This is a genomic window from Streptomyces sp. NPDC001606 (assembly GCF_053596835.1).
In genome coordinates this window covers 112,851-169,305 of the sequence record NZ_JBSFHC010000009.1, presented here as the reverse complement: position 1 = coordinate 169,305, position 56,455 = coordinate 112,851, and the positions used below count along the sequence as shown (strand labels likewise).

Genomic DNA, 56,455 nt, shown 5'->3' with positions numbered 1-56,455 from the left:
GTACGGCGAATCCGGTACCGAGCAGGCCGTCGAGCGGTATGCCGCCGCCTACAAGAAGGCCCGGGTCGAGGTGCAGTGGCGGCCGGGGAACTACGACCAGCAGACCGCCGCCGCGCTGCTCACCGACTCCGGGCCCGATGTGTTCGAGGTCAACGGGCCCACCCTGGACCAGATCCAGGGCGGGCAGGTGGTCGATCTCAGCGATCTGCTCAAGGGGGTCAGGGACGACTTCAACCCGGCCGTGCTGGGACCGAAGACGTACGAGGGGCGGGTCTTCGGGATTCCGCAGGTCGTCGACATGCAGCTGCTCTACTACCGCAAGAGCCTGCTGAGCGAGGCCGGGGTCGAGCCGCCCCGCACCGTGGACGCCCTCGTGGACGCGGCCCGGAAGCTCACCAAGGGGGCGGTGAAGGGGATCTTCCTCGGCAACGACGGGGGTGCCGGGGCGCTGGGGGCGACTCCGCTCTACGCGGCCGGGCTCGAGCTGGTCACCGCGGAGGGGAAGGTCGGCTTCGCCGATTCCGCCGCCGCCCGCACCCTGGGCAAGCTGCACCGGCTGTACGCCGAGAAGTCGCTGCTGCTCGGCGCGCCCACCGACTGGTCGGATCCGTCGGCCTTCGTGCAGGGGCTCACCGCGATGCAGTGGTCCGGGCTGTGGGCGCTGCCGCAGGTGAAGAAGGAGCTGGGGGACGACTTCGGGGTGCTGCCCTTCCCGGCGGACGGCAGTGCGGGTCGGCCCGCCGTGCCCGTGGGCGCCTACGCCGCCGCCGTCAGCGCGCGCAGCCGGCACCGGGAGGCCGCCAAGGAGTTCGTGCGGTGGCTGTGGGTGGAGAAGACGGAATACCAGGAGGATTTCGCGCTGGGATATGGGTTTCATATTCCGGCACGGATCTCCCTCGCCAAGAAGGCCGCCGCGCTCCGCTCTGGTGCCGCCGCCGACGCCGTCCGGTTCACCACCGACCACGGTTACGCCCAGCCGCTGCTGTGGACCCCGGCCGCCCAGACCGCCTATCAGGACGCCCTCAGCCGGATCATCAGGGACGGCGCCGATCCGGAGCGGGAAATGCGGAAGGTCGTAGGGAAGGCGGAGGAGGAATTGAGGCGGGTGAAGAAGGGCGGGAGTGCGTCGTGAGGGCGCGGCGGGCGCTGTGGTTCTGGGTGTTCGTCGGGCCGTTCGTGGGCGGGCTGGTTCTCTTCACCTATGTTCCGTTGCTGTGGAGCGTCGCGCTGAGCTTCTTCGACGCGCACAACACCGTCATGCCCACCCACTTCGTCGGACTCGAGAATTACCTGAGAATGGCTGGGGATGGGGCGTTCAGGGGCAGTTTAGGTACTTTTCTTGTTTTTGCTGCCTTTATTGTGCCCGTCACCTACCTTGTCTCGCTCTCCCTCGCGCTGATGGTCAACCGGGTGCGGTGGGCGCGCGCCTTCTTCCGGTCCGTGTTCTTCCTTCCGGCCGCGTGCAGTTATGTGGTCGCGGCCCTCGTGTGGAAGATGTCGCTCTTCAGCGGGGTGCGGTTCGGGCTGGTCAACACCGTGCTGGGCTGGTTCGGGGGTGATCCCGTCGCCTGGCTGGCGAGTGCGGATCCGCCCTGGTACTGGCTCGTCATCGTGACCGTACGGCTGTGGTTGCAGGCCGGGTTCTACATGATCCTCTTCCTCGCGGGGCTTCAGAGGATCGATCCGGTGCTGTACGAGGCGGCCGCCGTGGACGGGGCCCGGCCCGGCTGGACGGTGCTGCGGCACATCACCCTGCCCCAGCTGCGCGCCACCTCGGTCGCGGTGGTGCTGCTGCTCGTCGTCAACGCCTTTCAGGCTTTTGACGAGTTTTACAATCTGTTGTCGGATGCGCGGGGTTATCCGCCGTATGCCCGGCCGCCGTTGGTCTATCTGTACTACGTCGCTCTGGGGCAGGGGCAGGATCTCGGGCTCGGCAGCGCCGGCGCGGTGATCCTCGCGCTGATCATCGCGGTCGTCACGGTCGGACAGGCGCGGTGGCTGCGGCTGGGGAGGCCGGACGCCGATGGGTGACTCTCTGGTGCGGGCGGGGCGGGCGTTGCGGACGGTGCTGCTCGTCGTGCTCGCCGTCGTCTTCCTCGTCCCCTTCTATCTGCTGCTCCGCAACGGGCTCTCCAGCGAGCAGGACATCACCTCGCCGCAGTGGACCTTCCTGCCCCGTGAGGTGCGGTGGGGGAATGTCGCGGAGCTGTTCCAGGACCCGTCCGTGCCGTTCGCGCGGTCCCTGCTCAACTCCGCGCTGATCGCCGTCGCGACGACGGCCGGCACCCTGCTCCTGGCCTCCCTCGCGGGGTACGGCCTCGCGCGCATCCCGTACCGGCACGCGAACAAGGTCTTCTACGGCATCCTCGGCACCCTGCTCGTCCCGGCCGCCGTCACCTTCGTCCCCAGCTTTGTGCTGGTGTCCTCGCTGGGCTGGGTCTCCACGCTGCGCGGGCTGATCGTGCCGACGCTGTTCTCCGCCTTCGCCTGCTTCGTCTTCCGGCAGTACTTCCTGGGCTTCCCAAGGGAGTTGGAGGACGCGGCACAGGTGGACGGGCTCGGGTACTGGCGCACGTACTGGCTCGTGGTCGTGCCGAACGCGCGGCCGGTGTTCGCGGCCGTCGGGACGATCGTGTTCCTCGGAGCGTGGAACTCCTTCCTCTGGCCGCTGGTGATCGGGCAGGACCGGAACGCCTGGACGGTGCAGGTCGCGCTGTCGGCCTTCACCACCTCCCAGGTCGTACGGCTGCACGAACTGTTCCTCGCGGCGGTCGTGTCGGTCCTGCCGTTGCTGGTGGTGTTCCTGTGCTTCCAGCGGTGGATCGTGGCCGGGGTGGAGCGGTCGGGGATCGACTGAGAGCACCGGCCGGGTCAGGCGCGGCGCACCTCGTACACCGGCACCCGCACCGACTCGTCGTCCAGGCACTCCCCGCTGGCCAGGTCGAAGCGCTGCTTCAGCAGCGGGGAGGAGACGAACGGGCGGCCCTCGCGGGTGCCGGTCAGGCCGCGCGAGAGGACGGCCGCGCCGGTGAACGGGTCGACGTTGCCGATGGCGTACACCCGGTCGGTACGGTCCCGGAAGAGCGCCACCTGGCGGCCGTCCGGCAGCAGGGCCGCCACTCCGCGGCCCGGCACCAGCCGGTCCAGGTCGCAGACCGGGAGCCAGCCGTCGGCCAGCCGAAGCTCGATCTTCAGGTCGGTGGTGGTCTCGAGTGCCAGGGTCATCGCTGGGCGCTTCCTTCCAGGACGTCGGCCGGGGTTTCGGCGGGCCGCGTGCCGATGGACAGCAGCGGCAGGTCGGGCTTGATCTGGTCGCGCTCGGGGACGAAGGCGACCACCGGGTCGGGGGTGTCGGGGGCGTTCACGAAGGACACGAACCGGGCGAGCCGCTCCGGGTCGTTGATGGTCTCCGCCCACTCGTCGCGGTAGTGGGCGACATGCGCCCGCATCAGCTTCTCCAGCTCGTCGCAGATGCCGAGCGAGTCGTGCACCACCACGTCGCGGACGTGGTCCAGGCCGCCCGGGATCCGCTCCAGCCAGGTCGAGGTGCGCTCCAGGCGGTCGGCGGTGCGGATGTAGAACATCAGGAACCGGTCGATCAGCCGGACCAGTTCGGCGTCCGACAGGTCCTGGGCGAGCAGGTCCGCGTGGCGCGGGGTCGCGCCGCCGTTGCCGCCGACGTAGAGGTTCCAGCCGTTGGCGGTGGCGATCACGCCGAAGTCCTTCGACTGGGCCTCGGCGCACTCGCGGGCGCACCCCGAGACCGCGGACTTCAGCTTGTGCGGGGAGCGCAGACCGCGGTAGCGCAGCTCCAGGTCGATCGCCATGCGGACGGAGTCCTGGACGCCGTAGCGGCACCAGGTCCGGCCCACGCAGGACTTCACCGTGCGCAGCGACTTGCCGTACGCGTGCCCGGACTCGAAGCCGGCGTCCACCAGCCGCGCCCAGATGAGCGGCAGCTGCTCGACGCGCGCGCCGAACATGTCGATCCGCTGGCCGCCGGTGATCTTCGTGTAGAGGCCGAAGTCCCGGGCGATCTCCCCGATCACGATCAGCTTCTCGGGGGCGATCTCCCCGCCGGGGATGCGCGGCACGACCGAGTACGAGCCGTTCTTCTGGAGGTTGGCGAGGAAGTGGTCGTTGGTGTCCTGGAGCGCCGCCTGCTCGCCGTCGAGGACATAGCCGCTCGCGCCGATCGTCGGGGCCAGGGAGGCGATGATCGAGGCCACCGCCGGCTTGCACACCTCGCAGCCGTCGCCGCCCCGGGCGCCCTCCCGGCCGTAGCGGTCGAGGAGGTCCCGGTACGACGTGATCCGCAGCGCCAGGACGATCTCGTACAGCTCCTCGCGGGTCTGCCCGAAGCAGCCGCACAGCCCCTTGTCCACCTCGATGCCGGACGCCTCCAGCTCGGCGTCCACCAGCTGGCCCAGCACCTTGACGCAACTGCCGCAGCCGGTGCCCGCCCTGGTGCACTTCTTCACCTCGGGCACGCTGGTGCACCGGTGCTCCGTCACCGCCCCGCGGATCGCGCCCTTGCTGACGTTGTGGCAGGAGCAGATGATCGCCTCGTCGGGCAGCGCCGACGGGCCGAGCCCGGCCCCCGCGTCCGCTCCCGCGGGCAGGACGAGCGACTCGGGGGAGACGGGCGGCACCGAACCGGTCAGGGCCCGCAGGGTGCCGTACGCCTCCGCGTCCCCGACCAGGATGCCGCCGAGCAGCGTGCCGTCCTTGCCGATGACCAGCTTCTTGTACAGGCCCGCGCGGGAGTCGGAGTAGACGACGTCCAGGCAGTCCTCGGTGGTGCCGTGCGCGTCGCCGAAGGAGGCGACGTCGACGCCGAGCAGCTTCAGCTTGGTGGACAGGTCGGCGCCGGTGAAGGACGCCTCGTCGGCGGCGATGGTGGCCGCGGCCGTCTCCGCCTGCTCGTAGCCGGGCGCCACCAGGCCGTACACCCGGCCGTCCGCCGCCAGCGCGCACTCGCCGATCGCGAACACCCGCGGGTCGCCGACCGTACGGCACTGCTCGTCCACGGCGATGCCACCGCGCTCGCCGACCGTGAGGCCGCACTCCCGGGCCAGCTGGTCGCGGGGCCGGACACCGGCGCTGAACACCACCATGTCGACGTCGAGTCGCGAGCCGTCGGACAGCTTCATCCCGGTGACCGAGCCGTCGTCGCCGACGACGATCTCCTGGGTGCCGGTACCCGTGTGCACGGTCAGGCCCATGCCCTCGATGGTGCGCAGCAGCGCCGCGCCACCGCCCTCGTCCACCTGCACCGGCATCAGCCGCGGCGCGAACTCCACGATGTGCGTGTCGAGTCCGAGGCCCTTCAGCGCACCGGCCGCCTCCAGGCCCAGCAGCCCGCCGCCGACCACGGCACCCGTCGTCGCCCTCGACTTGGCGTACTCCTCGATGGCCAGCAGGTCCTCGATGGTCCGGTAGACGAAGCAGCCCGCGGCGTCCTTGTTCGGCACCGGCGGCACGAACGGGTAGGAGCCGGTGGCCAGGACCAGCACGTCGTAGCCGACGGTCAGCCCGGAGCGGGCGGTCACCGTGCGCGCCGCCCGGTCGATCGTCTCCGCCGGGTCGCCGAGGTGCAGCTCGATGCCGTGCTCCGCGATGAAGTCGAGGTCCGTCAGGGACAGGTCCTCCGGGGTGCGGCCGGCGAAGTAGGAGGTCAGCTGGACCCGGTCGTAGGCCGGACGCGGCTCCTCGCACAGCACGACCACGCGGTGCGTCGCGGTCAGACCGCGTTCGCCGAGCGCTTCGAGGAAGCGCTGGCCGACCATGCCATGGCCGACGAGCACGATCGTGGGGCGGTCCCCGGCAGGTGCGGTCGTGGACATCAGGAGCCTCCGTCATTCGTGAGCAGGTGCAGCAGGGGGCCGTCGTCGGGGAGCGGCTCTGCTCCCTCCCAGGCGCGGGCGAGCGCGCCGACGGTGCCGAGTTCGCCGACGAGGACCCCGCCGACCAGGCGGTCGTCGCGGACGACGACCTTGCGATAGGTGCCCCGGGTGGCGTCGGCGAGCCGCACCACGTCGTCGCCGGGGCGCGCCTCCGGCTCGCCGAAGGCGGCGAGGTCGAACGGCGCGTCGGGTCCGGTGAGGGTGAGCCGGGTCAGGGAACGGGTGCCGGTGTAGCGCGCGTCCGGGTCCCCGGCGAGCAGCCCGGCCAGCGCGTCGGCCTGTTCCAGCGCCGGGGCGGCCAGGCCGTAGACCGTGCCGCGGTGCTGGACGCAGTCGCCGACGGCGCGGATGTGCGGGTCGGAGGTGCGCAGTTCGTCGTCCACCAGGATGCCCTGGTGCACGGCGAGTCCCGCCTGCTCCGCCAGACCGGTGCGCGGCCGCACCCCGCAGGCGAGGACCACCAGGTCGGCGTCGAGCGCGTAGCCGTCGGCCAGCTCCACCGAGCGGACCGCGCCCGCGACCGAGCGGACGTTGCGCACCCGGCACTCGGTGTGCACCTCGACGCCCAGGTCCGTCAGATGCCGCAGCACCAGGCGGGAGGCGTCCGGGTCGAGCTGGCGTTCCAGCAGCCGCTCGGCCTGCTGGGCGAGGACCACCTGGGCGCCGCGCACGGCGAGCGCGCGGGCCGCGGAGACCCCGAGCAGCCCGCCGCCGACGACGACCGCGCGCACCCCCGGCCGGACCGCCTTGGCCAGTCCCAGGCAGTCGTCCATGGTGCGGAACGCGTGGACGCCCTCGGGTAGCTGGTGGCCGGGGGTGAACAGACCGCGCAGCGGCGGCAGTACCGGGTTGGAGCCGGTCGCGAGGACCAGGGTGCCGTATGCGATCGAGGTGCCGTCGGCGCACTCGACGGTCCGTCCGGACCGGTCGATCCCGGTGACCCGGGTACGCAGCAGGCCCTCGGGGGCCGGGAGGCCGATCACCTCGGGGGCGTACCGGCCGGCCAGCACCTCGGCGAGCAGCACCCGGTTGTACGGCGGGTGTTCCTCCTCGCCGACGAGCAGCGCGGGTGTGCCCAGCTCGCCGAGCCGCCGGGCGAGCCGTACGCCCGCGAGGCCGGCGCCGATCACCACCACACGCGTATTCGAGGTCATGTCCCTGAGCGTGCGTCCCCGACGTTACCCGGCAGCATCACCTCTGTTTCCCGTGCGGAACGCTGCCCTCAGCGGGGGCGCGTGCGGGGTGTGAGGGTCCCGCGCGGGCGGAGGGGAGGGCTGTGAGGGTCCCACGCGGGCGGCGGGGAGGACTGTGAGGGGCCCGCAGGGGCGGCGGGGCGGTCGCGTGCTGCTCTAGGGTCGTGATCATGCCCGACATACCCGTGACCGTCGTAGCCCTGCTGTGTGTGGCCGCGCTGGCGGCCGGATGGATCGACGCGGTGGTCGGCGGGGGCGGGCTGCTGCTTCTGCCGGCCCTGCTGCTCGGCCTGCCCGCCGCGACCCCGGCCGCCTCCGTGCTCGGCACCAACAAGGCGGTCGCGATCGTGGGGACGAGCGGAGCGGCCGTGACCTACGCCCGCCGGGCGCCGCTGGACGTCGCCATGGCGGTGCGCATCGGCCTGGCCGCGCTCGCCGGTTCCTCCGCCGGGGCCTTCTTCGCCGCCGGGATGAGTACGGAGGTGCTCAAGCCGGTGATCATGGTGGTGCTGCTCGGGGTCGCGGCCTTCGTGATCCTGCGCCCGGCCTTCGGCACGGCACCGGCGGCGGGCCCGGCCACCCGCCGGCAGAAGCTCGCCGCGATCGGCCTGGCCGGCCTCGGCATCGGCGGCTACGACGGCCTGATCGGCCCCGGCACCGGTACCTTCCTGGTCCTCACGCTCACCGCGCTGCTCCCGCTGGACCTGGTCACCGCCTCCGCCACCGCCAAGATCGTCAACTGCTGCACCAACGCCGGGGCCCTCGCGATGTTCGCCTGGCAGGGCACGGTCCTGTGGCAACTGGCCGCGCTGCTCGCCGCGTTCAACCTCGCCGGCGGCATGCTCGGCGCCCGCACCGCGCTGAAGAAGGGCAGCGGATTCGTCCGGGGCGTGCTGCTGACGGTGGTGTTCGCGCTGGTGGCGAATCTGGCGTACGAGCAGTGGCTGGCGTAGGACCCGCTCAGTCCTGTCCGGCCAGCGTGGACCGCAGCCGGCGCTTGTCCGGCTTGCCGGCCGCCGTCAGCGGGATGTCCGGCACCAGGTGCAGGGCGTCGGGGGCGTAGAGGCGCCCCTTGCGGGCGGTGACATGGTCCCGGATCTCCGCGAGCGAGGGCCGGTGCCCGGCGGCGGGCACCACGGCCGCGTGCACATGCTCCACCGACTCCTCGTCCCGCACGCCGAAGACCGCGCACCGGGCCACCCCCGGATGGCCGAGCAGCAGCTCCTCCAGCTCCGCCGGATACACATGGCCCCCGACGACCACGATCATCTCCTTGATCCGGTCCACGAGGTAGAGAAAGCCGTCCTCGTCGACACAGCCGACGTCGCCGGTGTGCACCCAGCCGTCCCGCAGCACCTGAGCGGTCAGCTCCGGCTGCTTCCAGTACCCGCTCATCACATACGGCGAGCGCACCTGCACCTCGCCGCGTTCGCCGGGCGGCAGGGTGGTGCCGTCGGCGTCCCGGACGGCGATCTCCACTCCGGGCAGGGCCCGGCCGACGGTCAGCTGTCCGCCCGGGCCGGTCCGCTCCACGTCACCGGGCCCCGCCTCCGTGATGTGCTGGGTCTCGGCCTGCCCGTACAGGCCGTAGAGCACGGGTCCCAGGGCCTTGGCCGCCTGGCGCAGCCGGGCCGGTGAGGCAGCCGTGCCGCCGTAGGTGACCCGGCTCAGGCTGGACAGGTCGGTGCCGGGCAGGTCCGGGTGGTCCAGCAACTGGTAGAGCAGCGGCGGCAGCAGCCAGGTGTGGGTGACGCGCTCGCGCTCGATCGCGGCGAGCACGTCCCCGGGCTCGAAGCCGTGCCGCAGGACCACCGAGCCGCCCTGGTACAGCGCCATGTCGGCGAGGATGCCGGCGAGATGGGCGAGCGGGGTGCAGGCCAGGAAGCGGGGCGGGTCGCCGGCGCCCGCGAGCCCCCGGTCCAGGGTGCTGAGATAGGAGCCGTGACGCATCCGGATGCCCTTGGGGATGCCGGTGGTCCCGCCGGTGTGCCGGATGCACCAGTCGTCGTCCGGGCCGACCGGAGCGGTCATCGGCCGTGCGGGGCGCCGGGCGGCCGCGGCGAGGACGTCCTCGGCGGTCAGGGTGTCCTCGGCGAGGCCGCCTTCGCCCGGGCCGTCCTCGGTGAGGCCGCCGGGACCGAGGCGGAGCATCGGGGGAGTGCCGGGCACGCCCGCCAGTTCCCGTGCGGGCCCCTGCTGCCGGCCGTCCACCAGGAGCAGGGCGCAGTCCGTGCTCGCCATCAGGGCGGCCATGACCTGCGCGCTCATCCCCTCGTAGAGGCCGACCACCCGGGCGCCGGCGAGATTGGCGGCGTAGCGGGCGGTCAGTGCCTCGGCGGTGTTGCCGGTGAGCAGGGTGACGGTGGTGCCGCGGCCCACCCCGCGCGCGGCGAGTTCCGCGCCGAGCCGGAGGACCTGGTCCCGGAACTCCCCCGCGCTGATCACCCGCCCCTCGGCGGTGGTGACGGCGGCGCGGGACGGGTCGGCGGACAGGGTGTCGAGGACGGCCTCCACATAGCTGCGGAAACCGGCCTCGGCGGTGCCGGGGTGCTGGCTCATCGCGGGTGTTCTCCCTGGTCGGACCGGGTGGGCGGGCGTGTACGACGCTAGTGCCGGGCGCTCATGCCTTCCACGACCGATCCCGTCATGTGCTCATGGCGCATCGGGTATGAAGCGCCCGTCGGGCAGGGCGAACCGCTCGGTGGCCAGCCTGCGGAAGTCCTGTGCGGCGGGCGAGAGATAGGCGTGCCGGCGCCACACCAGGGTCAGCGTGCGGTGGCAGTCCGGGGCGTCCAGGTGCAGCCAGCCGACATGGCCGTCGTCGCCGAGGGCCCGCCGGGCGACGGCCGGCATCAGACCGATGCCCAGCCCGGCGCCGATCAGCCCCGGGGTGGCGGCGGCTTCGTCGCCCTCGCAGACCACCCGGGGGGTCAGCCCCTCCCGGGCGAAGAGCCGCTCCAGCAAGACCCGTTGCCAGTGTCCGGGGCGGGTGCTGACGAACTCCTCGGCGGCCAGCTCGGCGACGGTGACGCGTTGTCGTCCGGCCAGCCGGTGCCCGGGCGGCACCGCCAGCAGGACCTCCTCCCGTACCAGCTCCACCGAGCGCAGTTCCGGGCCGGCCAGCGGCTGGGAGGCGAGCGCGAAGTCCACGTCCCCGGTGGCCAGATGGCGTCCCATGGCGTCCACCGGGGCCTGGAACAGGCGCACCTTCGCCTCGGGGCGCAGCGCCCGGAAGGCGGACAGCACGTCGGACAGCTGGAGCAGGGTCTCCGCGGCGACGGCGATCCGGCCCGGACCGGCACCCGAGGCATCGGCCATCTCCCGCTGGGCGTCGTCGAGTTCGGCCAGCGCCCGGTCCACCCGGCGCAGAAAGGCGGCCCCGTGCTCGTTCAGCCGGACCCGGCGGCCCGGGCGGTCGAACAGCGGGACGCCGAGTTCCGCCTCCAGCCGGATGATGGTCCGGCTCACCGACGGCTGGGCGACCCGGAGTTCGGCCGCGGCCCGGCTGATGTGCTGGTGGCGGGCCACGGCCTGGAAGTAGCGCAGCGACAGCAGATCCATGGCCGTAGTCTCGCGGAATAGACCGCGATCTCAGGCGGGTTGACGGATCGAGAAGCTTTCGGACCGACCGTCTCCCGGAGTCGCAGTGATCGACGTGATACGCATCGAGGTCACCCAGCCCGTCAACGACCCCGCCGAGGAGGGGCAGTACCGACTCGACCGGGACGAGCTGTGGGACGGGCTGCGGCGGAAGGCCGAGAACGCCGTCCCCTTCATCGAGGGCATGTCCGAGTGCACGGTGCTGGAGCGCCGGGCCGACGGCCTGGTGCGGGAGGTGGTCGTACGCGGCGAGCGGATCAGGGAGGACGTCGTCTTCCGGCCGGGCCGGCGGGTCAGCTTCCACCGTGACGACGACCGGGCCACCTGGGTGATCCACAACGAGATCGGGCAGGACGCGGACGGCGGACTCACCCTGAGCTTCGCCAGCGAGATCACCTTCCACGGCGAGGCCGCAGCGGCCGGACCGGACGCCGCCGCGATCGAGCGGATGCGGGACAGCACGGCGCGCACGGTCGCGCACACCCTGGACGTGATCCGCCGGACGACCGCGGCCGCCTAGGACGTTTCTCCGGGGGGTTCTTCCTCGGGGATGGGCCGGCCGGGGCTTTCCTCGGCCAGGGGCCGGCTCCCCGTCAGATGGGCGAAGACGACCACGTTGCCCTGGTAGCCGGTGGTCCGTGAGTAGCCGCCGCCGCAGGTGATCACCCGGAGTTCGGGGCGGGGGGCGGCGCCGTAGACCTTCTCGTCGGGGAAGTCGCGGGCCGGGTAGACCTCGACCGCGTCCACCGTGAACACGGCCACCGTGCCGTCGCTGCGGTCCACCTCGACGACCGCGCCCCGGCGGAGCGCGCCGAGGCCGTAGAAGACGGCCGGGCCCTCGGCGTTGTCGACATGGCCGGCGACGATCGCGGTGCCCGTCTCGCCGGGGGTGGTGCCGGCCTCGTACCAGCCGGCCAGGTTCTTCCGGTCGGCGGGCGGGACGTCCAGGCTGCCGGAGCGGGTGAGGGCCAGTCCCATGAGCGGCGCGTCCACGTGGATCGCGGGGATGCGGATGCGCCGGGGAGGCGAGGGCGGCAGCGCGGGAGCGGCGGGCTGCTCGCCGCCGTGCGGGCCGGTGGCCCGGCCCTCGGCGGCCGGCGGCTGGGGCGGCGGGGCGTGGGTCCCGGTGCCGCCGCCGAGCAGCCATACGCCGGAGCAGAGGGCGACGACGGTGAGGGCGGCTATCGCGGTGTCGCCGAGCCTGGCGGTCCCGGCGGGTCCGGCGGGCCCGGCCGTTCTCGCGGTCCTGACAGTCCTGGCGGTTCTGGCGGTCCTGCGCATGCGAACCCCCTCTCGTGGAGGCGAACCCTGACGGCGGACCCCCGAGGCTGGGCCCCTCCCCCTCCGGGCCGCGAGGGGCATCGGACCCGGAGGGGGTGGGGCGTGCGGTACCGGCGGACGGACAGCGGAGGGTGTCCGTCAGATCCCGTCGCCTCTCGCCCGGCGATGCAGGAGCCAGGTACCGCCCGCGGCGGCGACGGCCAGTGCCGCCACGCCCGCCGCGGTCTGCACGGGGTCGGGGCCGAGTGCGCCGCCGACCCCCGTCTTCAGGCTGCCCCGCGGCTGCACCTGCTCGTGCGCCGCGCTCAGCGCGACCACCAGGTCGCCCGTCGCCTGGCGGTCGCCCTCGGCGCACTTGGCGACGATCTCGTACGTCCCCGGCTGCGCGCTCGACGGCACCCGGAACTGGCCGATCGCCTCGCCCTCGTGCGTGCTGGGCGCCAGCGTGAACGTCCCGGCACCGACCGCGCCCGCGTCCCCGGTCGCGGAGCCCTTCTCGCCGCACACCGCGGTGTTCACCGTGACCTGTCCGCCGGGCGCCACCGTGGACGGGTACACGTCGAGGCGGCCGGGCGCGCCGCCGTACGCGGGTGCCGCGGCGAGTCCCGCCGCGGCCGCGGCGAGCGCGGTGCCGGTCAGCAGACGGGCGAGGCGTCGGCGTCGCATGGTGCTCCCCAAGGGCTCGCGGTTCGGCTTGTCCGTCCGGCGTGTCCGGTCGGCTCGTTCGCTACCGAGGTAAGTCGCAGTCGGGGAGTTCCGCTTGCCGGGCGTGCGGGCGGCACTGCGGTGAACGGGTGTCGCCGACGACCCCCACACGGCCTAGCCCGCCGGGAGTCCGGGCAGGTCACGGGCGTGTGGGGGTCGTGGACGAGAGGGTTGTACGAAGAGCACACGAATGGAGCGACGGATGCCGTTGAACGGGTGACGGCGTGCAGACGGCCCGCGCCGTCACCCGAGGAACCGTCACCCGAGGAACCGTCAGTTCACGTTGACCGCGCTCCAGGCCGCGGCCACCGCGTTGTACTCGGTGCTGCCCGCGCCGTACAGGTCCTTGGCGGCGTTCAGCGTGGCCGTGCGGGCGCCCGCGTAGTTGGTCGAGGACGTCATGTAGGTGGTCAGCGCCCGGTACCAGATGCGGGCCACCTTGTCCCGGCCGATGCCGGTGACGGTCGAGCCGTTGTACGTCGGCGAGTTGTAGCTGACGCCGTTGATGGTCTTCGCTCCGCTGCCCTCCGCGAGCAGATAGGCGAAGTGGTTGGCGACGCCGGAGGAGTAGTGGACGTCCAGGTTCCCGACCGAACTGCTCCAGTAGTCGGCCGAGTTGCCGTCCTTGGAGGGCTGGTCCATGAAGCGCAGCGCGGGCTTGCCGAAGCCGGACTTCACGATCTTCTCGCCGATGAGGTAGTCACCGGGGTCGGAGGAGTTGTTGGCGTACCACTCGACCATCGTGCCGAGGATGTCCGAGGTGGCCTCGTTCAGCCCGCCCGACTCGCCCGAGTACGTGAGCGCCGCCGTCTTCGACGTGACCCCGTGGGTCATCTCGTGCCCGGCGACGTCCAGCGCGACCAGCGGCCCGAAGGTGCTGCCGTCGCCGTCGCCGTAGGTCATGCAGAAGCAGCTGTCGTCCCAGAAGGCGTTGTTGTAGCCGCTGCCGTAGTGGACGCGGTTGTACGAGCCCTTGCCGTCGCCCGCGATGCCGTTGCGCCCGAAGGTGTTCTTGTAGAAGTCCCAGGTCATGTTGGTGCCGTACTGGGCGTCGACGGCGGCCGAGGAACGGTCGGCGTTGCTGCCCGTGCCCCAGTGGTTGTCCGAGTCCGTGAACACGGTCGACGGGGCCCGGCTGAAGCAGATGCCGAGGAAGCACAGGTCGGTCTTGTTGGCCGCGTCCCCGGTGTAGGTGTTGCCGCGGGTGGGGTCCGTGAGCTGGTACGCCGACCCGGACGGGGTGGTCTCCAGCGGGACGGTGCCGCTGTACAGCGACTGGCCGTTCCCGGACGCCGTCTCGATGCTGTCCCAGGCGTCGATCCGGGCGCCGGTGCGGGCGTCGGTCAGGACGGTGCGGGCGACCGGGTTGCCGAGCGAGTCCAGGCCGGCCACGTTGGTGCGCCAGGCCAGCCTGGGGGCGCCGTGCAGGGCGTCGACGATCAGCTCGGGCTTGGCCTTGACCTGCCGCAGCGACTCGCCGAGGTGGACGGCGCGCAGGGCGTTCACGGCCAGGTCGGAGGCCTTGGGGGCGCTGATCGCGGGGGTGATGGTGGGCAGGGATATGGTGCGCTTGGTGGCGCGGTCGGCGCCGCGGAAGCCGCCGCTGGGGGTCAGGTGGACGACGAAGTCGCCGCCGAGCACCGGGAGTCCGCGGTAGGTGCGGTCGTAGCGGACGTGCTGGGTGCCGTCCTTGTCCACGATCACGTCACGGACGCTGGTGCGCTCGGCGTCGGTCAGGTTCAGGCTCGCGGCGTGGCTCAGGAGGGCCGACGCGGCGTTCTGGATCGCGGCCGCCCGGGTGGGTCTGGCGTCGGCGTGGGCGGCGGGGGAGAGGGCGACGGCCAGCAGGGTCGCGGTGGTGGCGGCGACGCCGGCGGTGGCGAGACGACGGGGTCCTCGGACGTGCTGCCGTATCCGGCTCATCTGTCTCCTCGGGAAGGCGCCAGTCAAGGCGTGGGGGTGGCGCTGATGCCGAGTGAGATTTAAGAGGCCACGACATGTCATGTCCATAGCGCCTTCATGGAGATGTGTGGGGAGCCCGAGGGGGTCCAGAATCGGTTCCGTGATCGCCCCGGACCCCGAACAGCGCGCGCAGCTGCCCTTCTTCGTCTACGGCACGCTCCGCCCCGGCGAGCCGAACCACGATCTGTTCCTGCGCGGACGCACCGCCGCCGAGGGACCCGCGCGCCTCCCGGACACCGCCCTGTACGACGGCCCCGGCTACCCCTACGCCGTCGACCACCCCGGCACCTTTGTCCACGGCGCCCTGGTCACCGCCCGCCCGGAGGCCTACGACGCACTCCTCGCCGCGCTGGACCGGCTGGAGGAGTACACCCCGGGCGACCCCCGCAACCTCTACGAGCGCGTCACCCGCGACGCCCTGCGCCCCGACGGCACCCCGGTCCGCGCCTGGGTCTACCTGGCAGCCCCGCCGGTGGCCGCCCGGCTGCGCGCGGAGGGGCGACGGATCGACAGCGGGGACTGGCTGTCGAGGGGGTGAGACCGGCCGGATGTGAGGGGCCGGGACCGGCCGGGCGCGAGGGGCTGAGGCCGGCCGGGCGCGAGGGGCTGAGGCCTGCCGGGAGAGGGGGGCGACGGGCCGGGGCGGGGACGCTCAGTCGGCCGTCAGCTGCACCTCCGCCGGCACCTCGATCCCGAACTCCTCCGCCACCACCCGGCGCGCCTCGGCCTCCCCGGCCAGCTGTCTCCCGAGCACCGCCCCGTCGGCACGCGTCTCCGTCAACCGGGCACCGTCCAGGGCGAGATGGCGGTCGGCCGTGGTGCGCTGGAGATACGGGCGGCGCGTGAAGGGCGAGCGGGGGCTGGTGGCGATGTACCAGTTGAACATCTCCAGATCGACGGGCGCGATGGGCTCCACGGTGAACGCGTACTGCCCGACCCAGTCCCGCTCCCGGCCGTCGTACACCTGCAACGCCCACAGCTCCAGCGGCCCCTGGTGCGGCAGCACCGCCAGCCGGTGCCGGCGCCCCGCTCCCTCGAACTCCACACCGGTCACCAGCGGCACCGGCAGCAGCAGCGCCCCCACCGCACCGAAACCGACGTCCGCCAGATACGGCTCCGGCTCGCCCGGCACCTCCACCCGCAGCATCGCGTGCGTCCGCGGCCGGCTCTCCGGCGTCTTTGCGCCCAGCACCACCCGCCCGGCCAGCAGCGTCACCCGGAATCCGAGCGCCTCCAGCGCCAGCCGCAGCAGGGTGTTGTGCTCGTAGCAGTAACCGCCGCGCCGCCCGTGCACCATCTTGGCCACCAGGTCGGCGGGGGCCAGCGACGGCACTCTGCCGGACACCGCGTCCAGGTTCTCGAAGGGCAGGGAGCGGGCGTGGGCCAGATGCACGCCCCGCAGCGTGCCGAGGCCGGGCCGCCGGTCGCCCTCCCACCCGATGCGGGCCAGATAGGCGTCGAGATCGAATCGCTTGCTGTCGGACATACCAGGACCGTACGCGGACCCGCCCCCTTCCCGCCTCGGCCCCCGGATGGATCACGGGTGGATCACGGGTGGAAGCCGTCTGCACCGCAGGGTGGACGTCCGCCGCACCCCCGCCCTACGCCCCAGGGCCCACGACCTCCACCCGCACCGCGCACACCTTGAACTCCGGCATCCGGGACGTCGGGTCCAGGGCCGGGTTGGTGAGGGTGTTGGCGCGGCCCTCGCCCGGCCAGTGGAAGGGCATGAAGACCGTGTCGGGGCGGATCCCGGTCGTGATGCGGGCCGGTGCCACCGCCCGGCCGCGGCGGGAGACCACCGCCAGCCGGTCGCCCTCCGCGGCGCCGAGGCGGCGGGCGAGCCGCGGGTGCAGCTCCACGAAGGGGCCCGGCGCGGCCGCGTTCAGCTCCGCCACCCGCCGGGTCTGGGCGCCCGACTGGTACTGCGCCACGACCCGCCCGGTGGTCAGCAGCAGCGGGTACGCGGCGTCGGGTTCCTCCGCCGTCGGCCGGTGCGTCACCGGCACGAACCGGGCCCGGCCGTCGGGGGTGGCGAAACGGTCGAGGAAGAGGCGGGGGGTGCCGGGACGAGGTGCAGGACCGGCCGTGGAGCCGCCCTCGGCGGCGGCAGGCCCGTCAGCCGCGGCCGGCACAACAGGGGCAGTGTCCGGCGCCGCCGCCCCCTGCGGGCACGGCCAGAAGACCCCGTTCTCCTCCGCCAGCCTGCGGTAGGTGATCCCCGAGTAGTCCGCCGGGCCGCCCGCGCTCGCCCGGCGGAGCTCCTCGAAGACCTCCTCCGGGTCGGCCGGGAAGCCCTTCTCCACCCCCAGCCGGTCCGCCAGCTCGTGCAGGACGTACAGGTCGCTGTGGACCCCGGGCGGGGGAGCGACGGCCCGGCGGCGCAGCAGCACCCTGCCCTCCAGGCTGGTCGTCGTACCCGTCTCCTCCGCCCACTGGGTGACCGGCAGCACCACATCGGCCAGTTCCGCCGTCTCCGACAGCACCACGTCGGCCACCGCCAGGAAGTCCAGCGACCGCAGCCGCTCCTCGACGTGGGCCGCGCGCGGCGCCGACACCACCGGGTTGGAGCCCATCAGCAGCAGCGCCCGGACCTCCGTACCGAGGGCGTCGAGGAGTTCGTACGCGCTGCGGCCCGGACCCGGCAGGCTGTCCGGGTCCACGCCCCACACGCCGGCCACGTGCGCGCGTGCCGCCGGATCGTCCAGCCTGCGGTAGCCGGGCAACTGGTCGGCCTTCTGCCCGTGTTCCCGGCCGCCCTGTCCGTTGCCCTGCCCGGTCAGACAGCCGTAACCGCTGTACGGCCGCCCCGCGCGCCCCGTCGCCAGGCACAGGTTGATCCACGCGCCCACCGTGTCCGTGCCCTTGGCCTGCTGCTCCGGCCCGCGCGCGGTGAGCACCATCGCCGACTCCGGCTCGCAGAACATCCGGACCGCCCGGCGCAGTTCGGGAACGGACACCCCCGTGATCCGCTCCACGTACTCCGGCCAGTGCGCCATGGCCCCGGCCCGGGCCTCCTCCCAGCCGCTGGTCCGCTCCCGTATGTACTCCTCGTCCGCCCGCCCCTCGGCCACCACCAGGTGCACCAGGCCGAGGGCGAGGGCGAGATCCGTGCCCGGGCGCGGTGCGAGATGCAGGTCGGCCTGTTCGGCGGTCCGGGTGCGGCGCGGGTCGACGACGATCAGCGTGCCGCCGTTCTCCCGCAGTTCCGAGAAGAACCGCAGCGAGGGCGGCATCGTCTCCGCGAGGTTGGAACCGACGAGGATCACACACCCGCTCTTCGGGATGTCCTCCAGCGGGAACGGCAGGCCCCGGTCCAGTCCGAACGCCTTCGTGCCCGCCGCCGCGGCCGACGACATGCAGAAGCGGCCGTTGTAGTCGATCTGCGAGGTGCCGAGCACCACCCGGGCGAACTTGCCGAGTGCGTACGCCTTCTCGTTCGTCAGTCCGCCGCCGCCGAACACGCCCAGCGCGTCGGCGCCGTACCGCTCGCGCGTCGCCCCGAGCCGGCCGGCGATCCGGTCCAGCGCCTCGGTCCAGCTCGCCTCCACCAGCCGGCCGCCCGACCGCACCAGCGGCGAGGTCAGCCGGACCGCGGGCGACAGCACCTCGGCCGCCGTACGCCCCTTGCCGCACAGCGCGCCCCGGTTCACCGGGAAGTCCACCCGTTCGGTGACCTCGACGCCCCCCGTGGGCAGGGGCGTGATGTTCATCCCGCACTGCAAGGCGCAGTACGGGCAGTGGGTGGGCGTCGAGGTGTTCTCCATGTGCCCAGCGTGCTTCCGGCGTGTTACGGCCCGTGCCCGCCCCCGGTTACACCCCCGGCACGGCGACCTCCCCGCGTGCGACCGGGCACCGTGAGGCCGTAGCCGTAGCCGTAGCCGTAGCCGTAGCCGTCACCGCTCGGTGGCCAGCGCCCGGGTCACCCCCTGCTCCTTGGGGCCGAGGAACTGCGGATCCGGCCGGAACACCGCGTCCAGCGCCGCCTTGCCCGCCGCGAACACCTCGCGGGTGCCGCCGTAGTACCAGGTCACGTCGTGGGTGGCGGCGACCCCGACGCCGTACGAGTCGATGCCCGCCGCCTCGCACAGCGCCACCGCCCGCCGGATGTGGAAACCCTGGCTGACCAGCACCGCCCGGTCCACGCCGAAGATCTTCTTGGCCCGCACACAGGAGTCCCAGGTGTCGAACCCGGCGTAGTCCCGCACGATCCGCCCGTCCGGCACCCCGTGCCGGCGCAGGTAGGCGCGCATGGCGTCCGGCTCGTCGTAGTCCTTGCGGCTGTTGTCCCCGGTGACCAGCAGGACCTTGACCCGCCCCTGCCGGTACAGCGTCACCGCCGCGTCCAGCCGGTGCGCCAGGTACGGCGAGGGCTCGCCGTTCCACAGCCCCGCGCCGAACACCACCGCGACGGGTGCCTGCGGCGCGTCGGCCGTCGTGCGCAGCCGGTCCGCCGTCGACACGAACAGCCAGGTCGCCGGCAGCAACGCCAGCACGCATCCGGCCACCACGGCCTGCACCAGCCGGCGCTGCCCCTGGCGCGTGCGCGGCAGCCGCGGTCGGCGGATCTTCATAGTGCCCCCATGATTCGGTTCCGCCCATGGAGGACGCCGACGGGCGCGCTCCGGTTCGCCTCACATCGCGCGCGTGTACGACGTGAAGCCGCGGCAAACACCCGTGACGGCCCGGCAACGACCGCGCAATCTGACACCGCGAGGATTTCCGCATGACGGCGTCCCACCCTGCCGGCGGCTCCCCGGACGAGGCCCGCGGCTTCCACGACAGCACGGCGCACCTCATGGACCGCATCGGCAGCGGGCTCGCCGGCCGGCTGCGGCTCGTCTCCCCGCTGCGGGGCGGCCGCCGTCCGGCCCCGCCCGCGCTCGTCCTGGTCGCCCACGGCAGCCGCGACCCGCGCGCGCTGAGCACCGTGCGGGCCCTGATGGAGCGGGTGCGCGACGTGCGCCCCGGCCTCCCCGTCCACCTGGGCCACATCGAGCTGAACGAGCCGCTGCTGCCGGACACCCTCGCCGGGCTCGGCGACACCTCCGCCGTCCTCGTCCCGCTGCTCCTCGGCCGGGGCTACCACGTCAAGCACGACATCCCCGAGATGGCGGCCGCCGCACCGGCACGCACGCGCGTGGCGGCCCCGCTCGGCCCGCACCCGCTCCTCGCCGAGACCCTGTACGAGCGTCTGGCCGAGGCCGGCTGGGACCTCGACATGCCGTCCGCCGCCCGCCGTACCAGCGCGGTGATCCTGGCCGCGGCCGGCTCCCGCGACCCCGACTCGGCGACCGACACCCGTCGCACCGCCCGCCTCCTGGCCGACCGGCTCGGCGTCCCGGTGGTCCCCGCGTACGCTTCCGCGGCGAGCCCGACCGTCCCGATGGCGCTGCGCACCCTCGCGGCCCGCGGCCGGCACCGGGTGGCCGTCGCGTCGTACTTCACCGCCCCGGGCCGCTTCGCCACCCAGTGCGCCGAACAGGCCCCCTGGATCGCATCGGCCCCCCTGGGCGCCCACCCGGCACTGGCCCGCCTGATCATCCACCGGTACGACGCATGCCTGGCGCCCCCCTGGACAGAAGCCGCCTGACCCCGCCCCCGGGCGGACCTCCCTCCCCATTCGCCCCCGACGAACCCCGTCTCCACACGCTCCCGGCGGAGCCCTGCCGCCCCACCCGACCCCGCCGGCCCCAACCCAGCGGCGACTCCGTCTGCCCCGCGCCTCACCCCGCCGGCCCCGCCTACCTACGCGCCCCGCCCCCGCGGAGCCGTCCGGCCACAGGCCCGACCCGGCCTCACCCCGGCGGCCCCCAAACGCGCCCGACCCCGACCCTCACTCCACCCCCGGCGGAAGCCGCTTGGCCACGCGCCCCACGCGCCACCCCACCTCGCCCGACGGCCCCCTGAGCACAGGCCCGTCCCTGACCTCACCCCCCCGAACGACAGAACCCACCCGCACCCACGCCCCCCGCACCGCCCGATTGTCAGCGGCGCCGCTTACTGTCGAGGCATGGAAGGCACCGCATCCCCCACCGGTTACGATCCGGCGTCGGCCGAGCGTTGGGTCGAGGAGCCCGACAAGCGGCCCGGGCGCACCGCCTTCCAGCGGGATCGGGCCCGCATCCTGCACAGTGCCGCGCTGCGCCGGCTCGCCGGGAAGACGCAGGTGGTCACGCCCGGCGCGCGGACCCACACCTGGGACCCCAGCCCCCGCACCCGGCTGACCCACTCCCTCGAATGCGCGCAGGTCGGCCGGGAGCTGGGCGCGGCCCTCGGGTGTGACCCGGACCTGGTGGAGGCGGCCTGTCTCGCGCACGACCTCGGCCATCCGCCCTTCGGACACAACGGCGAGCAGGCCCTGAACGACTTCGCGGACGACTGCGGCGGCTTCGAGGGCAACGCCCAGTCGCTCAGGATCCTCACCCGCATCGAGCCCAAGCGGTTCACCGAGAAAGGGTCCGTCGGCCTCAACCTCACCCGCGCCACCCTGGACGCCGCCACGAAATATCCCTGGCCGCGCGGCGCCCACCCCACCGACCAGGGGTCCGGCAAGTTCGGCGTGTACGAGGACGACCGGCCGGTGTTCGACTGGGTCAGGGCGCACGCCCCCGGCACCCGCACCTGCTTCGAGGCGCAGGTCATGGACTGGTCCGACGACGTGGCGTACTCGGTGCACGACGTCGAGGACGGACTGCACGCCGGCCACATCGACCCCAACTGCCTGCACGCCGAGCCCGAGCGGCAGGCGGTGTTCGAGGTCGCCGTCCGCCGCTACGCACCCGCGGACACCGACCCGACCGAACTCGCCGCGGCCCTGGACCGTCTGCTGGACGAGGAATGGTGGCCGCACGGCTACGACGGCACCGCGGTCGCCCAGGCCCGGCTGAAGGACGCCACCAGCCAGCTCATCGGCCGGTTCTGCCTCGCCGCCGAGGGCGCCACCCGCGCCGCGTACGGCACCGGCCGGCTCACCCGCTACGGCGCCGAGCTGGTCGTACCGCGCGAGACCCGCATGGAGTGCGCGGTGCTCAAGGCCGTCGCCGACCGGTACGTGATGCAGCGCGCCGAACAGGAGCGGCTCCGCGCCGACCAGCGGGTGATCGTGGCGGAGCTGGCGGACGCGCTCACCGCCCGCGCGCCGGACGGTCTGGACCCGCAGTTTCGGGCACTGTTCCACGGGGCAGGCGACGACCACACGCGCAAGCGGGTGATCGTCGACCAGATCGCCTCGCTCACCGACGCCTCCGCGCGGTCGCTGCACGCGAGACTGACGGGGCATATGTGAGAGGAACGTGACCCGGCTGGCCTGATCGGGTCACTCCCTCTTCCCGCACGCCGCCGTGTGCGGGAGGCTCGCAGATGGCGGCACCCTTACGAGGAGGCATCAAGTGGTCGACGCGGATCAGACATTCGTGATCGTCGGAGGCGGCCTCGCCGGCGCGAAGGCGGCCGAGACGCTCCGTGCGGAGGGCTTCACCGGCCGGGTGATACTGATCTGCGACGAACGCGACCACCCCTACGAGCGCCCGCCGCTCTCCAAGGGCTACCTCCTCGGCAAGAAGGAACGCGACAGCGTCTTCGTGCACGAGCCCGCCTGGTACGCGCAGAACGACATCGAGCTGCACCTCGGCCAGACCGTCGACGCGATCGACCGCACCGCGAAGACGGTCCGCTTCGGCGACGACGGCACCCTGGTCCGCTACGACAAGCTGCTCCTGGTCACCGGCGCCGAACCGCGCCGGCTCGACATCCCCGGCACCGACCTGGCCGGCGTGCACCATCTGCGCCGCCTCGCCCACGCCGAGCGCCTCAAGGGGGTCCTCAGCGCCCTCGGCCGGGACAACGGGCACCTGGTGATCGCGGGCGCCGGCTGGATCGGCCTGGAGGTCGCCGCGGCGGCCCGCGAGTACGGCGCCGAGGTCACCGTGATCGAACCGGCGCCCACCCCGCTGCACGGCGTGCTCGGCCCCGAGCTGGGCAACGTCTTCGCCGAGCTGCACCGTGAGCACGGTGTCCGCTTCCACTTCGGGCGACAGCTCACCGAGATCGTCGGCCAGGACGGCGTGGTCCTCGCCGCCCGCACGGACGACGGCGAGGAGCACCCGGCGCACGACGTCCTCGCGGCGATCGGCGCCGTACCCCGCACCGGCCTGGCCGAGACGGCGGGGCTGGAGCTGGCCGACCGGGCGCACGGCGGCGGCATCGCGGTGGACGAACGGCTGCGCACCTCCGACCCCGATATCTATGCGGCCGGTGACGTCGCCGCCTTCCCGCTCCAGCTGGTCGGCACCAGGATCCGGGTCGAGCACTGGGCGAACGCGCTGAACGGCGGCCCCGCGGCGGCCCGCTCGATGCTCGGCAAGGACGTGGTCCACGACCGGGTCCCCTACTTCTTCACCGACCAGTACGACCTGGGCATGGAGTACAGCGGCTGGGCGCCGCCGGGCTCGTACGACGAGGTGGTGATCCGGGGCGACGCGGGCAAGCGGGAGTTCATCGCGTTCTGGGTGCGCGAGGGGAGGGTGCTGGCCGGGATGAACGTGAACGTGTGGGATGTCACAGAGCACATCCAGAAGCTGATCCGCTCCCGGGCACAGGTGAACAGCGAGGCCCTCTCCGACCCCCATGTGGCCCTGGACAGTCTCCTGCCCTGACGCCCGAGGGCACCGGGACTGTCACAGCACCCCCGTAGAATTCACGCGTGGCAGGACGGATCAACGACGAGGACGTGAAGGCGGTACGGGACGCGGTCCCGATCGACGCCGTGGTCTCCGAGTACCTCCAGCTGCGCAACGCGGGCGGCGGCAACCTCAAGGGTCTCTGCCCGTTCCATGACGAGAAGTCGCCGTCCTTCCAGGTCAGCCCGAGCAAGGGACTCTTCCACTGCTTCGGCTGCCAGGAGGGCGGCGACACCATCACCTTCGTGAGGAAGGTCGACCACCTCTCCTTCTCGGAGGCGGTCGAACGCCTCGCCGCCCAGGCCGGCATCACGCTGCGCTACGAGGAGGGCGGATACAACCCCGCCCACCAGCGCGGCGAGCGCATCCGCCTGGTCGAGGCACACAAGATCGCCGCCCAGTGGTACGCCGAGCAGCTCGCCACCAGCCCCGAGGCCGAGACCGGCCGGATCTTCCTCGCCGAGCGCGGCTTCGACCAGGCCGCCGCCGTGCACTTCGGCGTCGGCTACAGCCCCCAGGGCTGGGACCACCTCACCCGCTATCTGCGCGGCAAGGGCTTCACCGACAAGGAGCTGATCCTCTCCGGGATCTCCCAGGAAGGCCGGCGCGGACCCATCGACCGCTTCCGGGGCCGGCTGATGTGGCCCATCCGGGACATCGGCGGGGAGGTCGTCGGCTTCGGCGCCCGCAAGCTGTACGAGGCGGACACCGGCCCGAAGTACCTGAACACCCCCGAGACCGCGATCTACCGCAAGTCCCAGGTCCTCTACGGCATCGACCTGGCGAAGAAGGAGATCGCCAAGACCAGCCGCGCCGTGGTCGTCGAGGGCTACACCGACGTCATGGCCTGTCACCTCGCCGGGGTGACCACCGCCATCGCCACCTGCGGTACGGCCTTCGGCGGCGAGCACATCAAGATCCTCCGCCGGCTGCTGATGGACAACGGCTCCGCCCGCGTCATCTTCACCTTCGACGGCGACGCGGCCGGCCAGAAGGCCGCCCTGCGCGCCTTCGAGGACGACCAGAAGTTCGCCGCCGAGACCTACATCGCGGTCGCCCCCGACGGCATGGACCCCTGCGACCTGCGCCTGGCCAAGGGTGACGAGGCGGTCGCCGACCTGGTCGAACCGCGCACCCCGCTGTTCGAGTTCGCGCTGCGCCAGATCGTCTCCCGGTACGACCTGGACACCCCCGCCGGCCGCGCCGCCGCCCTGGACGAGGCCGCGCCGGTCGTCGCCCGCATCAAGAACAGCGGCGCCCAGCACGAGGTGGCCGTCGAACTGGCCGGCATGCTCGGCATCCTCGACACCCAGTTCGTCGTCCGCCGGGTGGCCCAGCTGGCCCGCTGGGCCCGGGACCGCGGCGGAAAGGCCCCGCAGCCGGAGCGCCCGCGCGGCCCGGAACAGCAGTGGGCGGCCGCCCCCCGCACCGTCGCCTCCGGCCCGGCCCTCACCCTGCGCAACCCGGTCTACGCCACCGAGCGCGAACTCCTCAAACTCGCCCTGCAACGCCCCGAGCTGGTGTCGCCCGCGTTCGACGCGTACGGCACCGACGAGTTCACCGCCCCGCCCTACGCGGCCGTACGCCAGGCCATCGCGGAGGCGGGCGGCGCCGCGTACGGCGCACAGGACGCGCAGGAGTACCTGGTCCGGGTCCGCGAGGCGGCGCCCGACGACACCGTGCGCGCGATGGTCACCGAGCTGGCGGTCGAGGCGATCCTGCGGCGCACGGTCGACGAGGCCTACGCGGGCGAACAGCTCGTCACCGTCCGTCGCCGGGCCGTGGCCCGCCGGCTCACCGAGCTCCAGGGCACCCTGACCCGGCTCGGGCACTCGGACCCGGCCCAGTCGGCGGCCGTACAGAACGAGATGATGATCCTCACCAGGTACGACAGGGCTCTCCAGGACGAGGGCCCGTCGGCCCTCTGACCCGCCGGATCACCAGCCGGTCACGGAGCGGACGCAAAAAGTCACCGCACGACCCTCGTGGCGGGGATGTGTCGTACTCCACACTGGGTGCGGTGCCCGAGTCCCGGAGCGCAGGCCGTGACTCTCCGCTCCCGACGACCCGCTGCCGCAGCCGACGGCAGCGATCATCCTGGAGGTCGCCCCGGTGCAGACCCAGACCCTCACCCAGTCCGACAGCAGTACCCGCACACCAGTGGACGAGCCGGACGCGGAGCAGGGCGTGCTCGTGGCCGTCCCTCCGCAGAGCCGCGCCGCCCTGCATCCGGAGGCGGTGCCCGTGGAGCCCGTAGAGCCCGCGGAGCCGGCAGAGCCCGCGGAGCCTTCCCCCGAGGCCCTCGCCGACGAGCCGGAGGAGCCCGAGGCACCCGGCGAGACCGTCGAGGTGCGGGTCGCCGTCCGCGCCGACTCCAGCGGCCCCTCCGCCGACCTGTTCCGCCAGTACCTGCGCGAGATCGGCCGCATCCCGCTGCTCACCGCCGCCGAGGAGGTCGAACTCGCCCGCCGGGTCGAGGCCGGGCTGTTCGCCGAGGAGAAACTGAGCAACACCCCCGATGTGGACAGCCAGTTGGCGGGCGACCTGGACCGGCTGGTGGTCATGGGCCGGATGGCCAAGCGCCGCCTCATCGAGGCCAACCTGCGGCTCGTGGTCTCCGTGGCGAAGCGGTACGTCGGGCGCGGGCTGACCATGCTCGACCTGGTGCAGGAGGGCAACCTCGGACTCATCCGGGCCGTGGAGAAGTTCGACTACGCCCGCGGCTACAAGTTCTCCACCTACGCCACCTGGTGGATCCGCCAGGCCATGTCCCGCGCCCTCGCCGACCAGGCCCGCACGATCCGTGTCCCGGTCCATGTCGTGGAGCTGATCAACCGGGTCGTCCGGGTGCAGCGCCGCATGCTCCAGGAGCGGGGGTACGAGCCGACCCCGGACGAGGTCGCCGCCCATCTCGAGCTGCCGCCCGAGCGGGTGTCGGAGGTGCTGCGGCTCGCCCAGGAGCCGGTCTCGCTGCACGCCCCCGTCGGCGAGGAGGACGATGTCGCCCTCGGCGACCTGATCGAGGACGGCGACGCCGCGAGCCCCGTGGAGTCGGCCGCGTTCCTGCTGCTCAGGGAGCACCTGGAAGCGGTCCTGTCCACGCTGGGCGAGCGCGAGCGCAAGGTCGTGCAACTCCGCTACGGCCTCATCGACGGCCGCCCCCGCACCCTGGAGGAGATCGGGCGGCTCTTCGGGGTGACCCGGGAGCGGATACGGCAGATCGAGTCCAAGACCCTCAACAAGCTCCGCGACCACGCCTTCGCGGACCAGCTGCGCGGCTATCTGGACTGAAGCGGGGCGCTCACCCGGCGGTGAGCGCCCCGCTTTCCGTCCCTCAGTCCACCTCGGCGACGGCCTGCGCGAACTGGGCCTTGTACAGCCGGGCGTACGCCCCGTCCGCGGCCAACAGGTCCGTGTGCGCGCCCTGTTCCACGATGGAGCCGTTCTCCATCACCAGGATCGTGTCGGCGTCCCGGATCGTCGACAGCCGGTGCGCGATGACGAACGACGTACGCCCGTGCGCCAGCTTGGCCATCGCCTTCTGGATCAGCACCTCGGTACGGGTGTCGACGGAGCTGGTCGCCTCGTCCAGCACCAGGATCACCGGGTCGGACAGGAACGCCCGCGCGATGGTGATGAGCTGCTTCTCACCCGCGCTGACCCCGGTGCCCTCGTCGTCGATGACGGTGTCGTAGCCGTCGGGGAGGGTGCGGATGAACCGGTCGGCGTGCGCGGCCCGCGCGGCCTCCTCGATCTCCCCGCGGGTGACTTCCCCGGCCGCGCCGTACGCGATGTTCTCCGCGATGGTGCCGCCGAACAGCCAGGTGTCCTGGAGCACCATGCCGATGCCGGAGCGCAGCTCGTCCCGGGTCATGTCCCGGATGTCCACGCCGTCCAGGGTGATCCGGCCGCCCGACACGTCGTAGAACCGCATCAGCAGGTTGACCAGGGTGGTCTTGCCCGCGCCGGTCGGGCCGACGATCGCCACCGTCTGCCCGGGCTCGACCTTCAGCGACAGGTCCTCGATCAGCGGCTTGTCGGGGTCGTACCGGAACGACACCTGCTCCAGCGCGACCCGTCCGCGCAGCTCCGCCGGCCGCCGGCCCGGCACCGGATCCGCCTCCTGCTCCTCCGCGTCCAGGAGTTCGAAGATCCGCTCGGCCGAGGCGACACCGGACTGCACCAGGTTCGCCATCGACGCGACCTGGGTCAGCGGCATCGAGAACTGCCGGGAGTACTGGATGAAGGCCTGCACATCACCGATGGACAGGGCGCCGGACGCCACCCGCAGACCGCCGACCACCGCCACCAGGACGTAGTTCAGGTTCGACACGAACATCATCAGCGGCTGCATGACACCGCTGTTGAACTGCGCCTTGAACGCCGCCTGGTACAGGGCCTCGTTCTGCTCGGCGAACGCCTGCGCCGACTCGTCCTGCCGCCCGAACACCTTCACCAGGGTGTGCCCGGTGTACATCTCCTCGACGTGGGCGTTGAGCTTGCCGGTGGAGCGCCACTGCTGCACGAAGTGCGGCTGCGACCGCTTGCCGACCCGGGTGGCCACGAAGAACGACAGCGGCACGGTGACCAGGGCGACCAGCGCCAGGATCCACGAGACGTAGAACATCATCGCGAGCACGCCGATGATGGTCAGCAGCGAGTTGATCAGCTGCCCCATCGACTGCTGGAGCGTCTGGCCGATGTTGTCGATGTCGTTGGTGGCGCGGGAGAGGACCTCGCCGCGCTGCCGCTTGTCGAAGTACGACAGCGGCAGCCGGGACAGCTTCGTCTGCACGGACTCGCGCAGCCGGTACATCGTGCGGTTCACGGACCGGTTGACCAGCCGGGTCGCCACCGCCATCAGCAGACCGGCGACCATGAAGGTGGCCAGGGCGAGCAGCAGGACGTCCCCCACCGCGCCGAAGTCGATGCCCTTGCCCGGGGTGAAGTCGGTGCTCTTCAGCATGTCCGCGATGGAGCCCCGGCCGTGGGCCCGCATCTGGTCCAGGACCTGCTCCTTGGTGGCCCCGGCGGGCATCTGCCGGCCGATGATGCCGGCGAACACCAGGTCGGTGGCCTTGCCGAGGATCTTCGGGCCGATCACGTTCAGGGTCACGCTGACGACCACGCACAGCAGCAGGCCGCAGATGGTGAGCCGTTCCGGTCTGAACAGGGACAGGAGCCGTTTGCCCGAGCCCTTGAAATCCATCGAGCGCTGGTCGGGGCCGCCTCCGGCCATCATGCGTCCCATGGGCCCGGCCATCAGGCAGCCTCCGCTTCCGTCAGCTGGGAGAGCACGATCTCCCGGTAGGTCTCGTTGGCCGCCATCAGCTCCGCGTGCCGGCCGGAGCCGACGACCCGGCCCTCGTCCAGCACGATGATCCGGTCGGCGTCCCGGATGGTCGCCACCCGCTGGGCGACGATCACCACGGTCGCCTCGGCGGTCTCCCGGCCCAGCGCGGCGCGCAGGGCGGCGTCGGTGGCGTAGTCGAGGGCGGAGAAGGAGTCGTCGAAGAGGTAGATCTCCGGGCGCTGGACCAGGGTGCGGGCGATGGCGAGCCGCTGCCGCTGGCCGCCGGAGACATTGGTGCCGCCCTGGGCGATGGGCGCGTTCAGCCCGCCCTCCAGCCGGGACACGAAGTCCTTGGCCTGCGCCACCTCCAGCGCGTGCCAGAGGTCCTCGTCGGTGGCGTCCGGGTTGCCGTACCGCAGGTTGGTGGCGACCGTGCCCGCGAACAGGTACGGCTTCTGCGGCACCAGTCCGACCGTCCGCGCCAGCAGCCGGGGCTCGATCTCCTGGACGTTCACGCCGTTGACGAGGACCTCGCCCTCGGTGGCGTCGAACAGCCGGGGGACCAGCCCGAGCAGGGTCGACTTGCCGCTGCCGGTGGAACCGATCACGGCGGTCGTCTCGCCGGGCCGGGCCACCAGGTCGACGGACTTCAGCACCGGTTCCTCGGCACCCGGGTAGCGGAAGCCGGCCGCCCGTATCTCCAGGTGGCCGTGGGAGCGCAGCTCGGCGACCGGGGCGGCCGGCGGCACCACGCTGGATTCGGTGCCGAGGACCTCCTGGATGCGCTCGGCGCACACCTCCGCGCGCGGCACCATCATGAACATGAAGGTGGCCATCATCACGGACATGACGATCTGCATCAGATAGGCGAGGAACGCGGTCAGGTCGCCGATCTGCATCTGGTTGTCGGCGATGCGGTGGGCGCCGAACCACACCACCGCGATCGACGACAGGTTCACCACGGTCATGACCATGGGGAACATCAGCGCCAGCATCCGGCCGGTGGCGAGCTGCATCTCGGTGAGGTCGGCGTTGGCCTTGCCGAACCGTCCCTGCTCGTACTCGTCGCGGACGAAGGCGCGGATCACCCGGTTGCCGGTGATCTGCTCGCGCAGCACCCGGTTCACCGTGTCCAGGCGGACCTGCATGGACCGGAACAGCGGCCGCAGCCGCCGCACGATCAGGGTCACGCACACCGCGAGCACGGGCACGACCGCGACCAGCACCGCCGACAGCGGCACATCCAGCCCGAGCGCCATCACGATGCCGCCGACGCACATGATGGGCGCCGACACCATCAGGGTGAACGACATCAGGGCCAGCATCTGGACCTGCTGTACGTCGTTCGTCGTACGGGTGATGAGCGAGGGGGCGCCGAAGTGACCGACCTCACGGGAGGAGAAGGACTGCACCCGGTCGAAGACGGCACCGCGCACGTCCCGGCCCAGGGCGGAGGCGGTCCGGGCGCCGAAGTACACGGCGCCGATGTTGCAGCCGACCTGGACCAGCGAGATGCCGATCATCAGGGCGCCGAAGGACAGGATGTAGCCCGTGTCACCCTTCACGACACCGTTGTCGATGATGTGCGCGTTGAGGGTGGGCAGGTAGAGGGTGGCGCAGGTCTGGAGGAACTGGAGCAGCACCAGTAGGACGATGGGTTTCTTGTAAGGCCTGAGATAGGCCCGCAGAAGTCGTATGAGCACGCTAGGTCTCTCGGTGTCGGCGACAGGGGCTGGTCGGTGTCCCCTGGCCCCTATCGTCGTTCACTCCACCCGCGTTACCTCAACCGATTAAGCCAACAGTGGAGCGGCTCCGGTCCGGTGGTTGTGCGCTGTCGCGCGCCTTCCCGCCGTTCACGCCTGGAACGCCCCCGGATGCGTCTGTTCCCGTACGGCCGTGAACTGCTGCCGTACCGCCTGCCCCACCGCCAGCTCCTCGCCCGGTTCCAGCACCTGCGCCGCCGCGCCCTGCCAGGCCGGCGGGGTCCGCGGGTCGAGGGTGCCCTGCGACACACCGAGCGCCCAGGCCGCCTGCCGGGCCGCGCCGATCGCCGCGTAGTCCGCGGGCTGCGGTACGACGACCTGTGCGCCGAACAGCGAGGGCGCCGAGGCCTGGACGGCGGGCAGCCCGGCCGCCGCGCCGAGCAGGAAGACCCGCCGCACCTCCACCCCCCGGCCGCGCAGCACGTCCAGCGCGTCGCCGAGCCCGCACAGCATGCCCTCGAACGCGGCCCGCGCCAGATGCTCCGGCTTCATCGACTCCCGCCGCAGCCCGGCGAGGGTGCCCGCGGTGTGCGGCAGATGCGGGGTCCGCTCGCCCTCCAGATAGGGCAGCAGCACCAGCCCGTGCGCCCCCGGCGTGGACTTCCCCGCCAGGTCGGACAGGGTCTCCAGGTCCGGCAGCCCGAGCAGTTCCGCGGTGCCGCGCAGGGTGCGTACGGCGTTCAGCGTGGTGACGACCGGCAGATGCATGCCCGTCGCGTCGGCGAGGGAGGTGATCATCCCGGACTGGTCGGCGAGCGCCTCCGGGTGCACCGCCATCACGGACCCGGAGGCACCGAGCGACACCACGGCGTCGCCGAGCCCGATCCCCAGCCCGAACGCGGCCGCCATGGTCTCCCCGGTCCCGGCGGAGATCAACAGCCCCTCCGGGGTGGTACCGGCCGCCTCGGAGGGGCCGATCACCTCCGGCAGCATCGCCTGGTGACCGAGGGCCAGCTCGACCAGGTCGGGCCGGTAGCCGCCGGTGGCCGCGGACCAGTAGCCGGTGGAGGAGGCCCCGCCCCGGTCGGTGGTCCGCCGCACCGGCCGCCCGAGCAGCTGCCACACCAGCCAGTCGTGGGCCTGGAGCAGTACGGCGGTGCGCCGGGCGTTCTCCGGTTCGTTCTTGGCGAGCCAGCGCAGCTTGGTCACCGGCAGGGCGGCCTGCGGAACGCTGCCCACCGCCTGTGCCCAGGCCTCCCGGCCGCCGAGCGCGTCCACGAGGTCGGCCGCCGCGACCTGGGCCCGCTTGTCACCGCCGACCATCGCCGGGCGCACGGTGTTGCCCTGGGCGTCCAGCGGGACCACCGCGTGCTGCTGCGCCGACACGCCGATGGCCTGCACGCCCTCCAGCAGTCCGCCGCCGGCGGCCTCACCGAGGGAGAGCAGCCAGGCCTGCGGGTCGACATCGCTGGGGCGGCCCTCCGTCGGATGCGGGGCGTATCCCTGCCTGAGCACGGCTCCGCTGTCCGTGTCACAGACCACGATGCGAGTGAAATCGGGCGAGCTGTCCAACCCGGCGACTATCCCCATGCGGAGAATTTTGCAGCATCCGCGGGCCGCCTGTTGCCGCCGACCGGTACCGGGAACTCCCCTTACGTGTTGCTGGTTCCCCAGTCGTCCTCCGGGGTGCCGTTCATGTTGCGCTCGCGCAGCGAGCGGACACGCTGGGCCACGGTCTCCGGGACGCGGTCGCCGACCTTGTGGCTGACCGTGTGGAAGGCCTTGCCCGCGTACTGCCGGCCCTGGTGGGCGGCGGTCTCGGCGGTGTTGCGCACGGCGGGGTTCTGCGCGATCCGCTGTGCGGACTTCTTCAGCTGCTCGTAGCGCTCGCGTCCGGCCCTTGTGCCGAGTACGTAACCGAGGGCCAGTCCGGCGACGAACGTGAGCCGGTAGCGCATGGCTGCCACCCTTCCCTATGCCTTGGTCTGAGGTGCGACGTGGGCGCCGGGGGTACCGATTGGCGGAGCACCCCCCTGCTTGCGCTAATGTATGTGTCGCAGCGAGCGCCCGCCCCCTGGCGAATACCCAGGGAGGTACGTTCGATGCAATCGAGGCGATCCTCCGTAGCTCAATTGGCAGAGCAGCCGGCTGTTAACCGGCAGGTTACTGGTTCGAGTCCAGTCGGGGGAGCTTCGGTCCTCCGTAGCTCAATTGGCAGAGCAGCCGGCTGTTAACCGGCAGGTTACTGGTTCGAGTCCAGTCGGGGGAGCACGCTGAACGAGGACCCCGCTGGGGTCCTTTTTCATGTCCGCGGGAACTGCGGCGGCCGCCACCGGAGTCCCAGGTCATGAGCAGCGCAGAAGCCGACCATCCGAAGCAGGAGATCGTATGAGCGGCTATGCTGCGGCAGACGGCGCGTACACATGTACGCGACACGCCGCTATGGGGCGGTAGCTCAGCCGGTTAGAGCAGCGGACTCATAATCCGTCGGCCGTGGGTTCGAGTCCCACCCGCCCCACCGCGCACGGGAGACGCAGAAGCGTTTCTAGCTGCGGACACGTAACAAGGAGGGCCGCCACGCCAGCGTGGCGGCCCTCCTTCACTCCCTCGGACGTGCCGGGGTCACCAGGCCGGGTCGTGGGTCACCGGGTCGATGTGGAGAAGTGGTTCGTCCGGCGGCGTGGGCGTGTCCCGGCTCGCTGGGTCCCGCCGGACGTCCTCGATGGCGCGCGCGAGCCTGCGCACATGAGGGTCGTCGCTCCGCAGCAGATGGTCGACCGCCTCCTGGGGTGTGCTGCGCACCGTCGCCAGCAGCTCGTGGAGGGCCGGATCGGTCTGGGGCATAGGGCCTCCGGTGGCTGCTCGCTCGTCGACCTTGAGCCATTGATGGGTCCCATTGGGTCATCACTATTAGTCACTAGTTTACTACTGGTTGCAAGTGTCCAGGGTTCGAGTCATGACCTATGAGCCGGATCTGACACACCGTCGGCCCGCGGCTGCGGGGGAGTCGGTCCTGGTGGTGGGGGCGTACTCCGTCGATCTGGTCTTCCGGGAACTGACCGGGCCGGTCGCGTCCGGCTCCGAGGTGTGGGCCGGTGGACTGGGCATGGTGCCCGGTGGTGCGTTCACCCCGGCCATGGGCATGCGGCGGCTGGGGCGCGAGGTGGTGTGGGCCGCCGACTTCGGCACCGATGTCTTCAGCCGGGAGGTGCTCGCCGCCGCTCGTGCCGAGGGCATCGACGAACGCGGCTTCCGGCACCATGCGGGACCGGTCCGGAACGTGACCGTGGCGCTGTCGCAGCCGCAGGACAGAGCGATGATCGCCTACGAGGATCCGGTGGCCCGGCGGTCGCTGGCCGAGCTGGTGGACACGTTCCGCCCGGCCCTGCTGGTGCTGCCGTTCCTCCAGTACGGACCCGAGGTCGGCGCGGCCCTCGACGCGGCCTCCCGCCATGGCACGCGGGTCTTCATGGACTGTCAGGACTACGCCGGGCACGTGGGTATGCCGGCGGTGCGCGAGGTGCTGGCGAGGGTGGACGTCTTCGCGCCCAACGAGCCGGAGGCGCTGCGGATCACCGGGGCGGCCGGGGTGAGCGAGGCGCTCGATGTGCTGGCCGGACTGGTGCCCACGGTGGTCGTAAAGCGGGGCGCAGCCGGCGCCGTCGCCGCGTCCGGAGGTGTCCGGGTGGCGCGCGGGGCACCGGAGGTGCACGTCATCGACACCACCGGGGCCGGTGACTGCTTCAACGTCGGCTTCCTGCACCGGTGGCTGGACGACGCCCCGCTCGCCGACTGCCTGTCCGCGGGCATCGCCTGCGGGACGGCCTCGGTCACCGCGCCGGGATCCAGCGCCGCGCTCGACGCGCACGGGCTGAGGGCATGGCTCGACGGCCGGGGGCCGGCGGCGGACGACAGTGCGTACGAGGGGGACGTACCTCATCTGACGGCCCCTTAGCCCGGAATCGGCGCAGGCCTCGGGCACATCCAGGCACCAGGGGCGGGTTCCCCGGCGTCCTGCGCTCCGCCCTGCGGGCCCGCGAGCCGCCCGCCGGCGATCCCCTTCTGTTGTACGGAGAGGAACACCCATGGCCGACACGCCACCCACCGCCGCCCGCCACCGGCCGGCCGTTGCCGAGCCCCCGGCCGCGGCCCCCCGCGTGCTGATCACCGACCTCGACGGCACGCTGCTGGGCGGCGACGACCGCGCCCGCCGGCGACTGCACCGCGTCCTGGCGCAGCACCCCGGGATCACCGTGGTGTTCGCCACCGGCCGTTCGGTGCCGTCGGTCCGTGCCGTGCTGGAACGCGATCCCTGGGTGCCCGCCCCCCGCTGGATCGTCGCCGACGTGGGAGCGAGCGTCGCCGACGCCGCCGGCATGCGTCATCTCCAAGACCTCGAGGACCGGCTGCGCAAGGGCTGGCCCGGCGCCGACCTGGTGCGTGCGGCGCTCCGCCGGTTCCCGGCCCTGGTCTACCAGGAGGGCGTCGTCCAGGACGGCCGGTGCTCCTTCTTTCTGCGCCCCGAGCATCTGACGGCCGAACTCCGGGCCGCCGTGGCGGAACTGGGGTGCTCCTGGACGTACTCGGCGGACCGCTACTTCGACGTCCTGCCCGAAGGGGCGGGCAAGGGGCCGGCGGTACGGGCGCTCGCCGGCATGCTCGGCTGGCCCACCTCGTCCCTGCTCGTGGCCGGCGACACGCTGAACGACCTCTCCTTGTTCACGCTGGGGGCGCACGGGGTGATCATGGGCAACGCGGAGCCCGCGCTGTCCGCCGCCGTGCCGGTCAGCACCCGGGTGCACCGTCCCGCGCTCGAGGGCGCGGCGGCGATCCTCTCCGCCCTGGAACGCCTCGGCTGGATCCCGAGGCCCGCGCCCGTGGTGGTCGGCTACCACCGTCCGCCCTTCCACTGGTCCAACGGGCGCTGGCGGCCGCCGGCCAGCCCGAACGGCATCCTGCCCACCCTCACCTCCGCCCTGGGACCCGGCGCGGAAGGACCACGGCACGCCCTGTGGACGGCCGCGATCGTCACGCCCCGGGAGACCCGCACAGCCGCAGGCCCGGACCACTCCGGCCCGGTCGGTGCCCCTCCCGAGCCGCCCGGGACGCTGCCGCTCGCCCTGCTGCCCGTGTCGAGGGAGACCTGGAGCGGCTACTTCCACGGCGCCTGCAAGGAGACGCTGTGGCCCGTCCTGATGTCCATGCCGTGGCTCGTCCGCCACGACCCGGACCACTGGGCCGACTTCGAGGCGGTCAACGCCGCCTTCGCCGACCACATCGACGACCACGCCGCTGACGAGGCGACGGTCTGGCTGCACGACTACAACCTCTGGCTGGTGCCGGGCCTGCTCCGAGCGCGCCGTCCCGACCTGCGGATCGGCCTCTTCCATCACACTCCGTTCCCCGCGCCCGAGACCTTCCGCGCGCTGCCGGCCTGGGAACAGCTCCGCACGTCCCTCGCCCAGCTCGACTGGGCCGGATTCCACACCGCCGCCCATGCCGGCAACTTCCGGCGGCTGCTGGCCGGGGCCGCGCGGACACCCCGCACGGGGGTGCACCCCCTGGGCATCGACCGCCAGGCCGTCGAGAGATGCGCGCGCCGCGCCCAACCCCGCCCGGACGGCGACGGCATCGACGTCCTCTCGGTCGAACGCCTCGACTACGCGAAGGCACCCGTCCACAAGATCCGCGCCCTGGCCGCCCTCCTCGACCGCGAGCCGGCGCTGCGCGGACGGCTCCGCTTCCGGCTGGTCTGCCCTCCGCCGGAGCCCGGCATCCGCGCCTACGACGGCACCCGCACCGAACTGGAAAGAGCCGTCACGGCGCTCAACTCCCGCTGGTCGACGGCCGGCTGGCAGCCGGTCGACTACATCCCGCGCGCCCTGCCGTTCGCCCGGATCGTCGAGGAGTACCTGGCGGCGGACGTGTTCTGGGTGACCTCCTTCGCCGACGGCATGAACCTCACCGCGCAGGAGTACGTCACCGCGCTCGCCGCGACCGGCCGCAGCGGGGTCCTCGTGCTGTCCCGGCACGCCGGAGTGGCCGACCAGCTCCGCGACGCCGCCCTTCTCACCGACCCCGCCTCGCTCCAGGACCTGGCCGACACCCTGCACCGCGCGGTGACGATGACGCGCCCGGAGCGCCGCAGCCACACCGCCCGGCTGGCCGCCCGGCTGGACAACCCCGCCCCCGCCGACTGGGCCCGCGCCATCCTCACGGAGATCCGCCAGCGATGATCTGACCATGAAAGGTCACATGAACATCGTCTCGGTCGTGACTCCGGTGCACGGCGGCGCCGTGGGGTTCCTGCCCGAGGCGTACGAGTCCCTGCGCGCGCAGGAGCTTCCCGACAGCTGGTCATGGGAGTGGTGCGTGCAGGAGGACGGCGGCGACGTCCGGGCGCGGGAGCATCTTCCGGCGGACGATCCCCGGATCCGGATCTCGGCCTCCCGGGCCGGCGGTCCCCATGTGGCGCGCACCATGGCGTTCGCCCGCTCGACCGGGCGTTACGTCAAGACCCTGGACTCCGACGACCGGCTCGCCCCCGGCGCGCTCGCCCGCGACCTCGCCGTGCTGGAGCGGCATCCCGAGGTGGGCTGGACCACGTCCCGGGTCGTCGATCTCCTCGAGGACGGCAGCACCGTGTCGTTCGAGCTGAGCGATCCGGAGCCGGGCCGGCTCCCGCGGGGCAGCGCCTTCGGTTTCTGGGCCGAGCACCGCCGCCCCCGGGTCCACCCCGCCACGCTGTGCGTACGGCGCTCCCTGCTGGCGCTGCTGGGCGGCTGGATGGCCCTGCCCGCCTCGGGCGACACCGGTCTGCTGCTCGGTCTGGACGCGCTGGCGGACGGGTGGTTCATCGGCGAGACCGGGCTCACCTACCGCAAGCACGCGGGGCAGATCACCGCCCACCCCGACCACCGGAGCGGGTCGGAATGGGAGGCCCGGATGTCCCTGATCCGGGAACACGCGGAGGCGCTGCGGGCCTGGACGTCGGATGCGGAGCACCGGAATGCGTGAGATCACGGGCGTGCGCGCCACCCCGGGCGGCCGGGTCGCCGTCCGCTTCCACGAGCACGGATACGTCGTCGGCACGGACCGGCGCGGCAGCCGGATCGCCGAGCGGCTGCTCGGCGACGAGGCCGGGTGTGTGACGGTCCTGGTGCTGGTGGCCTCGGCCGTGCTCTTCGGCCTGCTGCGCAAGGCCGGTGCGCCGCCCGCCGCCGTCACGGCCTGCCTGTGGGTCTTCGTCGCCTCCCTCTGCTACGCCCTCCTCCTCGCGCTGCTGCGCTGGGCGGCCGACGCGCTCGCCAGCCTGCTGCTCGTCCTGTTCGTCGTGGTGACGCTGCCGGGGCTGCTGTTCCCGGGCTACCGGCGCAGGGTGCTTCGAGGGCGGCGCGGCGGGCCGGAGACCGAGCCAGGCTGGGTGCCCGGTGCGGCCCTCGCCGGGGTGTGGCACCAGGCCGACCCGCGCACCGGCGAGGTGGTGACCGTCCAGCGCACCGACGGGTTCGTCACCGCCTTCGTGCCGCCGCCCGGCAGGGCCCGCGACCTGTACGACGGCTTCGACGCGCTGATCCGGCGTCACCGTCCGGCCGCCGCGCCGTACGGTCCCGGCCGGAGCTGAGTTGACCCGTCCATGCTTGAACGGCCCGCGTCCTGGGCACGCACCCCCTAACCGGCGTCCACCCGCCGGGCCGTACCGGCAGGAGGAGGGCGTCATGGACCGTCGGATCCGGGTGCGTGTCAGCCGGCGGCCCGCCGCCCCGCGCGGGCAGGAGATCGACCGCAGGACGCCCTCGGGGCGCATCCTGCCGTACTGAACCGTTCAGTGGGTGAGCCGGGCCGCCGCCGAGCGCAGCTGGGTGCGCAGCGGTTCGGGCGGGGCCGGGCCGTCGGGGCTCGCGCTCGCCGTGACCGCCGCCGCGACCCGGCGCAGCTTGGTGTTGGACCGCTGAGAGGCCTCCCGCAGGATCGTCCAGGCCTGCTCCGGGGTGCAGGAGTGCGCGGCCATCAGGATGCCGCGGGCCTGGTCGATCACCGGGCGGGAGTCGAGGGCGTGGCGCAGCTGTTCGATCTCCAGGCGCAGTACGTCCAGTTGCTCGTCGCGTTCCCGGGCCACCGCGGAGGCGGGGCGGGCGGGGGTCTCGGCGTGCAGGGGGCCGGCGGGGTCGCCGGTGACCAGTTCCAGGACGCGGTGCGGCTGGCCCCGCCAGCCGGTGGCGGTCACCGCGACGCCGTACCGGCGGCCGTACGCGCTCAGCGTGTCCAGGAACGCGAGCCCGGCCGTGTCCATGAAGGACACCCCGGCGAGGTCCGCGTCGACCCGGGTGACGCCGGCGGGCAGCGTGGCCAGGGCCGCGGCCAGGGCTTCCGTACAGCCGTGCACCAGCTCGCCGCGTACGGTCAGGATCGTCCGGTCGCCCTCCGTGCGCTGGTCGACGGTCAGGGGGACCGGCCGTCCACGGTGCGGTACGCGTGCCGCTGAGGTCATGTCCTCGCCTCGCTCGCTGCTCGAAGTCCCTCGGCGCTCGCCTGCCCGGGGGAACGACGGCTACACCCGGCGTGCTCGGGGGTGTGCTTCGCGGCGCGCCGGGTCTCGAGCAGGGTCAGCAGGCCGTTGACCACCATCAGGGTCGCGGTCAGGCCGTGGACTCCGAGCGCGGTGGCCACCGAGCCGTGGTGGGCCAGCACGGTGGCCATGTCGCCGTACGCGGCGAGGGCCTCCACCGTCAGCACCCAGCCCAGCGCCCGGCGCTGGCCCGTCACCAGCAGGACGGCCAGGACCAGGGCCAGGACGACGTCGCGGATTCCCTTGACGATCAGGAAGCCGCCGCCGTCGCCGGACGGCCAGCTCGGCAGGCCGAAGCCGGGCGCCTGGGTCTCGGGGATCAGGATGAACTCCGTCCCGAACCAGAGGATGAAGAGGATGAAGGCGGCGGTCAGGACGGTGTTGGTCTTCTTCAGTGACATGGCTCTTCTCCCGGGGTTGCGGCTGGGTCAGACCAGGGCGGTGACGAGCAGGGTGAAGGCGGCGATGATGACGGCGACGCGGGCGTAGTGGTAGCGCTCCCAGCGGTCCAGCTGCTGTTTCCAGTCGGCGGGCCGGGTCTCCGGGGTCCAGGTCCGGTTCCGGTTGTTGATCGGGACCAGCAGTAGCACCGACATCACCACGCTGACGATCAGCAGAGCGGCGGCGGTGACGACGAGTCCGGCGCCGTGGTGGTGCCATCCGGCGACGGCCCAGAGCGCGCTGAGGACGAGCGAGCCTATGTACCAGAACGGCATCAGGGTGCCGAGCATGCGGCCGCCGTGGGCGTGGCCGAGCTGGCCGCTGTCCTCGGGCAGCGCGTTCAGGATGCGGTTCATGATGAAGGCGACGGAGAACTCCACCCCCACCATCAGGCCGACGAGGACGGTGGTGACGACTTCGAGAGTGCCGAGCATGACGATCCCTCCGATGAACTAGCGTTGCTAGCTGTCGAGTCAACGCTAGTACTGCTGCCGCTCGATTGTCTAGCAGTGCTAGGATCGGGGCATGTCGGTAAAGGAACGCAAGGAGCGCGAACGGGCCGCCCGTGAGCACCTCATCGTGGCGGCGGCCCGCGAACTCGCCGAGCAGCAGGGCTGGGACGCGGTCACCACCCGCCGGCTCGCCGAGCGCATCGAGTACAGCCAGCCGGTCCTGTACAGCCACTTCCGCGGCAAGCGCGAGATCATCGGGGCCGTCGCCCTCCAGGGCGCCACCGAGCTGGCCGTGGCGGTGCGGGCCGCGACCGCCGGCGTGGCCGGGCCGCGCGAGCGGGTCGCCGCCCTGGCCCGCGCCTACCTCGACTTCGCCGAGCGCAACCCCGCGGTGTACGACGCCATCTTCCAGCTCGACGGCGGCCTGCCGTACGCGCAGGAGGACACCCCGGAGCCGCTGAAGGACGCCTTCGCCGCGCTGCTGGAGACCCTGGCCGAGGTCGCCGGCGACGGGGTCGACCCGGGGCTGTACACGGAGGTGTTCTGGGCGTCCCTGCACGGGCTCGCCACCCTCACCCGCGCGGGCCGCCTGCTGCCCGAGGACGCCGAGCCGAGGCTGGAGCTGCTGGTGGACCGGCTCGCCAAGGTCTGACCGGCCACGACCCACAGACCCCGCTCGGCGATACGTTGGCCCCCGCGTGGCCTGCCATCCCGGGATCGGCGGGCCGACGCCCAGGGGGGCGCCGTCGCGGGGTATGCGGAATCTACGCCTCCGGGGGCTGGGTGGGAAGACCCCTTCTCGGCCGTACCGCTCAGGCGGCCAGCGGGTTCAGCACCAGCGGCTCGATCCGGCCCTCCAGCATCGCGCCCAGGCCCTGCGCCGCGCAGATGTCGGGCCGCTCGGCGATGTGCACCGGCATCCCGGTGGCCTGCCGCAGCATCTGGTCGAAGCCGGGCAGCAGCGCCGAACCGCCGACCATGGTGATCCCGCGGTCGGCGAGATCGGCGACCAGGTCGGGCGGGCAGTGCCGCAGCACCTTGCCGATGCCGTCCAGCACGGCGGTCAGCGGGGTCTGGATCGCGTCGCGTACCGCGGCGGTGTCCACCTGCACGCTGCGCGCGAGCCCGGTGGCCACGTCGCGGCCGTGGATCTCGGTGCGGGCCGGGCCGTGCGGGGTGAGACCGTTGCCGGACAGGGCCAGTTGCAGCGGCCGTACCGACTGGCTGGGCAGCATCAGCTCGTGCTCGTGCCGCAGATGCTGCACGATCGCGTGGTCCACCGCGTCACCGCCCACCGGGATCCGCTCGGCGGTGACGATGGAGCTGAGCGAGAGGACCGCCACCTGGGTGGCGGCCGCACCGCACACCATGATCATGGTGGCCTCGGGGCGTTCCACCGGCAGCCCGCAGCCGACCGCCGCCGCGATCAGCGTGTCCACCAGCTCGACCCGCCGCGCCCCCAGCCCGACCAGCGTCTCGATCACCGCGCGCTGGGCCAGCGGATCGGCGTCGTGCGGGGTGCAGGCCGCCGCCCGCAGCCGGAGGTTGCGGCGCAGCGTGCGGCGCATCTTGTCGCCGAGGAGGTGCCGCAGCATCCGCTGGGCCATCTCGATGTCGACCACCGTGCCGCCGGAGATCGGCCGGACCACCCTGATGTAGCTCGGTGTCCGTCCCGTCATCTTCTCCGCGAACTCGCCCACCGCGATGAGCGCGCCGGTCTTCGTGTTCACGGCCGCGACGGACGGCTGGTCGACCACGAGACCGGCGCCCTTCACATACACCCGGGTGCGGGCCGCCCCCAGGTCCACGGCGAAGTGGCAGCGGCGCAACTGCTCCAGACTGACGGTCACGGCAAAACCTCCCGAGTGCGCGGGCGTGGGTGCGCCCGTCCGGTCCGGCGGGCCGCTTCCTCTTCCTGCATCCTCCGCGGCGCCGGGGGCCGGGCGCCTTCTGGAGAGGGCCGGGCGGGGCGCCGCTGAATGGGGGGTTTGCGGGCGGCGTACCGGTGTGTCGGCCCGTCAGAGGTGACCGGCGGCCTCCAGCAGCGGTTCGAGGGAGGAGACGGCGGCGTCGCCGCCCGCCTCCCGCAGCCGCGCGCGCCCGGTGGCGGTGGGGGAGTAACCGATGAAGCGCAGCCCGAGCTGCTGGGCGGCGGTCAGTTCGCAGACCGAGGAGCCGATCAGGACGGCCGTCTCCGGCTCGGTGCCCAGGGCGGCCAGGGCGCGCCGCAGACAGTCCGGGTGAGGGGTGAGCCGACCGGGGTCGTGGCGGCGGCCGTGGATGCCCGCGAACGGCGGCTGATGGATGGTCAGGGCGTGGTGCACGGCCTGGCTGCTCACGTCCGTCGCCACACTGACCGGGCGGCCGGACCGGTGCAGGGCCCGGACGAGCGGCAGCGCGAGGTGGGTCATCGGCGCCTCGCGGACGGCGCGCAGTTCCAGCTCGTCCAGGGTGGTCAGCAGCCTCGGGCCGAGCCGGTCCTGGGCGAAGGCCCGTACGACGTCGAGCGGGTGCGTCAGCCCGTCCCGGCCGGCGGTGTCCGCGACCGGCAGCGGACGGCCCGCCAGCGCGTCCCGCGGATCGCGGCCCTCGGCCACCAGGGACAGCAGGTACAGCGCGTTCTCGCGTGCCGTGCGTGCCGTGTACAGCCGCACGAGCGGCCCGTCGAAGCCGATCAGCACGGCCCGGGCGGCGGACAGCAGGCCCGACAGCCGACGGCGCGCCGGAACCGGCCGCACCGGCTCCGGCAGCGGCTTTCCCTCCGTCGTCAGCCGCACGGTGCACGACACCGTCAGCCCCGGCACCGGCCAGTCGCCGCGCAGCGCCTGGTTGACCTGCTGCTCGGCCGCGTCCACCCGGCGCAGCGGATGCCGGCGCGTGTAGCGGGCGGCGGAAGTCCGGGCATGCGCCAGCAGGGTCCCCGGGACGTCGGTGGTCTCCCCGCGGACGAAGGCGACCGGGTCGACGACGTACCAGGACAGCTGCACCGAGGCGGTGAACGAGCCCGGGCCGGAACTCGGCAGGGACACGGTGTGCCGGTCCCGGTGCACGCTGAGGTCGACCCAGTAGTAGGTCTCCGGGCGGGGCGGGCGGTCGCCGTACGGGCGGATCGGGTCGAGCAGGGTGAGCGGACCGTCGGGCCGCGTGTGCACGACGGCGGTACGGCCCGGGGTGGGGATGCCCAGCCGGCGCAGGTCGTCGGTGATGAACGGGCCCTGCACCAGGTCGTCCTCGGCGGGCTCGGGCGCCCTCGGCGAGCCGGGCGGCCCGAGCGGGCAGTACCAGGCGGCCGGCGGGGCGTCCGGGGCGTTGTTGCGGTACAGCGGCCAGAAGCGTCGCGAGCCCTGTGCGGCGGAGCTGGCGGCGAAGTCGTCGTACAGCGCGGGCTCCACGACGACCAGCACGTCCGCGGCCGCCTGCGGCGGCTGGACGGGCGGTGCGCCGAAGGTGACGCGCAGCCGCGGCGGGTTCTTCAGCCGGTCGAGGGAGTGCGGCAGTTCGCGGAGTACGGCGACCAGCACGGGCAGCAGGAAGGCGCCCGGCTCGACGCGCACCAGGTAGCCGTCGGGGCGCACCTCCACCCGGTACTGGCGGGGGCCGAGCGAGCCGCGCGCGAGGATCTCGTGCACGGTGGCCTCCAGGGTGATCCGCGCTTCCGGCCGCCCCTTCAGCTCACCGGCCGTGAAGTGGATCTCGGGGCCGTCGGCGGGGGGCTGCGGGGGCGGTGTGGCGAGCGCGGGACGCCGGAGCAGCCGACGGACACCGCGCTGCTGGGCTTCGGAGTCGTCGTCGAGCAACTCGTCGGCCGCCGCGAGGAGTTCGGCCGTCTCGTGGGCGAGGCTGCTGCGGGACAGGGCCTTGACCATGTTCCCCAGGGCCCAGAGCGACTTCGCGCGGCCTCCGCTCACCAGGGGCGCGGAGTCCAGACACGTCAGGACCGGCCCGCCCGGGGTGAGGGCGACGGAGCGCGGGTTCAGCACGCCGCGCGGCCCGTCCTCGGCGTGCAGGGCGAGGACCGCGTCGGCGAGCGGCGGGAGCAGGGCGCCGATCTCGGCGGGGGACAGCTCGTCCGGGACGCCGTCGAGGCGTTCGCGCAGCGTGGGCCCGGGGGTGACGTCGCGTACCAGATAGGGCGTGGGGCCCGCGAAACCGTAGGAGCGGACCCGGGCGATCCCGGGGTGGTGCACCCTGCGCAGCCGCGCGCACAGGTCCGTGAAGTCGGTGCGCAGCTCCCGCGGGTACACGCACACCACCACGGGCGTGTCCCCGTCCCGGGTGTCCTCGGCGAGCCAGCCGACCCCCGAGGCGCCCGTCTCCCGCACCAGCCGGTACCGCCCCGCGAACAGCTTCCCGGCCGCCGGCTGCGACAGCCGGCGCACGCTCTCCTCGCTGACCGTGGCGAACGGATCGCCCTCCACGGCCGTCCCGGTCCCCTCCTCGGACGGCACCGACGCGCGGAACTCGCCGGGTGCCCGCCCGGCCCGGCGGTCGATGAACTCGCCGACGCGCGCGAGCAGTTCGGTCGTGCTGTTGCGGGCCGTGCGCGGCAGCCCGAGCAGCAGCAGCTCGCGTACGCCGTCCCGGAACGCGTAGGCGCCGGGCGGGCCGTCCGGTACGGCGGTGAGCATGCCGCTGAGCACGACCTCGGCCAGGTGCTGCGGACGCGGGTCCGGTTCCACGGCGGCCTGCACCAGCCGCATCACCGGCAGGTCGGCCCGCCCCACCGCGAGATGCCCGGCCAGCCGGAACGCCTCGGGCGAGGCCGTCGCCCGGAACCGCAGCACCAGCTCCTCGGCGGACAGCAGCCCCACGTCCGTACGGTCCTCGGAGTCCGCCGGCAGCGGACGGTCCAGCGCGGCCACGGCGCCGGGGAACTCCGCCCCGCCCGGGCCGGCGAGCAGGGCCGCCCAGTTCCCCAGCCAGCCCGGCTCCGGCTCCAGCACCGGCAGCGGCACGGCACCGGGGGACAGCGGGGACTCGTGCTGCTCGTACGGCGTGAACGTGAGCTGTGCCGGGGCCGCCGCGGGGTGCGGGGCGGACAGCCGGCCCGCGGTGGTGGGCAGCGCCGTGTCCCGCCACAGGTGCTCCGGCAGCGGCTGTACGACGGCCAGCGGCATCCGGCGCGCCCAGCGGTGCAGGGTGGCGTACCACCGGGTGCCGGCGGGGCCCTCCCGCCACTGCGGGCCCATGCAGTCGCTGATGAGGAGGGTGGCGCTGCGGCCGTCGGCGGGCGGCTGCGGGTCCGGGCCGCGCACGGTGCCGTCGGCGGCGGCGCGGTACAGGGCGACCGTGCGGAAGGCGCCGGACTGGGCCAGGGCGGTGTGCAGTTCGCGGACCAGGGGGCGCCAGACCGGCATGGTGGGCCCGGCGTCGTACACCAGGTTCAGCCGCAGCCAGCGCTCCCGGGCGGGGCGGAGCACCGGCAGCCACCACTCGGGGGCGGCGCCCAGGCGGGCGATGCGGTCGGCGGTGGCCCGCTCGTCCAGTTCCCGGCCGACGGGTGCGTCGACCCGCCGCCCCAGCGGGCGCAGCGCGCGTTGCAGCGCGAGCGGGTGGCGCAGCATCGGGGGCGCCGGGGCGAGCAGGGTGGTGTGCCGCCGGTGCTCCGCCGCGGCCGCGGGGCCGCGGGTGGGCAGGTGGAGGGGGATTCGGGGGGTGCGGGCGGGGGCGGGGTCCGCCGCGGGGTGCGGGGGCGGCGCGGGTGCGTCGGCCGGTGCCGGCCGGTGCGGGGGTGCGGGGGTCTCCCGCTCGGGTGCGGTGGGTGGGGTGGGCGTGGCGGTGGCGGGGTCCGGGCTCATGTGCCGGGCCAGCCAGAGCAGTTCGGCCAGTTCGCGCGGGGTCGGGCGGACCCCGCGCGAGGCCGCGGCCAGCACGTCGGCCAGCCGGACCAGGGGGCCGGCGGGGCCGTCCGGGCCGGCCGGGGCGGCTGGGGCGGCGGGTTCAGAAGACATCGGACTGCGTGGTCTGCCCCAGGTACGGCATCAGCTGTTCGGCCAGCCGGTCGAGGGAGGTGGCGTCCAGGTCGGTGGAGCGGGCCAGGTAGATCGCGTTGAGCAGCTGGTCGGTGGCCAGGTCGCCGGCGCCGGACCGGGCCAGGAAGCGGTCGATCAGGGCCTGCGCGGGGCCGTCGGGCTCGCCCAGGTGGGCGCGGACGATCTCGGCGAGGTGCCGGTCGTCGGGCTGCCGCAGATGCAGGGTGACACAGCGGCGCAGAAAGGCGGGCGGGAACTCGCGCTCGCCGTTGCTGGTGAGCACGACGAAGGGGAAGGCGCGGCAGCGGACCCGGCCGCGCGCCACCGGGACCCGGTCGTCGGTGCCGTCGACCAGCACCTCGGCGACGCCGTCCGGGGTGAGCCGGGCGGCACGCACCAGCTCGGGGATCTCGTACTGGCCCTCCTCCAGCACGTTCAGCAGGTCGTTGGGCAGATCGAGGTCGCTCTTGTCGATCTCGTCGATGAGCAGCGCGCGGGGCCGGCCGTACGGCAGCAGGGCGGTGCCGAGGGGGCCCAGGCGCAGATGGTGCTCGACGCCGGCCGCATCCCCCTGCTGCTCCGCGGCCGCCTGCTGCCGGGCCGCGTACAGCCGGGACAGCGGGTCGTACTGGTAGAGGCCGTCGTGGAGGGTGCTGCGGCTGGTGATGTTCCAGCGCAGCACCGGGCCGAGCCGCAGCTCGCGGGCGACCGCGTACACCAGCGAGGACTTGCCGGTGCCGGGCGGGCCGGTGACCAGCAGCGGCCGGCGCAGATACAGGGCCGCGTTGACCAGCTGGACCGTCTCCTCGGTGGCCTGGTAGGTCGCCGCGCGGTGCATACGGTCCGGGGAGACGGCCGAGGCGTCGGCGGACGCGTCCGGCGCCGGGAGCACGGGGCCGCCGTCGAAGGCGCGCCAGGGCGGTGGCGGGGGCAGCTGGGTGATGCCGTCGTGCGGCTCGTTCGTACCGGTGTAGACGGGCCACAGGGGCATGGGCTCTTCTTCTCCGTGGGGGCGGGGCGGGCGGTCGTACGGTCGGTCAGGCGACGGGCGAGTGCAGGCTGGCGGTGGTCTCCGGGAAGCAGCGCGGATCGTCCCAGAGCAGTTGCAGGTCTCTCGCCCAGTGCGCGTCCGGCTCGTCGGCGGCGGCCGCGGTCATCCGTAACGACAGCACATGGCGCGGGAGTTCGGCCGGTGGGACGTCCGCGACGGAGTCGGTGAGCGCGTCCAGGAACGCGGTGCCGGGGCAGGGCGGGTCCGCGGGGCCGGGCGCGTCCGGGGCGCACTCCGGCTGCGCCGGCGGGGTGTGGGCCTCGGGCGGGCAGCCGGTGCGGGGCCACAGCAGGACCGGGACGGGCACGGTGAGGCCGACCTCGAAGTGCTCCTGGGCCGCCGCGGGCGGGGCCGCGAACCCGGCGAGCCCGGCGTCGCCGTCCCACAGCCGTTTGCGCAGGCCCGCGGGGCGCTCCTGGGTGTCGCACGCGACGCGGTACAGCCCGACGGAGCGCCGGGAGTCCAGCTTCTGCCACTTCCGGCTCAGCTGGCGGCGCAGCCGGTTGCTGTGGTGGCGGGCGCGGTCGGTGACCACGAGGGGGTAGGCGCAGCCGAGCGGGGTGCTGTCGTCCGCGCCGCACTCCCAGTGCGCCACCGCCTCGTTGAGCCACTCGCGCGGCAGCACGAACGTCACCAGCTCCTCCGCGTCCGGGGCGAGATGCGCGAGGGCCTCGTCGATGCGGTGCTGCACGAAGGCCCGCACCCCGGAGCGCGGCAGCCGGCGCGCGCCCACCGGGCGGCGCTGTCCGTCGCGGTACGCGGACACCTCCACGGTCACCTGGTCGGGACCGGCGCCGCTGTGGTCGATCTCCACCACGACCGGCGACCAGGAGGGAGCGGCCGGGGCGGCGGCAGCGGGGGCGGCCGCCGGGGGCCGCGGCTGCCCCGGGTCCAGCAGGTCCTGGAGCCGGTCGGCGAGCCGGTGCACCGCGTCCGGGTCCGGCACCTCCCACTGCACATAGGCGGCGGCCGCCCACAGGGAGGTGAAGCCGCCGGGCGGCAGGGGCGGCCCGAAGGGGCCCACCACGTCCACGTACAGCCGGTGCGGGTCGCACACCGCCCGGCCGCCGTCCGCCGCCCGCCGCAGCAGGGCGTACAGCCGGCGGCGGGCGTCGTCCCGGTGGCCCGGGGTGGGCACCAGCTCGCCCAGCTCGGGCCAGTACCGGGCCATGACGTCCAGCGGCAGCATCCGGCCCTTGCGCACCTCCGGCAGCTCCGAGGCGGCGGTGATCATGCCGGCCACCCTGCCGTCCGGCAGCGTCGCGGCCGCCCCGCTGAACCCGGCCACGAGCGGCTGCCCGTGCCCGTGCCAGGCGACCAGCTCCAGCCACTCGTCCGCGATCAACTGCCCGGAGACCGCCTGGTACTCGGCGAGCGTGCCCTCGTCGTAGCCCGCGGGGAAGCCGTAGGCGATCAGCCGGGGGTACGGCTCCCGGTAGGCGGCGTCGGGCGGCGCGAAACCGGCCGGGGCGAGCGGGACGTCACGGTCCAGTTCGAGTACGGCGACATCGCCGGGGTCGGTGGCCGCGCCCGCCCAGCCGCCCTGGAACACCACGGACGCGGGCAGCTCGCCCAGCTCCCGGGCGTGCGGGAAGCTGACCGTCACCGGCGCGCTGTCGCTCCAGCGGACGACATGGGCGCAGGTGAGCACGCGGCGGCCGGTGACGAGGAAGCCGGCGCCCACCTCGTGACCGCAGACGATCCGGGCGTGCCAGGCGGCGCTGTGTCTCACCGCTCGGCGGGCTCCGGGTCCGCCGCGGTCTGCCCCGGCAGGGCCGCGGCGGGGGTGCCGTGCGCCGGCGACTGACCGGGGGACCAGCTGAGCTTGACCACCAGATGGCCCTCGGTCGAGCCCTTGGCGATGACGGCACCGGCCTCCGCGGACAGCCGCACGCCGAACTCGATCTCCACCGCGTCGGGGCGCAGGCTGCCGTCCCGGAAGACCCGCAGCGCCGCCGCGGCCGCCCCGCGTACGCCGTCCAGCGCCCCCTCGAAGGTGCGCGCCGCCTGCACCGGTCCGTCGCCGCGCGAGACGAGGCGCGCTCCGGGCAGGACGCTGACGCCCTCCACCACGACCTGTGCGCCGTCCTCGGTCTCGAACTGCACCAGCTTGTCCATGACGACGCCCGCTCCCCGTTCCCCGGGTCTCCCCGGCACACCCACTCGTCGGCCAACTCCCATGCTACGGACGGTGTCCCGGGTGTCACATCCCGGGCACCATCCTGTCGGAATCGTTCAACACGCGGGCGGACAACGGCACATGGCGCTCGTCTCAGGACCCGTGGTGGTCCACGATGCCCCGGACCACGCCCAGCGCCACCAGGTCCTGCGGCCGGATGCACAGCTGACCGGCGGTCGCCTCCACCTCCTCGGGCGGGCGCTTGAGGATCGCCGCGGCCAGCTCCGGCGCGATCACCGAGAAGTAGCTGTCCGGCGTGACCCAGGTGTTGCCGGGCGCGGCCAGCGCCAGCGCGCCGCCCGAACCGCCCTCCCCGACCACCAGCGTGGTGACCGGCACCCGGGCGGCCGCCACCGCCCCGAACACCTCGGCGATGGCCGCCCCGGCGCCCTGCCGCTCCGCCTCCGCGTCATTGGCGGCACCCGGGGTGTCCACCAGGGTCAGCACCGGGATGCCGAGCCGGTCCGCCAGCCGGATCAGCCGGGCCGCGGTGCGGTAGCCGGCCGGTCGGGTCGCCGTACCGGTCTGCGCCGCGTACGCCACCGTACGGCCGTCCCGCGCGCCGAACCCGCACAGCATCCCCTCGGGGTCGGCGCCCCCGCACCGGTCGCCGCCGATGGCGAGCCGGTGGCCGAAGTAGGCGTCCAGGTAGGCCCGGGCGCGGGGGCGTTCGGCGGCGCGGGCGCGCCGGACCGCGTCCGCGCCGGTGCGCGGGAGCGCGGCGCCGCCCAGTGCCGCGGGCGGGGGGACCTCGGCGGCCGGACTCGTCAGCAGCCGCAGCCAGGCCCCGAGCACCTCCTTCAGCTCGGCGGGCGGCACCACCGCGTCCGCCACGCCCGCCGCCAGCTGCGCCTCGGCCGTGTACGCGGCCGGGTCGGCGTCGGGCGGCCGGACCCGGGAACCGGCGAAGCCCACCTGGGCTCCGGGCAGCGCCAGCACGATGTCCGCCCCGGCGCCCAGCGTGGCCCAGCCGCCGCCGGTGGTGGGGTCGCGCAGGACGGCGATCTGCGCCAGCCCGGCCTCCCGGGTGAGCACCGACTCGCGCGCCACCCGCTGGAGCTGGGTGAGGGCGATCATGCCCTCCTGCATCCGGCTGCCGCCGGTCGCGATCAACGGCACCACCGGCAGCCGGTGGTGCCGGGCATGGGCGTAGGCGGCCACCAGCCGGTCGCCGGTGTGCTCGCCCAGCGAGCCGCCCAGGAAGCCGAACTCGAAGGCGATCAGCACGGCCCGGGTGCCCGCCACGCGGGCGGTGCCGCAGACGACCGACTCCTGCTCGCCGGTGCGCTCGGCGGCCCGGGCGCGCGAGGCGTCGTAGCCCTGCCAGTCGAGCGGGCCGTCCGGAGCGGACTGCCTTTCGGAGCTGGGGAGTTCGGTGAAGGTGCCGGGGTCGGCGACGCACCCCAGCACTTCTCGCGCGGAGAGCCGCTCAGGCATCGGTGAGCGCCCGCTTCATGAGCTTGCCCAGGTCGTTGCGGGGCAGCGAGTCCCGGTACCGCACCACCCGCGGACGCTTGTGCGGGGCGAGCCGCCGGGCCACGTGATCGGCCAGCTCCTCGGCCGCGGGCGGCGTCTGCGGGTCGGCGGGCACGACCCAGGCCACGATCCGCTCGCCCAGGTCCGCGTCCGGTTCCCCGGTGACCGCCGCCTCCCGCACCCCCGGATGCTCCAGCAGCGCGTTCTCGATCTCCCCGGCCCCGATCTTGTACCCGCCGCTCTTGATCAGATCGGTGGCCTTCCGGCCGACGATCCGCACATATCCGTCCGGCTCCCGTACGGCCATGTCGCCGGTCCGGAACCAGCCGTCGGCGGTGAACGCGGCCGCGGTGGCGTCGGGCCGGTTCAGATACTCGGTGAACAGGTTCGGGCCGCGCACCTGGATCTCGCCGACGGTCTCCCCGTCGTACCCGGCGATCTCGCTGCCGTCCTCCTCCACCAGCCGCAGCTCGACGCCCGGCAGCGGCACCCCGACCGTCCCGGCCCGGGGCTCGCCGTCGGCCCGCACGCTGGTGTTCATCAGGGTCTCGGTCATGCCGTACCGCTCGATCACCCGGCGGCCGGTCGCCGCCGCGATCCGCTCGTGGTCGTGCACCGGCAGCGCGGCCGAGCCCGACACCAGCAGCCGGGCGCCGGCCAGCGCCTTGGCCAGAGAGGGGTCGCCGGGCAGCGCCTCCGCGATCCGGTGGTACATCGTCGGCACCCCGAACAGCATGGTCGCGCCGGAGCCCAGCTCGCGGGCCACGCCCTCCGGGGAGAAGCGCCCCAGGTGCCGCACCGAGCCGCCGCGCCGCAGCGGGCCGAGGATGCCCAGCACCAGCCCGTGCACATGGAACAGCGGCAGCCCGTGCACCAGCACGTCGTCCCCGGTCCACTGCCAGGCGTCGGCGAGGGCGTCCAGGGTGGTGGCGAGGGCCCGCCGGGGCAGCACCGCGCCCTTCGGCGGTCCGGTCGTACCGGAGGTGTAGACGACCAGCGCGGGGTCCTCCTCCGCGCCCTGCTCCTCGAACCGGGCTCCGGACGCCGAGGCGTCGACGTCCACCCGCGTCAAGTGATGCAGCGCGGCGGGGAGTTCGGTGCCGGGGGCGGCCAGCAGCAGGGACGGCGCGCTGTCGGCCAGGATGTGCGCCAGCTCCTTCTCGCCCGACTTCGGGTTCAGCGGCACCGCGGCCGCCCCGGCGAGCAGCGTGCCCGTCACGGCGACGGCGGTCTCCAGCTCCGGGGTGGCCCACACGGCGACCCGGCCCGCCTCCCGGACCCGCGCGGCGACCGCGCCGGCGGCCTGTGCGAGCTCTCCGTAGGTCAGCGACCGATCGCCGAACCGCAGGGCGACCATCCCCCGGACTTCGTCCGGGGGGACCCCCATCTCGCTGTGCTCGGCCGGTCCGTCCGCCAGTGCGGGGAAGAGGGAGGACACGCGGCGCACTCCTTACTGCCGGCCCGTGACCGGCTGTCGGGGACACCCTCCTTCCTACACCGCCACCCGGGACGATCAGTCCGTGAGGCAGGTCACAGCCGCCGGTGTCACAGAGCGCGGGGCTGTCTCGTCCAAAGAGCGTAGGCAACGAACCGATCGGCAGACGATCGACAAGAGTCACAGGAGCCCGCCATGGAAGCCCGGTTGAACGTGATGGCCAGCCCGGTCATGTCGAAGGTCTTCAAGCACATCATCGCCGCCCACCACAGCCTGGCGGACTCGACGCTGCCCGCCAGCACCCGGGAGCTGGTCATGCTCCGCGCCAGCCAGATCAACGGCTGCTCCGGCTGCGTCGACATGCACACCAAGGAGGCCCTGGCCGCCGGGGAGGACCCGACCCGGCTGTTCCTGGTCGCCGCCTGGCGCGAGGCCACCGTCTTCACCGAGGCGGAGCGGGCCGCGCTGGAGCTGGCCGAGGAGGGCACCCGGATCGCCGACGCGGCCGGCGGGGTCAGCGACGAGGTGTGGGCCAACGCCGCCAAGCACTACGACGAGGAGCAGCTCGCCGCCCTGGTGGCCCAGATCGTCATCATCAACGCCTTCAACCGCGGCAACGTCATCACCCGCCAGCCCGCCGGCCACTACGAGGTGGGCATGGTGCACTGACGCCCGCACCGGCCCGCCCCTCCCGGAGAACCTGGCCGGGAAGGGGCGGGCGGATGCGGCGGTCAGCCCGTGAAGGCCGGCTGGGGCAGGCCCTCGCCCGCGTCCGGGATCACCAGCAGGGAGCCGGACAGCGGGTGCGGCGCCGTGAGGCCGGTGCGCGCCGTGGTGACGTACAGGTCGGTCAGGCCCGGGCCGCCGAACGCACAGGCCGTCGTCCGGGGCGTGGGCAGGGTGATCACCCGGTCCAGCTCGCCGGCCGGGGTGTAGCGCCGTACCGCGCTCCCGTCCCACAGCGCCACCCACACACAGCCCGCCGCGTCGACGGTGAGGCCGTCCGGGAAGCCCGCACCCTCCTCGATCTCCACCAGCGGGCGGCGGTCGTGGACGCGTTCGCCGTCGTAGGCGAACACGTCGATCCGGCGGGTCGGGCTGTCGATGTAGTACATCAGCCGGCCGTCCGGGCTCCAGCCGGTGCCGTTGCTGACGGCGACGTCCGGAAGGACCGTCCGCACCTCTCCCGCGCCGGTCACCCGCCTCAGCGTGCCGCCGCCGGCGGTCTCGTCGTAGCGCATGGTGCCCGCCCACAGGGAGCCGTCGGGCGCCACGGCGGCGTCGTTCGCCCGCCGGCCCGGCACCGGCTCGTGGTGCAGCCAGCGGAAGGTGTCGTCGGGGTCGAGGAGTCCCACGCCGTCCCGCAGGTTCAGCACCAGCCCGCCGCCCGCCCGGGGCTTGGCCGCGCCGACGTGCTGTTCCGTCGTACGGCTGGTGCGCCGGCCGGTGACCGGGTCGTACGTGTGGATGCGCATGCCCAGGATGTCCAGCCAGAGCAGCCGGCCGGCCGCCGCGTCCCAGGTCGGGCCCTCGCCGAGCCGGGCCTCGGCCCGCACCGCGACCTCGTACGCCGCCGTCATGCCACGCTCCGGTGGCCCAGCCGCTCCGACAGCTCGGCGGCGCCCTTGACGGCCAGCTCCGTCAGCTCGTCCCGGCGCTCCTCGCTCCAGCGGATCATCGGCACGGAGATGGACAGGGCGGCGACCACCTGGCCGGTGCGGTCGCGGACCGGCGCGGCCACGCAGGACACGTCCGGGTTGGACTCGCGGTTCTCCACCGCGACGCCCCGCTCCCGGATCCGGGCCAGGGCCTCGCGCAGCGCGGCCGGATCCGTGATGCTGTTGGGGGTCATCGCGGCCAGCTCGGCGTCGTCCGGGAGCCGCGCGGCCAGTTCCTGCTCGGGCAGCGCGGCCAGCAGCATCTTGCCGACGGAGGTGCAGTGGGCGGGCAGCCGGCGGCCGGCGGCCGAGACCATGCGCACCGCGTGCGTGGAGTCGACCTTGGCGATGTAGATGACGTCGGTGCCCTCGAGGATGGCCACGTGGACCGTCTCGTCACAGGTCTCGGCGACCGAGCGGGCCACCTGCTGACCCTCGGCGGCGAGGTCGAGCTGCTCGGCGTAGCGGCTGCCGAGCTGGTACGGGCGCACCCCGAGCCGGTACCGTCCGGGCTGTCCGGGTACGGGCACGATGTACGACCGCGCCGCCAGGGTGGTCACCAGCTCGTGCACGGTGGTGCGCGGCAGCTGGAGCCTGCGCACGATGTCGGGGGCGGAGAGCGTCCCGTCCCCGTCGAGGAACAGCTCAAGAATGTCGAGAGCCCGGGTCACGGCAGGCACGAGGCGTCCCACGTCCGGCCCCCTCCTTTGGTTCAGCCTGTTCGAGATACCGGCGTTCGAGCGTCATCGCGTTCGATATATCAACAGGCGATCGGCATGACGAACACAGGCTAAACAGGGAGTGCTGGCCCCGGCAATGGGTCGGGGGCGACGGCCGTGGTCACGGGCACCATGGGGGCATGGATCTCGACTTCCAGCTGGTGCTGCTGCGCCGCATGGCCGACCACAACCCGGGGCTGGTGGAGGACGCCCGCCGCGCGCTCGGCGCCTCGGCCGCGGACATGCGGGAGGCCAACAAGCGGTGGCAGGCGATGGTCCACTCCCGGCGGGCCCGGTCCGCCGCGGGCCGGTACCGCGCGGTCCTCGGCGCGCCCGAGTCCGTGGTCCCGCGCCGCCTGGGCGACCTCGACTGCGAGGCCCGCCGCTGGGCCCTGCCCCTCTGGCCCTCCCTGCGCTTCGAGGTGCTGGCCGGGCCCGACGGCGCGGTGTGGAACGAGTGGCTGGTGCGCGCGCCCGGCGCCCCCGCCCCCAGGCTGGAGACCCTGGAGGACCTCACCCCCTGGTCCTGCACGGTGGACGAGGCCGCCCGCGCCTTCCCCCCGGCCCGCCCGCTCCAGGGCACGGCCCCCACCCGCTGGGCCCTGGCTTTCACCGCCCCGGACCGCACCGGCACCCGCCACGACCTGGTCGCCGAGTTCACCTGGGGCCTCCTCCAGCGCACGGCCCTCACCGGCCGCGCGGGCTGAGCCACCCGGGGCGCCGGCCGCCGGAGCCGGGCCTCACGCGTCGAACGCGGTGGCCCTCGTCTGCTTCTCCCAGGCGATGATCTCGTCGCGGACCTGGTCCAGGTGGCCCAGGACCGCGCTCACCCCGTCGTCGCCGAGCGGCAGCCGCAGCGGGGTGTGCTCCGCCTCCAGAGCGGCCAGGATGACGGCGGCCGCCTTGGCCGGGTCGCCGGGCTGGGTGCCGTCGCCGCCGGACACGAAGCCGCGCGTCTCGCTCACCTTGGCGTACACCCCGCTGTCCGCGCTGACCCCGGCCCCCGAGCCGAAGAGCGAGGTCCGGAAGGCGCCCGGCTCCACGATCAGCACCTTGATCCCGAACTCGGCCACCTCGTCCGCCAGCGCCTCCGAGATGCCCTCCAGGGCGAACTTGGTCCCGCTGTACGCCCCGAAGCCCGCGAAGGACATCTGCCCGCCCATGCTGCTCATCTGCACGATCGCGCCCGAGCGCCGCTCGCGCATGTGCGGCAGCACCGCCCGGACCAGCGCCGTCGGCCCGAAGACATGCAGGTCGAACAGTTCCCGCAGCTCGGCGTCGGTGGTCTCCTCGACGGCCCCGACATGGGTCCGGCCCGCGTTGTTGACCAGCACGTCGATCCGGCCGTGCCGGGCCACCACATCCCCGACCACCGCCTCGACCGCGGCCGCGTCGGTCACGTCCAGCCGCACCGCCTCCACCTGGTCCGGATGGGCGGCCACCAGGCCGTCCAGGGCCTCGGGGCGCCGGGCCGCGCCGACCACCACGTCACCGGCGGCGACGGCCGCCTCGGTGATCGCCCGTCCGAAACCGCTGCTCGCCCCGGTCACCAGCCACACCTTGTTCACGGCAACTCCCTGTGCCTCGTGCTCTCTTCGACAGGATCAAGCCTGCGGCACGTGATCGTTGCCCGTCCAAGATTTCTGGTGATAACCATCGGCTATGACCACCGATGTGCATGTCCGGGACCTGCGGTACTTCGTCACCGTCGCCGAGGAACTCCACTTCACCCGGGCCGCCGAGCGGCTGTATGTCTCCCAGCCCGCGCTGAGCAAGCAGATCCGGGCGCTGGAGCGGCACCTGGGGGCGGAGCTGTTCCGGCGCGACCGGCACGGGGTGGGCCTCACGGCGGCCGGTGAGGCGCTGCTGCCGCACGCCCGGGAGGTGCTGGCCGCGTGGACGGCGGGCGCGGCGGCGGTGGAGGCGGCCAAGGCGGCGCAGCGCAGCACGCTCGTGGTGGGCATGAGCACCAGCCCCGGCCGGGGCGGGCTGCTGCCGGCCGTCCGCTCCCGCTTCACCGCCGCGCATCCCCAGGTCACCGTCCGGCTGCGCCAGATGAGCTGGGACGATCCCACGGCCGGCCTGGCGGACGGCGGCGCGGACGTCGCCTTCGTCTGGCTGCCGCTGCCGGAGCAGGAGCGCTACGACTGGACGGTGGTCGCCGAGGAGCCCCGGCTGC

The 56,455-nt window shown here is 73.4% G+C and carries 48 protein-coding genes and 3 tRNA genes (2 of these 51 only partly in view); 22 read left to right on the top strand and 29 right to left on the bottom strand.

Translation table 11 applies throughout. From position 1 onward, the window contains the following. The 3 genes in view from ACWCV9_RS18730 to ACWCV9_RS18720 are tightly spaced (each overlapping or abutting the next) and all read left to right on the top strand, a layout consistent with a single transcriptional unit that may run on beyond the window. Window positions 1-1,132: the 3' portion of an ABC transporter substrate-binding protein gene (locus ACWCV9_RS18730; RefSeq protein ID WP_450787938.1), read on the top strand. 122 nt of this gene lie to the left of the window's left edge; 1,132 of the gene's 1,254 nt are visible here — the last part of the coding sequence; its start codon lies off the left edge, out of view; its stop codon occupies window positions 1,130-1,132. After that, complete coding sequence (locus ACWCV9_RS18725; protein WP_450787937.1) at window positions 1,129-2,031, top strand: carbohydrate ABC transporter permease; 903 nt, start codon at window positions 1,129-1,131, stop codon at window positions 2,029-2,031. The genes ACWCV9_RS18730 and ACWCV9_RS18725 overlap by 4 nt, the downstream gene beginning before the upstream one ends. Further along, entirely contained in the window at window positions 2,024-2,857 is an 834-nt protein-coding gene (locus ACWCV9_RS18720) for a carbohydrate ABC transporter permease (RefSeq protein WP_450787935.1), read from the top strand. The genes ACWCV9_RS18725 and ACWCV9_RS18720 overlap by 8 nt, the downstream gene beginning before the upstream one ends. 14 nt (window positions 2,858-2,871) lie before the next feature. Here ACWCV9_RS18720 and nirD read toward each other — a convergent pair whose 3' ends face one another. Genes nirD through ACWCV9_RS18705 form a run of 3 tightly spaced genes read right to left on the bottom strand, consistent with a single transcriptional unit; the run spans window position 2,872 to window position 7,060 of the window. After that, window positions 2,872-3,225, bottom strand: a complete 354-nt coding sequence (nirD, locus tag ACWCV9_RS18715; protein WP_450787934.1) for a nitrite reductase small subunit NirD — start codon at window positions 3,223-3,225, stop codon at window positions 2,872-2,874. Further along, window positions 3,222-5,846, bottom strand: coding sequence for a nitrite reductase large subunit NirB (gene nirB / locus ACWCV9_RS18710; RefSeq protein ID WP_450787932.1), 2,625 nt, complete (start codon window positions 5,844-5,846; stop codon window positions 3,222-3,224). The genes nirD and nirB overlap by 4 nt, the downstream gene beginning before the upstream one ends. Further along, a complete protein-coding gene (locus ACWCV9_RS18705) occupies window positions 5,846-7,060 on the bottom strand; it encodes an NAD(P)/FAD-dependent oxidoreductase (protein WP_450787930.1) in 1,215 nt (404 codons plus the stop codon). Before ACWCV9_RS18705 ends, nirB begins: the two co-directional genes overlap by 1 nt. Window positions 7,061-7,269: 209 nt before the next feature. Between ACWCV9_RS18705 and ACWCV9_RS18700 the strand changes: the two genes are divergently transcribed. Further along, complete coding sequence (locus ACWCV9_RS18700; protein WP_450787928.1) at window positions 7,270-8,052, top strand: sulfite exporter TauE/SafE family protein; 783 nt, start codon at window positions 7,270-7,272, stop codon at window positions 8,050-8,052. A gap of 7 nt (window positions 8,053-8,059) precedes the next feature. On the opposite strand, the gene ACWCV9_RS18695 is transcribed toward ACWCV9_RS18700, so the two are convergent. Further along, window positions 8,060-9,658, bottom strand: a complete 1,599-nt coding sequence (locus ACWCV9_RS18695) for an AMP-binding protein (protein WP_450787926.1) — start codon at window positions 9,656-9,658, stop codon at window positions 8,060-8,062. 93 nt (window positions 9,659-9,751) lie between these two features. Beyond that, window positions 9,752-10,660, bottom strand: a complete 909-nt coding sequence (locus tag ACWCV9_RS18690) for a LysR family transcriptional regulator (RefSeq protein ID WP_450787924.1) — start codon at window positions 10,658-10,660, stop codon at window positions 9,752-9,754. Between the two features lie 85 nt (window positions 10,661-10,745). On the opposite strand from ACWCV9_RS18690, the gene ACWCV9_RS18685 reads away from it, so the two are divergent. Next, entirely contained in the window at window positions 10,746-11,219 is a 474-nt protein-coding gene (locus tag ACWCV9_RS18685; RefSeq protein ID WP_450787922.1) for an SRPBCC family protein, read from the top strand. On the opposite strand, the gene ACWCV9_RS18680 is transcribed toward ACWCV9_RS18685, so the two are convergent. From ACWCV9_RS18680 to ACWCV9_RS18670, 3 genes are all read right to left on the bottom strand, one after another. Beyond that, window positions 11,216-11,980 (bottom strand): class F sortase, encoded by a 765-nt coding sequence (locus tag ACWCV9_RS18680; protein ID WP_450787920.1) that lies wholly within the window; start codon window positions 11,978-11,980, stop codon window positions 11,216-11,218. The two genes, ACWCV9_RS18685 and ACWCV9_RS18680, sit on opposite strands and share 4 nt — an antisense overlap. A gap of 138 nt (window positions 11,981-12,118) precedes the next feature. Next, window positions 12,119-12,646, bottom strand: a complete 528-nt coding sequence (locus ACWCV9_RS18675) for a hypothetical protein (protein ID WP_450787918.1) — start codon at window positions 12,644-12,646, stop codon at window positions 12,119-12,121. 312 nt (window positions 12,647-12,958) lie between these two features. After that, on the bottom strand, window positions 12,959-14,608 hold the full coding sequence (locus ACWCV9_RS18670; protein WP_450787916.1) for a M4 family metallopeptidase: 1,650 nt from the start codon (window positions 14,606-14,608) through the stop codon (window positions 12,959-12,961). A gap of 139 nt (window positions 14,609-14,747) precedes the next feature. Between ACWCV9_RS18670 and ACWCV9_RS18665 the strand changes: the two genes are divergently transcribed. Beyond that, on the top strand, window positions 14,748-15,185 hold the full coding sequence (locus ACWCV9_RS18665) for a gamma-glutamylcyclotransferase family protein (RefSeq protein ID WP_450787914.1): 438 nt from the start codon (window positions 14,748-14,750) through the stop codon (window positions 15,183-15,185). A 114-nt stretch (window positions 15,186-15,299) separates the two neighbouring features. Here the strand turns inward: ACWCV9_RS18665 and ACWCV9_RS18660 are convergent, their stop codons facing one another. The 3 genes from ACWCV9_RS18660 to ACWCV9_RS18650 all read right to left on the bottom strand — a co-directional run bounded on the left by ACWCV9_RS18660 (window position 15,300) and on the right by ACWCV9_RS18650 (window position 19,221). Next, window positions 15,300-16,133, bottom strand: a complete 834-nt coding sequence (locus ACWCV9_RS18660) for an arylamine N-acetyltransferase family protein (protein ID WP_450787912.1) — start codon at window positions 16,131-16,133, stop codon at window positions 15,300-15,302. A 115-nt stretch (window positions 16,134-16,248) separates the two neighbouring features. Further along, window positions 16,249-18,414 carry a molybdopterin oxidoreductase family protein gene (locus ACWCV9_RS18655; RefSeq protein WP_450787911.1) on the bottom strand — a complete coding sequence of 722 codons (2,166 nt, stop codon included), beginning with the start codon at window positions 18,412-18,414 and terminating at the stop codon, window positions 16,249-16,251. A gap of 129 nt (window positions 18,415-18,543) precedes the next feature. Next, window positions 18,544-19,221: a SanA/YdcF family protein gene (locus tag ACWCV9_RS18650; RefSeq protein WP_450787909.1), complete on the bottom strand. Its 678-nt coding sequence runs from the start codon at window positions 19,219-19,221 to the stop codon at window positions 18,544-18,546. Between the two features lie 152 nt (window positions 19,222-19,373). On the opposite strand from ACWCV9_RS18650, the gene ACWCV9_RS18645 reads away from it, so the two are divergent. From ACWCV9_RS18645 to ACWCV9_RS18625, 5 genes are all read left to right on the top strand, one after another. Beyond that, complete coding sequence (locus tag ACWCV9_RS18645; RefSeq protein WP_450787907.1) at window positions 19,374-20,240, top strand: sirohydrochlorin chelatase; 867 nt, start codon at window positions 19,374-19,376, stop codon at window positions 20,238-20,240. Window positions 20,241-20,660: 420 nt separating this feature from the next. Continuing rightward, a complete protein-coding gene (locus tag ACWCV9_RS18640; protein WP_450787905.1) occupies window positions 20,661-21,935 on the top strand; it encodes a deoxyguanosinetriphosphate triphosphohydrolase in 1,275 nt (424 codons plus the stop codon). A 103-nt stretch (window positions 21,936-22,038) separates the two neighbouring features. Then, a complete protein-coding gene (locus tag ACWCV9_RS18635; protein WP_450787903.1) occupies window positions 22,039-23,304 on the top strand; it encodes an NAD(P)/FAD-dependent oxidoreductase in 1,266 nt (421 codons plus the stop codon). Window positions 23,305-23,351: 47 nt separating this feature from the next. After that, on the top strand, window positions 23,352-25,256 hold the full coding sequence (gene dnaG, locus ACWCV9_RS18630) for a DNA primase (protein WP_450787901.1): 1,905 nt from the start codon (window positions 23,352-23,354) through the stop codon (window positions 25,254-25,256). 142 nt (window positions 25,257-25,398) lie between these two features. Next, window positions 25,399-26,619: an RNA polymerase sigma factor gene (locus ACWCV9_RS18625; protein WP_450788074.1), complete on the top strand. Its 1,221-nt coding sequence runs from the start codon at window positions 25,399-25,401 to the stop codon at window positions 26,617-26,619. A 43-nt stretch (window positions 26,620-26,662) separates the two neighbouring features. Here the strand turns inward: ACWCV9_RS18625 and ACWCV9_RS18620 are convergent, their stop codons facing one another. The 4 genes from ACWCV9_RS18620 to ACWCV9_RS18605 form a co-directional block, all read right to left on the bottom strand. Next, on the bottom strand, window positions 26,663-28,591 hold the full coding sequence (locus tag ACWCV9_RS18620) for an ABC transporter ATP-binding protein (RefSeq protein ID WP_450787900.1): 1,929 nt from the start codon (window positions 28,589-28,591) through the stop codon (window positions 26,663-26,665). Next, window positions 28,591-30,324 (bottom strand): ABC transporter ATP-binding protein, encoded by a 1,734-nt coding sequence (locus tag ACWCV9_RS18615; RefSeq protein ID WP_450787899.1) that lies wholly within the window; start codon window positions 30,322-30,324, stop codon window positions 28,591-28,593. The genes ACWCV9_RS18620 and ACWCV9_RS18615 overlap by 1 nt, the downstream gene beginning before the upstream one ends. A gap of 150 nt (window positions 30,325-30,474) precedes the next feature. After that, complete coding sequence (locus tag ACWCV9_RS18610) at window positions 30,475-31,914, bottom strand: FGGY family carbohydrate kinase (RefSeq protein WP_450787898.1); 1,440 nt, start codon at window positions 31,912-31,914, stop codon at window positions 30,475-30,477. A gap of 62 nt (window positions 31,915-31,976) precedes the next feature. Continuing rightward, window positions 31,977-32,282 carry a YtxH domain-containing protein gene (locus ACWCV9_RS18605; RefSeq protein ID WP_385844738.1) on the bottom strand — a complete coding sequence of 102 codons (306 nt, stop codon included), beginning with the start codon at window positions 32,280-32,282 and terminating at the stop codon, window positions 31,977-31,979. Between the two features lie 159 nt (window positions 32,283-32,441). Here ACWCV9_RS18605 and ACWCV9_RS18600 point away from each other — a divergent pair. From ACWCV9_RS18600 to ACWCV9_RS18590, 3 genes are all read left to right on the top strand, one after another. Next, window positions 32,442-32,514, top strand: a tRNA-Asn gene (locus tag ACWCV9_RS18600). 6 nt (window positions 32,515-32,520) lie between these two features. Beyond that, window positions 32,521-32,593 (top strand) — tRNA-Asn (locus ACWCV9_RS18595). A 175-nt stretch (window positions 32,594-32,768) separates the two neighbouring features. Then, window positions 32,769-32,842, top strand: a tRNA-Ile gene (locus ACWCV9_RS18590). Window positions 32,843-32,946: 104 nt separating this feature from the next. Here ACWCV9_RS18590 and ACWCV9_RS18585 read toward each other — a convergent pair. Further along, a complete protein-coding gene (locus ACWCV9_RS18585) occupies window positions 32,947-33,168 on the bottom strand; it encodes a hypothetical protein (protein ID WP_450787896.1) in 222 nt (73 codons plus the stop codon). A 112-nt stretch (window positions 33,169-33,280) separates the two neighbouring features. On the opposite strand from ACWCV9_RS18585, the gene ACWCV9_RS18580 reads away from it, so the two are divergent. The 4 genes from ACWCV9_RS18580 to ACWCV9_RS18565 all read left to right on the top strand — a co-directional run bounded on the left by ACWCV9_RS18580 (window position 33,281) and on the right by ACWCV9_RS18565 (window position 37,948). Then, window positions 33,281-34,279, top strand: a complete 999-nt coding sequence (locus ACWCV9_RS18580; protein WP_450787894.1) for a carbohydrate kinase family protein — start codon at window positions 33,281-33,283, stop codon at window positions 34,277-34,279. A gap of 130 nt (window positions 34,280-34,409) precedes the next feature. Further along, complete coding sequence (locus ACWCV9_RS18575) at window positions 34,410-36,560, top strand: trehalose-6-phosphate synthase (protein WP_450787892.1); 2,151 nt, start codon at window positions 34,410-34,412, stop codon at window positions 36,558-36,560. A gap of 7 nt (window positions 36,561-36,567) precedes the next feature. Then, window positions 36,568-37,341 (top strand): glycosyltransferase family 2 protein, encoded by a 774-nt coding sequence (locus ACWCV9_RS18570; RefSeq protein WP_450787890.1) that lies wholly within the window; start codon window positions 36,568-36,570, stop codon window positions 37,339-37,341. Further along, window positions 37,334-37,948: a hypothetical protein gene (locus ACWCV9_RS18565; protein ID WP_450787889.1), complete on the top strand. Its 615-nt coding sequence runs from the start codon at window positions 37,334-37,336 to the stop codon at window positions 37,946-37,948. Before ACWCV9_RS18570 ends, ACWCV9_RS18565 begins: the two co-directional genes overlap by 8 nt. Before the next feature lie 201 nt (window positions 37,949-38,149). On the opposite strand, the gene ACWCV9_RS18560 is transcribed toward ACWCV9_RS18565, so the two are convergent. From ACWCV9_RS18560 to ACWCV9_RS18550, 3 genes are read right to left on the bottom strand one after another with little or no spacing between them, the layout of a single operon-like run. Then, window positions 38,150-38,815: an ANTAR domain-containing response regulator gene (locus tag ACWCV9_RS18560; protein ID WP_450787888.1), complete on the bottom strand. Its 666-nt coding sequence runs from the start codon at window positions 38,813-38,815 to the stop codon at window positions 38,150-38,152. Next, window positions 38,812-39,294 carry a DUF4267 domain-containing protein gene (locus ACWCV9_RS18555; RefSeq protein WP_450787886.1) on the bottom strand — a complete coding sequence of 161 codons (483 nt, stop codon included), beginning with the start codon at window positions 39,292-39,294 and terminating at the stop codon, window positions 38,812-38,814. Before ACWCV9_RS18555 ends, ACWCV9_RS18560 begins: the two co-directional genes overlap by 4 nt. Before the next feature lie 27 nt (window positions 39,295-39,321). Further along, a complete protein-coding gene (locus ACWCV9_RS18550; RefSeq protein ID WP_450787884.1) occupies window positions 39,322-39,768 on the bottom strand; it encodes an anthrone oxygenase family protein in 447 nt (148 codons plus the stop codon). A 91-nt stretch (window positions 39,769-39,859) separates the two neighbouring features. Here ACWCV9_RS18550 and ACWCV9_RS18545 point away from each other — a divergent pair, with 91 nt between their 5' ends. Continuing rightward, the gene (locus ACWCV9_RS18545; protein ID WP_385844752.1) at window positions 39,860-40,438 is read left to right on the top strand and encodes a TetR/AcrR family transcriptional regulator; all 579 of its coding nucleotides are present in this window, start codon (window positions 39,860-39,862) and stop codon (window positions 40,436-40,438) included. Between the two features lie 160 nt (window positions 40,439-40,598). Here ACWCV9_RS18545 and ACWCV9_RS18540 read toward each other — a convergent pair whose 3' ends face one another. From ACWCV9_RS18540 to ACWCV9_RS18510, 7 genes are all read right to left on the bottom strand, one after another. Then, entirely contained in the window at window positions 40,599-41,636 is a 1,038-nt protein-coding gene (locus tag ACWCV9_RS18540; protein WP_450787881.1) for a rod shape-determining protein, read from the bottom strand. Between the two features lie 168 nt (window positions 41,637-41,804). Then, on the bottom strand, window positions 41,805-45,737 hold the full coding sequence (locus ACWCV9_RS18535; RefSeq protein ID WP_450787880.1) for an SAV_2336 N-terminal domain-related protein: 3,933 nt from the start codon (window positions 45,735-45,737) through the stop codon (window positions 41,805-41,807). Beyond that, window positions 45,727-46,749: an AAA family ATPase gene (locus ACWCV9_RS18530; RefSeq protein ID WP_450787879.1), complete on the bottom strand. Its 1,023-nt coding sequence runs from the start codon at window positions 46,747-46,749 to the stop codon at window positions 45,727-45,729. Before ACWCV9_RS18530 ends, ACWCV9_RS18535 begins: the two co-directional genes overlap by 11 nt. Before the next feature lie 46 nt (window positions 46,750-46,795). After that, complete coding sequence (locus tag ACWCV9_RS18525; RefSeq protein WP_450787877.1) at window positions 46,796-48,541, bottom strand: VMAP-C domain-containing protein; 1,746 nt, start codon at window positions 48,539-48,541, stop codon at window positions 46,796-46,798. Then, on the bottom strand, window positions 48,538-48,927 hold the full coding sequence (locus ACWCV9_RS18520; RefSeq protein ID WP_450787875.1) for a CU044_2847 family protein: 390 nt from the start codon (window positions 48,925-48,927) through the stop codon (window positions 48,538-48,540). Before ACWCV9_RS18520 ends, ACWCV9_RS18525 begins: the two co-directional genes overlap by 4 nt. A 154-nt stretch (window positions 48,928-49,081) precedes the next feature. Next, complete coding sequence (locus tag ACWCV9_RS18515) at window positions 49,082-50,425, bottom strand: carboxyl transferase domain-containing protein (RefSeq protein ID WP_450787873.1); 1,344 nt, start codon at window positions 50,423-50,425, stop codon at window positions 49,082-49,084. Further along, window positions 50,418-51,902 carry an acyl-CoA synthetase gene (locus tag ACWCV9_RS18510; RefSeq protein ID WP_450787871.1) on the bottom strand — a complete coding sequence of 495 codons (1,485 nt, stop codon included), beginning with the start codon at window positions 51,900-51,902 and terminating at the stop codon, window positions 50,418-50,420. The genes ACWCV9_RS18515 and ACWCV9_RS18510 overlap by 8 nt, the downstream gene beginning before the upstream one ends. Before the next feature lie 192 nt (window positions 51,903-52,094). Between ACWCV9_RS18510 and ACWCV9_RS18505 the strand changes: the two genes are divergently transcribed. After that, window positions 52,095-52,568: a carboxymuconolactone decarboxylase family protein gene (locus ACWCV9_RS18505; protein ID WP_450787869.1), complete on the top strand. Its 474-nt coding sequence runs from the start codon at window positions 52,095-52,097 to the stop codon at window positions 52,566-52,568. Between the two features lie 62 nt (window positions 52,569-52,630). Here the strand turns inward: ACWCV9_RS18505 and ACWCV9_RS18500 are convergent, their stop codons facing one another. Next, window positions 52,631-53,479 (bottom strand): SMP-30/gluconolactonase/LRE family protein, encoded by an 849-nt coding sequence (locus ACWCV9_RS18500; protein ID WP_450787867.1) that lies wholly within the window; start codon window positions 53,477-53,479, stop codon window positions 52,631-52,633. Then, a complete protein-coding gene (locus tag ACWCV9_RS18495) occupies window positions 53,476-54,249 on the bottom strand; it encodes an IclR family transcriptional regulator (RefSeq protein WP_450787865.1) in 774 nt (257 codons plus the stop codon). The genes ACWCV9_RS18500 and ACWCV9_RS18495 overlap by 4 nt, the downstream gene beginning before the upstream one ends. Window positions 54,250-54,416: 167 nt before the next feature. Between ACWCV9_RS18495 and ACWCV9_RS18490 the strand changes: the two genes are divergently transcribed. Beyond that, window positions 54,417-54,983 carry a hypothetical protein gene (locus ACWCV9_RS18490; RefSeq protein ID WP_450787864.1) on the top strand — a complete coding sequence of 189 codons (567 nt, stop codon included), beginning with the start codon at window positions 54,417-54,419 and terminating at the stop codon, window positions 54,981-54,983. A gap of 33 nt (window positions 54,984-55,016) precedes the next feature. Here the strand turns inward: ACWCV9_RS18490 and ACWCV9_RS18485 are convergent, their stop codons facing one another. After that, entirely contained in the window at window positions 55,017-55,844 is an 828-nt protein-coding gene (locus ACWCV9_RS18485) for an oxidoreductase (protein WP_450787862.1), read from the bottom strand. Between the two features lie 94 nt (window positions 55,845-55,938). Between ACWCV9_RS18485 and ACWCV9_RS18480 the strand changes: the two genes are divergently transcribed. Then, a protein-coding gene (locus tag ACWCV9_RS18480) for a LysR family transcriptional regulator (RefSeq protein WP_450787860.1) crosses the window boundary here: on the top strand, window positions 55,939-56,455 show its 5' portion. It continues 392 nt past the right edge of the window; 517 of the gene's 909 nt are visible here — the first part of the coding sequence; its start codon is at window positions 55,939-55,941; its stop codon lies off the right edge, out of view.

Coding starts and splice junctions, on each gene's coding strand:
- ACWCV9_RS18720 (WP_450787935.1), top strand. CDS start 2,024: ATGGGTGACTCTCTGGTGCGGGCGGGGCGGGCGTTGCGGACGGTGCTG.
- nirD (WP_450787934.1), bottom strand. CDS start 3,225: ATGACCCTGGCACTCGAGACCACCACCGACCTGAAGATCGAGCTTCGG.
- nirB (WP_450787932.1), bottom strand. CDS start 5,846: ATGTCCACGACCGCACCTGCCGGGGACCGCCCCACGATCGTGCTCGTC.
- ACWCV9_RS18705 (WP_450787930.1), bottom strand. CDS start 7,060: ATGACCTCGAATACGCGTGTGGTGGTGATCGGCGCCGGCCTCGCGGGC.
- ACWCV9_RS18700 (WP_450787928.1), top strand. CDS start 7,270: ATGCCCGACATACCCGTGACCGTCGTAGCCCTGCTGTGTGTGGCCGCG.
- ACWCV9_RS18695 (WP_450787926.1), bottom strand. CDS start 9,658: ATGAGCCAGCACCCCGGCACCGCCGAGGCCGGTTTCCGCAGCTATGTG.
- ACWCV9_RS18690 (WP_450787924.1), bottom strand. CDS start 10,660: ATGGATCTGCTGTCGCTGCGCTACTTCCAGGCCGTGGCCCGCCACCAG.
- ACWCV9_RS18680 (WP_450787920.1), bottom strand. CDS start 11,980: ATGCGCAGGACCGCCAGAACCGCCAGGACTGTCAGGACCGCGAGAACG.
- ACWCV9_RS18675 (WP_450787918.1), bottom strand. CDS start 12,646: ATGCGACGCCGACGCCTCGCCCGTCTGCTGACCGGCACCGCGCTCGCC.
- ACWCV9_RS18670 (WP_450787916.1), bottom strand. CDS start 14,608: ATGAGCCGGATACGGCAGCACGTCCGAGGACCCCGTCGTCTCGCCACC.
- ACWCV9_RS18660 (WP_450787912.1), bottom strand. CDS start 16,133: ATGTCCGACAGCAAGCGATTCGATCTCGACGCCTATCTGGCCCGCATC.
- ACWCV9_RS18655 (WP_450787911.1), bottom strand. CDS start 18,414: ATGGAGAACACCTCGACGCCCACCCACTGCCCGTACTGCGCCTTGCAG.
- ACWCV9_RS18650 (WP_450787909.1), bottom strand. CDS start 19,221: ATGAAGATCCGCCGACCGCGGCTGCCGCGCACGCGCCAGGGGCAGCGC.
- ACWCV9_RS18645 (WP_450787907.1), top strand. CDS start 19,374: ATGACGGCGTCCCACCCTGCCGGCGGCTCCCCGGACGAGGCCCGCGGC.
- ACWCV9_RS18640 (WP_450787905.1), top strand. CDS start 20,661: ATGGAAGGCACCGCATCCCCCACCGGTTACGATCCGGCGTCGGCCGAG.
- ACWCV9_RS18620 (WP_450787900.1), bottom strand. CDS start 28,591: ATGGCCGGGCCCATGGGACGCATGATGGCCGGAGGCGGCCCCGACCAG.
- ACWCV9_RS18610 (WP_450787898.1), bottom strand. CDS start 31,914: ATGGGGATAGTCGCCGGGTTGGACAGCTCGCCCGATTTCACTCGCATC.
- ACWCV9_RS18605 (WP_385844738.1), bottom strand. CDS start 32,282: ATGCGCTACCGGCTCACGTTCGTCGCCGGACTGGCCCTCGGTTACGTA.
- ACWCV9_RS18585 (WP_450787896.1), bottom strand. CDS start 33,168: ATGCCCCAGACCGATCCGGCCCTCCACGAGCTGCTGGCGACGGTGCGC.
- ACWCV9_RS18580 (WP_450787894.1), top strand. CDS start 33,281: ATGACCTATGAGCCGGATCTGACACACCGTCGGCCCGCGGCTGCGGGG.
- ACWCV9_RS18575 (WP_450787892.1), top strand. CDS start 34,410: ATGGCCGACACGCCACCCACCGCCGCCCGCCACCGGCCGGCCGTTGCC.
- ACWCV9_RS18570 (WP_450787890.1), top strand. CDS start 36,568: ATGAAAGGTCACATGAACATCGTCTCGGTCGTGACTCCGGTGCACGGC.
- ACWCV9_RS18565 (WP_450787889.1), top strand. CDS start 37,334: ATGCGTGAGATCACGGGCGTGCGCGCCACCCCGGGCGGCCGGGTCGCC.
- ACWCV9_RS18560 (WP_450787888.1), bottom strand. CDS start 38,815: ATGACCTCAGCGGCACGCGTACCGCACCGTGGACGGCCGGTCCCCCTG.
- ACWCV9_RS18555 (WP_450787886.1), bottom strand. CDS start 39,294: ATGTCACTGAAGAAGACCAACACCGTCCTGACCGCCGCCTTCATCCTC.
- ACWCV9_RS18550 (WP_450787884.1), bottom strand. CDS start 39,768: ATGCTCGGCACTCTCGAAGTCGTCACCACCGTCCTCGTCGGCCTGATG.
- ACWCV9_RS18545 (WP_385844752.1), top strand. CDS start 39,860: ATGTCGGTAAAGGAACGCAAGGAGCGCGAACGGGCCGCCCGTGAGCAC.
- ACWCV9_RS18535 (WP_450787880.1), bottom strand. CDS start 45,737: ATGTCTTCTGAACCCGCCGCCCCAGCCGCCCCGGCCGGCCCGGACGGC.
- ACWCV9_RS18530 (WP_450787879.1), bottom strand. CDS start 46,749: ATGCCCCTGTGGCCCGTCTACACCGGTACGAACGAGCCGCACGACGGC.
- ACWCV9_RS18520 (WP_450787875.1), bottom strand. CDS start 48,927: ATGGACAAGCTGGTGCAGTTCGAGACCGAGGACGGCGCACAGGTCGTG.
- ACWCV9_RS18515 (WP_450787873.1), bottom strand. CDS start 50,425: ATGCCTGAGCGGCTCTCCGCGCGAGAAGTGCTGGGGTGCGTCGCCGAC.
- ACWCV9_RS18505 (WP_450787869.1), top strand. CDS start 52,095: ATGGAAGCCCGGTTGAACGTGATGGCCAGCCCGGTCATGTCGAAGGTC.
- ACWCV9_RS18500 (WP_450787867.1), bottom strand. CDS start 53,479: ATGACGGCGGCGTACGAGGTCGCGGTGCGGGCCGAGGCCCGGCTCGGC.
- ACWCV9_RS18490 (WP_450787864.1), top strand. CDS start 54,417: ATGGATCTCGACTTCCAGCTGGTGCTGCTGCGCCGCATGGCCGACCAC.